Consider the following 56,917-nt stretch of genomic DNA (forward strand, 5'->3'; position numbering starts at 1 on the left):
ACCGGGGGCTCGGTCGTGACGGGCGGTTCTGTCGTGACCGGAGGCTCCGTCGTGACGGGAGGCTCCGTGGTGACGGGCGGCTCTGTCGTCACCGGGGGCTCGGTCGTCGCGGGCGGTTCTGTCGTGACCGGAGGCTCCGTCGTGACGGGAGGCTCCGTCGTGACGGGCGGCTCTGTCGTGACAGGCGGCTCGGTCGTCGCGGGCGGTTCTGTCGTGACCGGAGGCTCCGTCGTGACGGGAGGCTCCGTCGTGACGGGCGGCTCTGTCGTGACAGGCGGCTCGGTCGTCACGGGCGGTTCTGTCGTGACCGGAGGTTCCGTCGTGACCGGAGGCTCGGTCGTAACCGGAGGTTCCGTGGTGACCGGGGGCTCCGTCGTGACCGGGGGCTCCGTCGTGACCGGAGGCTCGGTCGTGACGGGAGGTTCCGTGGTGACCGGGGGCTCCGTCGTGACGGGAGGCTCCGTCGTCACGGGCGGTTCCGTCGTGACCGGAGGTTCCGTCGTGACAGGCGGCTCCGTGGTGACCGGAGGTTCCGTCGTGACCGGAGGCTCCGTCGTGACGGGCGGCTCCGTCGTGACGGGAGGCTCCGTCGTCACGGGCGGTTCCGTCGTGACGGGAGGCTCCGTCGTCACGGGCGGTTCCGTCGTGACCGGAGGCTCCGTCGTGACCGGAGGCTCGGTCGTGACGGGAGGCTCCGTTGTCACCGGAGGCTCCGTCGTGACGGGAGGTTCCGTCGTCACCGGGGGCTCCGTCGTGACAGGCGGCTCGGTCGTCACGGGCGGTTCTGTCGTGACCGGAGGCTCCGTCGTGACGGGAGGCTCCGTTATCACCGGAGGCTCCGTCGTGACGGGAGGTTCCGTCGTCACCGGGGGCTCCGTCGTGACAGGCGGCTCCGTCGTGACGGGAGGCTCCGTCGTGACAGGCGGCTCGGTCGTCACGGGCGGTTCTGTCGTGACCGGAGGCTCCGTCGTGACCGGGGGCTCGGTCGTCGCGGGCGGTTCCGTCGTGACAGGCGGCTCGGTCGTCACGGGCGGTTCTGTCGTGACCGGAGGCTCCGTCGTGACGGGAGGCTCGGTCGTGACGGGAGGTTCCGTGGTGACCGGGGGCTCCGTCGTGACCGGAGGCTCGGTCGTGACGGGAGGCTCCGTGGTGACCGGGGGCTCCGTCGTGACCGGAGGCTCGGTCGTGACGGGAGGTTCGGTCGTCACGGGCGGTTCTGTCGTGACCGGCGGCTCGGTCGTCACGGGCGGTTCCGTCGTGACCGGAGGCTCCGTCGTGACGGGAGGTTCCGTTGTCACCGGAGGCTCCGTCGTGACGGGCGGCTCCGTCGTGACGGGAGGCTCCGTCGTCACGGGCGGTTCCGTCGTGACCGGAGGTTCCGTCGTGACAGGCGGCTCCGTGGTGACCGGAGGTTCCGTCGTGACCGGAGGCTCCGTGGTGACCGGAGGCTCCGTCGTCACCGGGGGCTCGGTCGTCGCGGGCGGTTCTGTCGTGACCGGAGGCTCCGTGGTGACCGGAGGTTCCGTCGTGACCGGAGGCTCTGTCGTGACGGGAGGTTCCGTCGTGACCGGGGGCTCGGTCGTGACGGGAGGCTCTGTCGTGACGGGAGGTTCCGTGGTGACGGGCGGCTCTGTCGTGACCGGGGGCTCGGTCGTCGCGGGCGGTTCTGTCGTGACCGGAGGCTCCGTCGTGACGGGAGGCTCCGTGGTGACCGGCGGCTCCGTCGTGACCGGAGGCTCGGTCGTGACGGGAGGTTCCGTGGTGACCGGGGGCTCCGTCGTGACCGGAGGCTCGGTCGTGACGGGAGGTTCCGTTGTCACCGGAGGCTCTGTCGTGACGGGAGGTTCCGTTGTCACCGGAGGCTCTGTCGTGACGGGCGGCTCCGTCGTGACCGGGGGCTCGGTCGTGACGGGAGGTTCCGTCGTGACAGGCGGTTCCGTCGTGACGGGAGGCTCCGTTGTGACCGGAGGCTCGGTCGTGACGGGAGGTTCCGTCGTGACCGGGGGCTCGGTCGTGACGGGAGGTTCCGTCGTGACCGGGGGCTCGGTCGTGACGGGAGGCTCTGTCGTGACAGGCGGCTCCGTGGTGACGGGCGGTTCTGTCGTGACCGGGGGCTCGGTCGTGACGGGCGGTTCTGTCGTGACCGGAGGCTCCGTCGTGACGGGAGGCTCCGTGGTGACGGGCGGCTCTGTCGTGACAGGCGGCTCGGTCGTCACGGGCGGTTCCGTCGTGACCGGCGGTTCCGTCGTGACCGGCGGTTCCGTCGTGACGGGAGGTTCCGTCGTGACAGGCGGCTCGGTCGTGACGGGAGGTTCCGTCGTGACAGGCGGTTCCGTCGTGACGGGAGGTTCCGTCGTGACCGGCGGCTCCGTCGTGACCGGAGGCTCGGTCGTGACGGGAGGTTCCGTGGTGACCGGGGGCTCCGTCGTGACCGGAGGCTCTGTCGTGACAGGCGGCTCCGTCGTGACCGGGGGCTCGGTCGTGACGGGAGGCTCCGTGGTGACCGGGGGCTCGGTCGTGACGGGAGGCTCCGTGGTGACGGGCGGCTCTGTCGTCACCGGAGGCTCCGTCGTGACGGGAGGCTCCGTGGTGACGGGCGGCTCTGTCGTGACAGGCGGCTCGGTCGTCACGGGCGGTTCCGTCGTGACCGGAGGCTCCGTCGTGACGGGAGGCTCCGTTGTCACCGGAGGCTCCGTCGTGACCGGGGGCTCGGTCGTCGCGGGCGGTTCTGTCGTGACCGGAGGCTCCGTCGTGACGGGAGGGTCCGTGGTGACCGGCGGCTCCGTCGTGACCGGAGGCTCGGTCGTGACGGGAGGTTCCGTGGTGACCGGCGGTTCCGTCGTGACCGGCGGCTCCAGCGCGGCCGAGGATGGGGAGGCGTCGGCCGCCGCCGCGGCGGACGGGTTGGTTTGGGTGTCCTCTTCGCCGGGGTTGCCGGTGCCGCCTCCGCCCAGGCTCGCGGGCTGCACGGGCGCGGGGGGCATGCTGGTCTGGTCCGCCGTTTCCGCGGTGGGTGGAATGTCGAGCTGTGCGTTGGCAAGGTCCGCCCGGAATCCGGCCGGGGGGATGTCGGTCGGCGGAACCGGATCCTGCCGTTCGCTGGTCAGGCCGTCGATGGTGCCGGGTTGGCGCGTGGCACTGAACGTGTCCGGCTCGACATCGAGCTGCGAGCCGCTGATGCCTTCCTCGCTCAGCGGCCGGAGGAGGTTGATGCTTCTGGTGCCTGTGTGAACGTTGACCAGATCGGACGAATCCGGCGAGGAGGACCGCTGGTCGGAATGTTCCAGCGGCAGCTCCTGCCGTTCGCCACGGGTCCGGCGGAGCGCGGTCAGGTCGTCGAAGATTTCGGCGTCGTTGGTGAAGGAGGGATCGTCCCCGCCCCCGGTCTGGTCCGTGGCCATCGCGACAACTGCTCCGCTTATACCCCTTTGGCACTAACCCTTTCTAACGGAGCGGCAAGACAAAGCCAAACGGGCCAAGAGTTACAAAAAGTGGCACGGGCGCAACGCACCCACTCCCGACCGGCGAATCAGCGTTCATGGAAGGAAGAGGACAGCGACACGGCGACGGGCTTCAGCAAATATTCGAGCAGCGACTTGTTGCCGGTCAGAATGTCCGCCTGCACGATCATGCCCGGCAGGATCGGGCGCTGGCCGGGGGCCGGCCCCAGATAGGGCTGCGACAGGGCGACGGCACCCTTGTAATAGGGCACACCGGCCGGATCGACGAAGGTCGTCGCCGAAACGCGCTGCAGAACGCCCGGCAGCGCGCCGTAACGCACGTAATCGTAGCTCGATATCTTCAGCTTGACCGGCTGGCCGACGCGGGTGTGGCCGACGTCGGAGGAGGAGATGCGCACCTCCGCGATCAGCTTTTCGTCCACCGGCACCACGCGCATGAGCAGGCCGCCCGGCTGCACGATCTCGCCCGGCGCGCGCACCTTCAGGTCCTGCACCAGGCCGGCGACCGGCGCGCGCACGTCCAGCCTGCGGACACGGTCCTCCAACCGGCTCAGCGCGTTGCGGACCTGCGCGATCTCCTGCGACACCGTGCCCATTTCCGCCAGCACGTCCTGGCGCTGCGACAGGCCCAGGTTGGCGCGGCGCCGCTCGACCTCGGCCAGCGCGTCCGACGAGCGGCGGATCTCCTCGCGCAGCCGTTCCACCTCGCCCTCGGCCGTCACCTTGGCGCGCTGGGTCTCGTAGAACACCTGCCGGCTCACCACGCCCATCGCGACGCCCTTCTCGCGCATGGCCAGTTCGGCCTTCGTGATGGTCAGATGCTGGAGCGCGATGTCGAGTTGGCCCTGAAGCTGCGTCCGTTCCCGGCGGCGCTGCTCGATCTGGCTTTCCACGATCTCGAGCGCGGTGCGCTGGGTCGCGACCTGGTTGGTCCAGATTTGCGTCTGGTCCAGGGACAGTTCCCGGTAGCCGCCGTCGACCTTCCCGAAATCCGGGCTGCGCCCCTCGGCCAGGGCCTTGAGCCGTTCCTCGCGCACCATCAGGCCGGCGAGACGCGCCTCCATCTGCGCCAGCTCGGACCGCGCCTGCATCGGGTCCATGCGCACCAGGACCTGGCCGGCAGCGACCAGCTCGCCCTCCTGCACCAGCACCTCGGACAGGACGCCGCCTTCCAGATGCTCGATCGGCTTCACGGCGCCGGCCGGCGCCACCTCGCCGGGGGCGAGGGCGACCTCGTCGATGCGCGTGAAATACGCCCACAGGATCGACAGCCCGACCAGTGCCACGGCCACGGCGATGGCCGCCCGGACGAAGCGGGGCATCGCCTCCTCCTCGAAGGCGATGGGCTCCATCAGGTGGCGCCGGCGCCGCACGCTGGTGGTGATCCGGGGGGACGGGCTGGAGGGCTCGAGGCTGGTCACGACACGGCACCCATGATCTTCGCTTCCATGTCCTTGAAGGGACCGATCTGGCGGACGTAGCCGCCTTCCATGAGGACCACCATGTCGGCCAGCCGCAGATGGCTCGGCCGATGGGTGACGAGCAGGATCGTCGACTGCCCGCGCAGGCGGCGGATGGCGTGCTGGAAGGCCAGGTCGGCGCGGGCGTCCAGGCCGTTGCCCGGTTCGTCCAGGATCAGCACGGGGGCGGGGCGGAGATAGGCGCGCGCCAGCACCAGCCTCTGCCGGAAGCCGAGCGGAAGCTGGTTCGCCTGGCCGTCGGTGATGCGCGTCGCCAGCCCGTTCGGCAGCGCCTCGATGTCGTCCAGCACGGCCGCCATGCGGCAGGCCCAGTGCAGCTCCTCGTCGCTCGCCAGCGGATGGGCCAGCCTGAGGTTCTGCGCGATGGTGCCGTAGAACAGGTCGCATTGCTGCGGCGCGTAGCTGATGGCGGAGCGGAGGTCGCTCGGGTCGATCTGCCGGATGTCGACGTTGTCGATGCGCACGCTGCCGGCCTGCGGCGTGTAGACGCCGGTCACGAGCTTGACCAGCGTGGACTTCCCGGCGCCGTTCGGGCCGGTGAAGGCGACGACGGAGCCCGCGGGGATGTTCAGGTTGACGCCGAGCAGCGCCGGATCGGCCTCGTTCGAATAGCGGAAGGACACGCGGGCGAAGGAGACGGCGCCCTTCAACTTGGCTTTCGGCCGGTTGCTGCCGGTGGTGTCGCGGTCGCCACGCAGCCGCATCAGGTTGTCGATCTGCCGGACGCTGCTGCGCACCCGCACCAGCGTGGAGAGCGACATGAAGGCGCTCTGCACCGGGGCGATCAGCCGCCAGACGACCAGCATGGTCGCGACCACGAGGCCCATGTTGGCGGAGCCCTGGAACACATGCAGCACGGACAGGGCGATGGCGCCCACGCCGGTCACGGCGCCGACCACCTGGGACAGGAGTGCGACGCGGCTGGAATATTGCTGGGAGAGCAGCTCCGCCTGCGCCGCCTTGCCGGAGAGCTGGCGGAAGCGCGCGAGCCAGTCCTCCTCGGCGCCGCTCGCCTTGATCGCGATCATTTTCGCCAGCGTGTCGGCCAGGAATTCCTGCTTCATCGTGTTGGCCCGCGCCGCCGCCGACACGCGGGTTCTCAGGCCCGGCTGGCTCAGCAGGGCGAGCAGCCCGTAGGCGACCACCATGAAGAGGACGACCAGGAGGAGCGAGGGGTTCAGGTAGGCCGCCATGGCGACATACACCAGCACCGCCGGAACCTCGTAGAGCAGCAGCGCCACGGGGCCGATGAACATCTCGCGCAAGGACTCGAAATCCTTGATGCGCGCCACCTGGGAGCCGACCGGCACCCGCTCGGTCGACCAGGCGGGCAGGGCGAGGATACGGCCGAAGATGGCGCTGCCGATGGCGAAGTCGCACCGCGCCCCGATGTAGGCGAGCAGCCGCGCGCGCAGCCAGCGGAACACGAACTCCACTCCCAGCGCCATGACCACGCCGGCCGCGAGCGCGGGGATCGCGCCGAAGTCGCCGGTCGGCAGGACCCGGTCGTACATCACCAGGACGAAGCCCGCGGAGGCGAGCGTCAGGACATTGACCGCCAGGGTGAGCAGCATGATGAGCCAGGCCAGCGGCTGGAAGCGCAGCAGGACCCTCCCGACCCAGCTCCTCTGGTCGGCGGCGTTCGCCGCCGACTCGGCCGGCTCCTTGCGGGTGAAGATGTGCGCCTCGCCGTGAAGCGACTCCTTGGGCAGCGGCCCGGTGGAGAGGGTCAGCGGATCGAAGGCGAGAAGCGCGCCCTGGTCCCGGCGCAGCAGCACGAAGGCCCGGCCGTCGCGGGCCAGGAAAAGGCAGGGCAGCTCGTGATCGGCGATCGACCGCGCCGAGGTCCGTCGGGTGCGGCTGGCGTGGTTCAGGTTCGCCATGACCTGCCGGAAATCCGTCAGGTCGAAATCGTTGGAGAAATGCGGAAGCGCCTCGGCCAGATGCCTGGGGTCGCCGCTCCATCCGGACGCGGTCAGCAGCGCCACCAGCGCCACCGACAGGTCGCTCGGCGTGGGGAAGCGGTTGAGCAGGCAACTCGTGAGTTCGGTGTCCTCCGGGGGGCGTTCGCCCGGCACCGGCAGGGTCATGATCTCGGCCGTGGGGGCGCCGCGCCCCAGCTGGCCGGCCTCGGACTCCGCCAGGGTTCCGTCCCTGATGATGAAGACGCGGTCGGCCAGGCGCAGCAGGCTCGGCCGGTGCGAGACGAGGACGAGGGTGAGGCTCCCCTTCAGGCCGGTCAGGAACTTGCGGAGCTGATCGTCTCCGGCCGAATCGATGGAGAGGTTCGCCTCGTCGAACAGGACGATGCGGGGGTCGTGGATTAGGGCGCGGACGATGGCGATGCGCTGCTTGATGCCGGCCGGCAGGGACTCCGACGCGCCGCTGCCGACGACCGTGTCGTAGCCGTCGCGCATCGTCGAGACCAGGGAGTCGAGCCCGACGGCGATGGAGATCTCCCGCGCCTTGGTCTCCAGATCCTGGTCGAACATCGTGATGTTGTCGAGAATGGTGCCGTCGAACAGCGTCGCCTGCTGCGGGATGTAGGCGATCTGCCGGCGAAGGCTCGGTCCGTGATGCTTCGCCAGGTCGTGGCCGTCGACATGCACCGTGCCCGCCGTCGGCAGGATCAGACCGCCGACCAGGGAGAGCAGGGAGGTCTTGCCGCAACCGCTCTCTCCGGTGATGGCGATGCATTCGCCGGGCTCCACGCGCAGGGCGATGCCCGACAGCAGGGGCTGCGCCGAACCGGGATGGTGCAGGGCCACACCCTCCAGCACGATCCCGCCGGTGACCGGCGGCAGAGGCGGAGCGTCGACGCGCGGGTCCGGCGGCGTTTCGAACAGCCGGCCGAGCTGTTCGCGGGCCACCGAGAAGGATTGGAAGCGGACCCAGGTGGACAGCGCGCCCTGGACCGGCTGAAGGCAGCGGCCGGCGAAGGACACGCAGGCGGCGAGCCCGCCCGGCGTCATGTCGCCGGTGATCACGGCGTAGCCGCCGCCCGCCACGACCAGCACGGTGGTGAGCTGCGAGAAGAGCGAGCCGAGATTCAGCGCGAAGATGGAATGCTGCATCTCCCGGAAGGCCGACTGCACGTTCGACTGCTGCAGCAGCTCGTAACGCCGCAGCATCATGCCTTCCAGCGCCATCGTCTTGATCGAATGGATGCCTTCCAGCGCGTCGGTGATGAAGCTGAAGCGGCGCTCGTCGTGGCGGCTGTGCGCGTTGATGCTCTCGCGCAGGAACCGGCCGTTCAGAAGGGCGACCAGGACGAACAGGACGAGAAGCACGACCGGAACCAGGACCAGCCAGCCGCCGACCGCCCAGATCAGCAGCAGGTAGACGGCGACGAAGGGCAGGTCGAACAGGCCCAGGATCGCCTGCCCGGAATAGAAGTCCCGCACCTGGCCGGTGCCGCGCAGCCGTTCCAGGTGGACCGACGCCCCGGCGCGGCTGAAATCCATGGTGCTGGCGTTCAGCAGCCGGCGCAGCGCCTCGCAGGACAGCAGATGCTCGAACCGGGCGCCGAGCCAGCCGGTGACGTAGGAGCGCAGCATCTTGACGGCCGTGTCGAGCGCGATGGACGCGAACAGGCCGAGGATCAGCAGCACCAGCGTCGAGGAGGAATGGTTCGGGATGATGCGGTCATAGATCTGCAGCAGCACCAGAGGCAGCGACAGGGACAGGATGTTGATCACCAGCGAGGCCGCTATCAGGTCGGGCAGCGCCTGGCGGAGCGAGGTGAAACGCCCGAACACCGCCGAGAAGTTCTTGCCGCGGCTATCCATGCCCTTATCCTTCCTGGCCGTCTTGGCCGGCCGGCGGCTGGGCAACGGCATCCGCCGGCCGGCCGGCGGCATCCGGAACCGTCCGGGGCGGGCGCAGCACGGTGCATTTGCGGTTGTCGGCGTGGAGGGTTTCGCAGAAGCGGACCGCCTCCGCCCGGTCGGGCAGGGCGACCCGGAGGTGGGTCAGCGTCCGCCCGTCACCCGGCTGCACCCGCGCCACGAAGAGCGGTTCGCGTCCGGCGAGCAGGGGGGGATAGCTTTCCTGAAGCCGGCTCCACAGCTCGCGGGCGCGTTCCTCGCTGCCGAAGGCGTCGATTTCCACGCGCACCCCGCCCGTTTCAGCGGAGGGGGCTGGCTGGCGCGAGGCGGAGGCGATCTCGGGCACCGCGGGGGGAGGCGGCGCGGAAGGGATGGCGGCGGTTTCGGCCTGAGTCTGTGTCTGTGTCTGGAGCTGGGTCTCGGTGTTGGCGGCGCGCTCCTGCGGCGGGGCGGCGCTCTCCGCCGTCTCCATGCCGCCGCCCAGGGCACGGGCCAGCGACACATAGGCTTCGAGCTGGCCGTAGCGGGCGATGACGGCGTCGTCCTCGCTTGCGTTCAGCGTGCGCTCGACCTCCAGCACCTGGAGGGCGTTCACCGTGCCCAGCTGCAAGGCCATCGTCATCAGCGAGAAGGCCTCCCGCGCGTGCGTCACGGCACGGCGCTGGGCCTCCAGCCGCTCGCGCGAGCGCCGGACGGCGACCAGCGCGTCCTCCACGTCGCGCAAGGCGGTCAGCACCGTCTCGCCGTAGGTTTCGGCAAGCTCCTGGAAGCGCGCCTCGCTGAAGGCGACCTCGCCCGCCGCGCGGCCGTTGTCGAACAGCTGGGCGCCGATGTTGGCGGCGATCAGGGCGAAAAGGCCGCCCGAGGACAGGGAGAGCAGCCCGATCTCGGCGCTGCTGACGCCCAGTTCGCCGGTCAGCGTGAAGCTCGGCAGCAGTCTCCCGCGCGCGGCGCCGATGCCGGCGTTGGCGCCGATCAGCGTGGCCTCGGCCCTGCGGATGTCGGGCCGGCGCAGGAGAAGGTCCGAGGGGAGGCCGGGCGACAGGGACGGAGCCCGCAGCCCTTCCAGCGTGGACCCCGTGACCGTGAGCCGCCCCGGCGCGCGCCCGACGAGCGTGGCCAGGAGATTGACCGCCTGGTCGCGTTCCTGGGCGAGAACCGGGATCGTCGCTTCGAGCTGGTGCAGCGAGGCGCGCTGCTGTGCCACGTCAAGCTTCGTCCCCTCACCGACCTCGTCGCGCTTCAGGACCGTGTCGAGGACCTGCCGCATGTTGGCGAGGTTCCCCTCGGCCACGCGCACCCGGTCGGCGGAGCGGAGGACCTGGAGATAGGCGCGCGTCACCTCGAAGGTCAGCGTCAGCGCGAGCGCCTCGCGGTCGTACAGGCTGGCCTGCAGGTTGGCCAGCGCCGCATCGGCCAGGGCGCGGTTCTTTCCCCAGAGGTCGAACTCATAGCTGGCGACCAAGCCCGCCTCGGCGTTCCGGTAGCTGCTTCGGTTGTTCGAGGAGGAGCGGCTGCCGGACTCCTCGCGTGCCTCCTGGGCGGTCACGCCGCCGGACAGGTCGAGCCGGGGGCCCTGCGCCGCGCCCTCGACCGCGGCCATGGCGCGGGATTGCGCGACGCGGTGGAGGGCCGCCCGCAGATCGCGGTTGTTCGTCAGGGCCTCCTCGACCAGCGCGTCGAGTTCCGGCGACCCGAGGCCGGTCCACCATTTGGAAGGGGGGGCGGGCAAGGTCGCCGCGGCTGGAACGTCCGCAGGCCGAGCGCCCTCGGCCGGGGTGCCCTCGGCCGGGGCATCCGCGTTCGCGTAGCGGAGGGGCATGTCCTGGACCGGGCGGACATAGTCGGGCGTCTGCGAACAGGCGCCGAGGCCGGCGGCCAGCGCCAGGGCCACCAACCGGTGCATGGGCGCCGTTCCTGCGATTCGTGCCTTCATGCTGCCTTCCCGCCGCTCCCGGGGCTCATCCGGGGAAGCGTGGCTTCCGGCGAAAAGGACCAGCCGGGCATCAGCACCTGCCGCAGCACGGTGCCGATCATGGGGTGGCTGAACGTCACCCGGCCTTCATCGGCGGACAAGGCGAGAACGCCGAGCCGCACCGCGCGCCGGATCTGGACCTGCAAGTCGTCCGGGGTGCCCGGCCACTGACCCGCCAGTTCGGCCAGGATCGCCTCTCCCTTCTGCGCGACCAGCCGCAGCATGGCCCGGTCGACACGCGTGCGGTCGACACGCGCCAGCACCAGGGCGGCGCAGCTCAACGGCAACTCGGCGGCCTCGGCGCCGGCGCGCCCGGCATGGCGCGCCAGCTCCAGGGCGAAGAGCGGCACGCCAGTGGCGAGTTCGACGATGGTCTGGACCCGTTCGGACGGCTGCGTCCGTCCAAGTTCCGTCAGCACCAGCTTGGCGATGGCGTCCGGCGTCAGGCGGCCGAGCTGGACCGCCGTGCTCGCGCAACCCTCCGTCAGAGGGGCCAGGCGGGACGGGCGGCCGCTCACCGCGAGCAGCAGCGGCATGCGGGGCGCGGCGGCCATCAGGCGGCGCAGCAGCGCGGCATCCCCTTCGCCGGCCTGGTCGGCGTCGTCGACGATGAGGCAAAGCGGCTGCCGCCGTGCCGCGACCGTGAGGGAGGCGGACAGATCCCCTTCGGTCCGGCGCCGGCGCATGCTGGCGTTCACCGTGTCGGCCAACGACCATGCCGCGTCGTCGCAGCGGTGATGAATGCAGCGGATGGCGCGCTCATCGCACAAGGCCTCCAGGTTCAGGCAAAGATTGGTCTTGCCCATCCCCACCTCGCCCCGGATGGCGAGGACGCCGCCGGATCCGGCGGCAAGGCCGATCAGGCCGGCGTCGAGACCTGCCAGGGCGTCCTGGCGCCCGATCAGCCGCGGAGGCTTTCCAGGCCGGCGCCTGCGGTCGCGCGGCCTGCCGTTCAGGTCGAACTCGGACCCGCGGCCGCCCAGCAACGGCGCATCGTGATCGCGCTCCGCGCATTCGATGAGCCAGCGCGCCCGTTCGCCGACGGACACCCGGTCCAGCGCCGCCCCCCGGCGCAGGCCGCGTGCCTCGCCGATGACCCGTCCGGCGACGCTTTCGCCCGTCCAGCCGCCATGGCGATGCATGCTGCCGATGACGAACCCGGCCGAGAGACCCGCCCGCAGCCGCAGGCCGTCCTTGGCGACCGCGCGCGCGACGGCAACCGCCTTGAGCACGTCATCCTCGCCGACGCAGTGCAGCCCGAAGATGACGTCCAGGCCTCCATCCGGCGGCACCACCAGAACGGCGTCGAGGCCGGCCACCGCCGCGCTCACCGCGCCTTGCAGGGCATGGTCCGGCAGCCCGGCCGAGCCGGGGGAGTCCGTCTCAAGGCTGAGGACCACCACGGGCCGCAGTTCGATGGACACGTCGAGCGGTGCCGAAAGGGCGTCCCCGCTCAGGGCTCCGCCATCCGTGGCCAGGCCGAAGCCGCGCGACACGGCCATGGCCCGGTTCGTGACGTTCAGCTTTTTGAAAAGGGCGACGACGTGCTGCTTGACCGTCCCGATCCCGATGCCGAGCTGGTACGCGATCTCCTTGTTCGCCTTGCCGGCCTTCAACAGGGCGAGAATTTCCAGCTGCCGGCGCGTAAACCGCGCCGAACCGGCGTCACAGCCATTCTCGTCCGACGCATGGGCGGATCGCACCGATTCTCCGCTCCGCTCCCTGATCATTGCAGCTGCTGCGTCTCGTCGACCATGACGGTGCGGATCTTATCCATCGCGCTTTGCAGCGGGCGGGACAAATTCTGGTGTTCGGCAGTCATCGCGGCCGAAGCGCCAGTATTGCCGTTCCCCGGCACGCGGGGCAAGACGCCGGCCGTCCGGCGTGGCAGAAGCATCTTGAGGAATGTGTCCAGTGCAGTCATGGCAGCGTTTCTTTCTGGCGTCGGCGTCATCGAAGCCCGGTTGGCGGGCCAACTCACCGCTTCCACCCGTTCCCTCGGCTATTGGTCCCGCCGGGTTTCGAGACCCGCGTCCTCGGCGGCTTTCAGCAGGTTCAACGCTTCGGGCGAGACCCACCACTTGTTGCGCCGCCGCTCCCTGCTCATGGTTTCGATGACCTTGTCGATCAGATGCGCCTCCGCGGCCTCGAACGCGCCTTGCCGGCGCAACGCCCCTTCCACCACGCTGACGAGCGCGACATCCAGGGCCGTGATCTCGACCGGCAAGCCCAGCAGTTCGGAGAGTTCGAGGAGGCGGCTCAACAAGGGCAGGCTCTCCGCCGAACCGGTCACCGCCGCCTGCCGGAACAGAGCGGCGACATGCCGGCCTTCTTCGGCGCGCCAGGGCGGGCCCGAGGACACGAGGCCCCGCTGTCCCAGCTGGTGCCTGAAGTCGTTGACGAACTGCACGCGCTCGATCAGCGGTTCCAGCGTGCTGTAGGTCGTCAGCGTCAGCAGCCGGCGCGACAGCACCGCCAGGCAATCCTCGTGCAGCGTGTTGATCAGCCGGCGCAGGGCATGATGGACCAAGCCATGCTCACGGTCGGTGGCGGCCAGTTCCAACCCGTGAATGAGGTCGTACCAGGCGAGGAACTCCTGGAAACGCGCCGCCGGGTGATCGCCTGCCTCCCTGGAGAGCGCGAGCGTGGCGGACGGGCCATCGAGAAAGGCTTTGTTCAGGGCGTCGTCCAGAGCGTCCGCGGCGAACAGCAGCCGTTCGAAGATGGCTTCCTTCACCTGCGGCAGAGGGAAGGCACGGTAAAGCCGCCGCGCCGATGCGGGGTCGTTCCGGCGGTGCAGCCCCGCCATCGCGAAATACGCCGCTCCCACGGTTCCACAATCGCCACGCTGCACCATGTCGCGCGCCGGACGCACGGGGTCGCCGTGGTGAATGGCCTGCACGGGACAGTCCTGCCAGGCCGGGGCCGCTTCCAGGAGGATCTGGAACATCTCCAGGTCGGAGCGCGACATGCCCGAGCGCTGCCGGATGCCGTGCTGCTTGAGAAGCTGCGCGCGGGCGTTGGTCGCCTCCGACAGGGCTTGAGCCGCTTCGGCCTGGTTCGCGCGCAGCCTGGCGAGAACGGCGAGGCTGCGCACCCGCAGCTCTTCCGCCCAGATCCGGGCTTCGGCGGAAGCAAAAATCTCGTTGAGAGGATGGTTCCTGGCGAGTTCGGCGACTCTGTCCTGAACACGCCGGACCTCGGGCTCCATGCGGTTCGAAAGGGTAAGCCACCACGCGCCGGCATCGGCGAGATGCACGCAATGGGACCAGCGGACCCCGTTCTTGAAGACGCCGTCGTCACGAACGATCACGGCGTCGAACCAGCCGGTCCAGAGACGCCTTGCGTGCTCCGAGCGGCGGCCGTTGAGCATCTGAACGAGCAGTTGCGCGACAGGCTCGCTCATCTCCTCAAGGGAGCCGTCGCGAATCATCCTGTAGAGGCTGAACTTCTGGCCGTGATCCAGCGGAGCCAGAAGATCCGAAACACGCCTCAGGCTTCCATCGGTAATACTTGGCGCGCTGGATGATTTGGCTGCCGGGTCCGCGAGGGAAATGTTGCGGCTCTGAGTGTCTTTACGCGTCGGGCTCTTCAACATGCTGGCTTCCCTCCGCGAATGATTTGCCCCTACAGCGATTTTGTCCAGGCTGCTCCTCGATCACATTAAGCCAGAAACGACCACCGGATAACACCTTCGATATACAACAAGTTGTGACAAATGCAACGTTTTGCGGCGTCACAGGTCGTTGCTTCCTAAGCCCGGTCCCTGGATCTGGGTACGCGAACGGGACTTGGGAGGGATGGGTGCTGTGTTCCCCGGGGTGGTGTCCGAGAACGGGGGACGCCGGAGCCCTGCGCACAGTGGTTTGGTGCTCTTTTGCTGGAGCAGAATGGCGGGTGGGAACTGTCCAGGCGTTATATGACCATAGAAAGGCTGGCAGAGCCGCGCCAACCTCAAGATGTTGATCCGTTGTACATCGCCGCGGAACAGCCGGCCACGTGAACACGCCGGAGCACAAGAACCCTTTCAGACGCCGCCTCCCGGGACACGATCGTCATAACGCGTGCGGCCAAGACCGGATCCGGCATCCTTGGCCGGATCCCCTTCCAGGAAAGCAACGGGCATGCCTGTCTCCCCCCGCTACACCCCCGATCCGCGCCATCCGGAGCTTGGGGACGGCTTCTTCGATCCGGTCCGCCCGGCGGACTTCCCGGCCCACATCCTGCGCCTCCGCAACCGGCGCTGGGCGGAACGGCTGGGGCTCGACACACTGACGGCGGAGGAATGGATCGCCCATTTCGCCCGGTTCGAGCCCTTGCCCGGCAACCTGCCGCAGCCGCTGGCCCTGCGCTATCATGGCCACCAGTTCATGCAGTACAACCCCGACCTCGGCGACGGGCGGGGATTCCTCTTTGCCCAGCTCCGCGACCCGGAGGACGGGCGGCTGCTGGATTTCGGCACCAAGGGCAGCGGACGGACGCCCTGGTCGCGCGGCGGCGACGGGCGGCTGACCCTGAAGGGCGGGGTGCGCGAGGTGCTGGCGACCTCGATGCTGGAGGCGCTGGGCGTCTACACCTCCAAGAGCTTCAGCCTGGTCGAGACGGGGGAGGCGCTGCACCGCGGCGACGAACCCTCGCCGACCCGGTCGTCGGTGCTGGTGCGGCTCAGCCATTCGCACATCCGCATCGGCTCCTTCCAGCGACACGCCTTCAACGAGGACGCGGAGCGGCTCCAGCGCCTGACCGACTACACGATCCTCACCTACATGCCCCAGGCCTGGAACGACGATCCGGCCGCCCGCGCCGCGGCGCTGCTGCGTGAGGCCTGCGTCAACGTCGCCCGCATGGGGGCGAGCTGGTACGCGGCGGGCTTCGTCCATGGGGTGCTCAACACCGACAACATCACAGTGACGGGGGAGAGCTTCGACTACGGCCCCTACCGCTTCCTGCCGGTGTTCGACCCGCGTTTCACCGCCGCCTATTTCGACCGCAACGGGCTCTACGCCTTCGGCCGTCAGCCGACGGTGCTGCACTGGAACCTGGAACGGCTGGCCGAATGCCTGAGCTTCCTGTGCGAGGAGGCGCCGCTGGTCGCGGCGATGGACGCCTTCGCCCCGGCCTTCGAGACGGCCATGCGGTCGGAGGTCCTGCGGCGGCTGGGCCTGGCCTCAAACGGGCACGAGGCGGACGGGGAGCTGATCCGGGAGGTCTACCGGTTCCTGGGCGCCAGCCGCGCCGGCTACGAGCGCTTCTTCTTCGACTGGCGCGGCGGCCTCGCCGGGGAATGGCGGGCGGAGTCGAGTCCGGAAGCGGCCAAATACGCCGGGCCGGATTTCGCGCCCCTGCGCGCGGTGCTGGAGGGCTACGCACCGTCCGAGGACGCCAACCTCGGCCATCCCTATTTCGCCGGGGAGCCCTGCACCCTGCTGATCGACGAGATCGAGCGCATCTGGGCGCCCATCGCGGAAAAGGACGACTGGTCCCTGTTCGAGGCCAAGCTCGACACCATCCGGGTGATGGGCGAGGCCTACGGGACCCTGCCGGCCACCTGAGCGTCCCTCCTGGCCAAGGGCATACACCCTTCGCGCCGGGGGCCGTGCCATGCCCGATCCCGCGCAACGCTGTTAGTCCTGGCGGCGAGGTTGCCGGGAACGAGAGCGGAACGGGGGCGGAAGACGATGCCGGTGCGATTGAACGAAGCGGTGGTGGTGATCACCGGGGCATCCAGCGGGATCGGGCGGGCGACGGCCCACGCCTTCGCGCGGCGGGGCGCGCGCGTCGTCGTGGCGGCCCGCCGGCCGGAGCTGCTGGACGAGGCCGTGCGGGAGTGCGAGGGCCTCGACGCGGAGGCGCTGGCCGTGCCCACCGACGTGACCGATCCCTTCGCCGTTGAGCGGCTGGCCGATGCGGCGGAGGAGCGCTTCGGGCGCATCGACGTCTGGGTGAACAACGCCGGCGTCACCGCCATGGGCCGCTTCGAGGAGGTGCCGCCGGAGGTCTTCCGGCAGGTGATCGAAACCAACTTCTTCGGCTACGTGCATGGCGCCCGCACCGCGCTGCTCCGCTTCCGCGCGCGCAAGGCCGGCTTGCTCATCAACAACGCCTCCATGAACGCCTATGTCGCCGAACCCTTCGCCAGCGCCTATGTCGCCAGCAAGTTCGCGATCCGCGGCCTGTCCGACTCCTTGAGGGAGGAATGGATGGACGAGCCCGGCATCCGGATCTGCACCGTGCTGCCGGGCGTCATCGACACGCCGCTGTTCCAGCACGCTGCCAACTACGAGGGCCGGCCGGTCAAGGCGATGGCGCCCGTCTATCCGGCCGAGCGCGTCGCCGAGACCATCGTGCGGCTGGCCGAGCGGCCGCGGCGGGAGGCGTTCGTGGGCAACAGCGGGCGCATGCTGACCCTCCAGCGGCGCCTCGCCCCGGCCATGACGGAACGGATGATGGCGCGCATGGTGGACCGCCAGCATTTCCGGCAGAACGAGCGGGCGGTGGTGACACGCGGCAACCTGTTCGAACCCGTGGGCGCGGAGGATGGAGTGACGGGCGGCTGGCGGGCGCCCGCGCGTCAACGGCACCCGCTGGCCTGGGGCCTCGGTGCGCTGGCGCTCGGCCTCGGGGTGGCGGCGCTGGCCGCCCGGTCGGGGCGGGGACCGTTCGCAGGGTACGGAGAGGCGCCGCGTGACCGCTTCCCCGGCCGTTACATCCGCCCAGCCGATCCGGAAGCTCTGCGCGATTCAGTCCGGCGGCCTCGGGAAGAGGTGGACGAGCCGTTCGAAGGATCTTTCCCGGCGAGCGATCCGCCTGCCTACCAACCGAGCCGCGTTTGACGGGAATGGGGCCAGGGAGGAGCCGGCGATGAGAGAGAGACAAGAGCCCGTCGGCGCCGCCGCCCGGCAGGGGCGGCTGACCGCGAGCCCGTCACAGGATGCGGGCGCCAAGCCTGAGGCGCCGCCCAGCATCCGGAACCTGGATGTGAACGGCACGCGCGCCGCCCTCCTTTCCGTTCCGCCGGGCTACGCGCCGGACCGGCCGGCGCCGCTGCTCGTGCTGCTGCACGGGGCGGGCGGCGACGCGCAGCAGGCCATCGGCTGGCTCAATGAGTTGGCCGACGCGGCCGGGCTGATCCTGCTGGCGCCGCAATCGGACGGACCGACCTGGGACGTCATCATGGGCGGCTACGGCACCGACGTGCAGCGGATCGACACGGCGCTGGCGGAGACCTTCCGGGACTTCGCCATCGACCCCACGCGCGTCGCCATCGGCGGATTCTCCGACGGGGCCTCCTACGCCCTGTCGCTCGGCCTCATCAACGGCGCGCTGTTCCGGAGCGTCGTGGCCTTCTCGCCGGGGTTCGCGGTGCCGACCCGGACCGAGGACCACCCGCGCTTCTTCGTCTCGCACGGCGTTGCGGACAGGGTCCTGCCCATCGACCCGTGCAGCCGCACCCTCGTGCCGAAGCTCCAGTCCGCCGGCTTCGACGTGCTCTACCGGGAGTTCGAAGGCGGACACACCATCCCGGCCCCGATTGCGAGGGAAGCGATGGACTGGATGCTGCGCGGTAACGGCTGAACCATTCGCACCCCCGACAATCGGACGCCCTGAAAATCAGCAACCAAAAAGGGCGCAGCCATGCGTTTATGCTACGCTGCATTGTGGGTTTTGCGTTTCTGGTATCGCGTATACCAGATTATGTTCTCTCCAACGAACGACGGACACACGCTGGAGAGACATCATGGCCTATCTCACTTCTTCGCATCTCGACACGGACGGCACCTCCTCGGGCCTGCTGAAGACGATCAGCGACTTCGTGAGCGCCTGGATGGAAGCCTCGGCTGCCTACAGCGCCTACAGCGCGCTCTCCACCAAGAGCAACGCCCAGCTCGCCGCCCGCGGCCTGCGCCGCCAGGACATCGCCCGTTCCGCCATGGACCTGCCGGCTCTGATCCGCGAGTAAGCCAAACCGACTGCCACCCCGCTCCGGCGGGCTGAAAACGGGCCGCGACCAGTGCGCGGCCCGTTTCCGTTTGTCCGTTCTCCTTTGTCCGTTTTCGTTCATCCGCTCTGGGCAAAAGAAAAGGCGCTCCCAGGGGAGCGCCCGAAGTCTGACGGGAAAACTGAAAAGCCGGATCGGCAGCCCGGTGGTGCCGCCTGGATCAAGCGGCGATGGCGGCCGGTTCGGCCAGGGCCAGATAGCCGCCGCGCTGCTCGATCAGGTCGGCCAACATGTCCGACAGGCTGTCGCGGGCAAAGGGGTTCGCCGTTTCCGAGAGCTTGCGCTGCACGACCCCAATGAACTCATCCAGGACGCTCAGGTGAAGATTGGCGGAACGGGCGACTTCACCAGAGAAAGAGAGCACCTGCATGATGTTTTCACTCCGTGTTGGATCGTGTTCGGTGAGGCTATTAGGCGGCTTGGCCGGTTAACGAGGTGTTAAGCGCTCCTTTCGCGCCGTAAGAACTTGCTGATTACCTCTTTCATGGAGGGGGTGACCGAATTCGTCGGAAGGCTCGCCCGGTCAGGCCAACCCTCCTTGAGATCCTGGCGCTGCCGTCAGTGGGCTTCGCTGCCGATGCCCGCATCGGCGATCTGGGGAATCTCGAAAGCCGGGGAGGCCACGATCACTTCGCGGGTGGAAAAGCCGAGCTTGCCGCGGGCGTTGTTCAGATAATCCTGCGCCTGCACCGTCTTGCCCTGGCCCATCAGCGCGGCGGCAACGTTCAGCGACGGCGTGACCGCCTCACGGATCTCACGGCTGGCACCGGACAAGGCGCTCCTGGCCTCGGCCAGCCGAGCATCGAAGCCGGCATCCCCGAGGGACGGGGCAGCGACGACCGGCAAGGCGATCCTGGCCGAAGAGGTGGAGAGGCCCAGCACGTTGCGGGCGAAGGACAACTGGTCCTGTGCCTGATCCTGGTAGCCCCGGGCGTGGAGCGAGCGGGCGGCGTTCAGGGCCGGAATGGCGGCTTCGCGGAGGTCACGGCCGGCGACCTGACCGGCGGTCTGCGCTTCGGAGAGTTGCGAGGCGAAGTCGGCAGCGAAGCTGGTGCCCGACAACAAGGTGAAGGCGGACAGGGCGGCGGCGGCGATGGTGGTGCGGATGGTCATCAAGGGGCTCCAGAAGGATTGCGTCTCCCGTGGGACTCGGGTGGCGGCCGGCAGCGTGCCGGCGGAAAGGGAAAATGCTGTTGCTTGATCCAGGAAGAGGGCCGGGACCCGCCATGGAGGTGCAGGTCCCTCGCCTTCACGGTCGGGGCGATCAGTGCGCTTCGGCGCGCAGGCCGACGATGCCGTTGTCGCTCGCCTGGACCGCCGCGGCCTGCGGAGCGGCGACCACCGGAGTGGCGGCGATGGCCGAGCCGGAGAGGCCGAGCTTGGCACGGGCATAGGTCAGGTAATCCTGCGCCTGACCCTGGGCGCCCCAGGCGCTGAGGGACTGGGCGGCGTTTAGGGCCGGCGTCACCGCCTCGCGGGTTTCGCGGTCGACCTGCTGGCTGGCGACCTGCGCATCCTTCAGCTGAGCGCCGAAGTCGGCGGCGAAGCTGGTGCCCGACAGCAGGGCGACGGTGGACAGGGCAGCGGCGGCGATCGTGGTGCGGATGGTCATGGAAGGTCTCCTTGAAGGGTGCGCCCCCTTGGCGATACGGCGGGGGCTGAGGGGGTGGCCGGTGTCGTTCCGGCCGTGAGAGAAAGCTACGAGTTCCCCGGTGCGGGATAAACTCTCAATATTGAAGCAGACTGTTCAGGAATTCAGAACAGTTGAGCGGGAGCCTGCGAGGGAAGCGGCGGGCCCCCGCCGCTTGCGCGCCGGGCGGTCAGTGCGCTTCGGGGCGCAGGCCGGTGATGCCGTTGTCCTGCGTGGCCTGGGCTGCGGCGCCGGAGGCGACGACCGGCTGGGCGGCCTGGGCCTGGGTGACCGGCAGGCCCAGCTTGCCGCGGGCGAAGTTCAGGTACTGCTGCGCGCTCGCCTGATTGCCGGACCGGGCGTAGCCCGCAGCCGCGCTCAGGTGGATGGCGGCGACCTCGCGGGTCTCGCGGGCCGCATCGGCGGCCTCGGCCTTGGCCTCGTTCAGCTGCGCGCCGAAGTCGGCGGCGAAGCCGGTGCCCGACAGCAGGGCGACGGTGGACAGGGCGGCGGCGGCGATGGCGTTGCGGATGGTCATGGTAAATCTCCTGTTCGGCCTCTCGGGGCCTTGGGTTGTTTGCCGTCGCCCTCATGGCGCCGGCTGGTCCGTTCTGCTGTTCGGTGGCGACCGTCGATCGCCGTGAAGGAAACATATGCTGCGATTTCATCGCGTGCGATATGAAAGTGTGCGTCTCGCCCGACTGGCTGCCATGCAGATTTATCGGTGCCGATTTCATCGCAAGCGATGTATTTGGCCGGCTTTCTGACGGGGAGGCACATCCCGGCGCAGGCGCAGCACCAGGGCAACAGCCGCTCCGCCTGCCGCCTCTCTATTTCAGTCGGTTTGCTTCCGGTGGGATTAAGACCGATTGGAATGGATGAATTTCCAGCGCACTCCGTTCGTCCTGGCATAGGCGCTACAAGAGTGTGCGTAAGCCATGACGACGAAAATCGCGACTGTGTTCCTCATCGACGCAAACCGGCTCTTCCGGGAGGGTCTGCGTCGGCTTCTGAACGGCACCGCCTTCGAGGTCTCGGGCGAGAGCGGAAGCCTGCGGGAAGGGGCTGCAGCCCTCCGGCCCTCGGAGCTTCCCCCGGATCTCCTGCTGATCGACCTCACCGGGGCCGGTACGGACGAGTTCGTGGAACTGCGCGCCCTTCGCGCCCGCATCCCCGGCGCGCGCCTTGTGATCCTCGACGACCAGCTCTCCACCCAACGCTTGTCCGAGGCGCTGGGCGCCGGGGCGGACGGCTATCTGCTGAAGGATATCGCGCCCGAGGCCCTGGTCCAGTCCCTGCGGCTGGTGATGACGGGCGAGACGGTGTTCCCGACCCATCTGGCGGATCTGTTGGTCAAGGGCGGGATCGGCAGGTTGAGCATCGTCGAGCCGGCGAGCCGAGGCCATTTGTCCTGGCACGAGACGGACATCCTGCGCTGCCTCGCCAGCGGCTACTCAAACCGCATGATCGCCACCGACCTGAACATGGCCGAGGCCGAGGTGAAGGCGGCGCTGAGGTCCCTGCTGCGCAAGCTCAAAATCACCAACCGCACCCAGGCGGCGGTCTGGGCGATGAACAACGGCATCGGCGCCTGGCCGGCGGCCAAGCGGGCGGGTAGCCTCACGGCAGCATGACCGGGGGCAGCATGACCGGGCGATGCGACTGGACGGCCTAAGAGGCAGCGGGCCGGCTTTCGCGCGGGGCCTCCACCAAGGGCCGTTGATGGCCGTCGGGCTCGCCGGGCAGGCCGCCGGGCATACCCGCCGCCCAGGCATCCACATGGATGCGCAGGCGCCACAGCCCGTCCGATCCGCCCGCCGTCAGCAGCATCATGGGCGGCCGGCCCTGGAAGGACGATCCGAAATGCGGGGTCGCCAGCCAGTCCAGGATCTCCGCGTCCGACCCGAAAAGGGACGAGAGCGTGCGGTAGGCACCGATGAGCAGGCCAAGATTCTCGACCGTCGCCTTGGGCAGGCTCACCTGTCCGCCCGCGGCCTCGCGCTTCCACGCCTCCAGCGTTTCGGCGTCCGGTGCGCCGAGCAGCTCGGCCGTCTGCGCGCCTGTCAGGCCCCAGCTTTTCGTGATGGCCAGCGCGGTGCGCAGGGCGGTGGCCGACCAGGATTTCGAAGGCCTGCGGCCTTCCGGCTTTTCGTATGGCATGGTGCGTTTCCTCCGACTTAGGTATTAACGCCGCCACACCTTGCCTTGATCCCGGCTGGAGGAGCCGGCTGCGAGAAAAGTTCGACGGTCCGGCGGATGCCCGCCGCGAGCCTCAGATGGCGGTGGACGCGAATTCCGGCAGGGCCTCGGCGCGTTGCGAGAGGGCGCGGAGCGCCGGATGCGCCGCTTCCGGAACGGTGCCGGGAAGCGCGTTCCGGGTGAAGCGCCAGGCCACGGCCGCGGTGATGTCGGCCTGGAGCGGCCGCGGCCCGAACAGCCAGGCCTCGCCGGACCCGAGTTCAGCATCCAGGAGACGGCAGGCCTCCAGAAGCTGCCCCTGGACGCGGTCGATCCAGGGCTGGTGCTGCTTGTCCTCCGGGCGCAGATTGCGCTCGTAGACGATCTGCACCGTCTTCTCGCAGACCGCCAGGGCCAGCCCGATCACCCGTTGCGCGCGGGCGTGGTCGCCGATGTCCGGCGGGGTGAGCCGGCGGTTTTCCGGAACCAGCCGTTCGAGATGCTCAAGGATCAGGGTCGAGTCCATCAGGACGATGCCGCCCCCGGTCGTTTCATCCCCGATCACCAATGTCGGCGCCTTCACGACCGGATTGACGGCGGCGAACTGGTCGTATTGCCGGAAGACGGAGACCGGCTCATGGGAGAAGGGAAGCCCCATGACCTTGAGGGAAACCGCGACGCGCCGCACATAGGGCGAATCCAGCATGCCGATGAGGCGCATTCCATCTCCTTCTTGTCGGTCCGGCGGATCCGGCGCTGCGGATACTTCCGGTAATAAGGCTATTCTGCCGCGGCGTGGCGGGGAATGGCGCCCAGCGGGTCGGCGACCTCCTCGAGCGGCTTGCCTTCCGCCGGGATGCCGATGGCCAGTTCGACCAATGCCGCGCCGATCATCAGGCCGGCGGCGATGAGATAGCCGATCACCACCTGGCCCGGATCGCCGGTCTCGATCAGCCGGCCGAAGAACCACGGGGCGGCCACGCCGCCGAGCAGCGTGCCGAGCGCGTAGAAGATGGCGATGGCGGTCGCCCGCGTCTCCAGCGGGAAACTCTCGCTCACCGTCAGGTAGGCGGAGCTGGCCGCCGAGGAGGCGAAGAAGAAGATCACGCTCCAGGCCAGCGTCTGGGTCGTGGCGGTCAGCATCCCCTCCTGGAAGAGGAAGCCGGTGATCGCCAGGAGGATTCCGGACATGGCGTAGGTTCCAGCGATCATCGGTTTGCGGCCGACCGTGTCGAACAGCGGCCCCAGGATCAGTGGGCCCAGGAAATTGCCGACCGCGAAGGGCAGGATGTACCAGCCCACGTCGGTCGCGGGCACGCCGTAGAACTTCGTCAGGATCAGCGCGTAGGTGAAGAAGATGGCGTTGTAGAAGAAGGCCTGGGCGACCATCAGCGACAGCCCCAGGACGGAGCGGCTCCGGTACCGTACGAACAGCACGCGCAGGATCGCCGGCATGGAGGTGTCCTGGCCGGGGTTGAGGCGCAGGGGCCGCCCGGCCGGTGCCGGAAGCGGGCCGGTCCGGCCGGCCTGCACGCGCCGCTCGATGCCGGCGACGATGTCCTCGGCCTCGTCCATCCGCCCGCGGATCATCAGCCAGCGGGGGCTTTCCGGCAGGAAGCCGCGCAGGAAGATGATGATGATGGCGAGCGCCCCGCCGATGCCGAAGGCCAGCCGCCAGCCGAGATCGCCCGGCAGGAAGCCCGGCGCCAGCAGCACGATGGAGCCCAGCGCGCCGAGCGCGGCACCGACCCAGAAGCTGCCGTTGATGGCCAGGTCGGTGCGCCCCCGGTAGCGCGCCGGGATCAGTTCCTGGATGGCGGAGTTGATGGCGGCATACTCGCCCCCGATCCCCGCGCCGGTTAGGAAGCGGAACAGCGCGAAGCTCCAGAAATCCCAGGCGAAGGCGTTGCCGAAGGTCGCCAGCGAATAGACGGCCAGCGTGATGTAGAAAAGCTTCTTGCGGCCGAGTTTGTCGGTCAGGTAACCGAAGAACACCGCCCCCAGCACGGCGCCCAGAATATAGGCGGAGCCGAGGTCGCCGATTTCGCTGTCGGTGAAGCGCAGCGTCCCGCTCTCCTTCAGCACGCCGGCGATGGAGCCGGCGATGGTCACCTCCAGCCCGTCGAGAATCCAGGTGATCCCGAGCGCCAGCACCACGAGCCAATGAAAGCGGCTCCAGGGCAGCCGGTCGAGCCGTTGCGGCAGGTCCGTCACAACGGTTCCCCGGACCCTGCCCTGCGGGGTTCTGCCCTGGTTCTCTCGAAAGGCGGTCATGCGTTGCTCCGGCCGGGATGCCGCTCCGGGGCGGCACCGCTCCCAACAGGCGCGCTTGCGAACTGTTGCCCTACCATGCGGTTCCGGGCTCCAGGGCTCCGGGCGTTACCTGTTCCGTTTGCATATGACCAAAGCGCGGTTGATGGCGGGCGCAGGAGTCTGCGCTAATGATGACAAGATGTTTGGAAGTGCCTCAACATAAGGGGAGGTTATCCCATGTTGTCCGCCGACCACTACATTATAGAAGTTGGAAAGGTGCCTGCCGGTATTTTGGCCCGCGTGGAGAGCAGCTTCCAATTCTTTGCCTCCGCGACGGAGGCACTGCCCCTCAACCGGAAGACCTTCCCGACGGTCGCCGACGCGATCAGCGCCGTCGCCCACGCCATGGCGCGGAGGGACGCGTGAGGTTCGGCGGCGTCTGGCTCGGCGACAAGAGGAGCCTTCCCACGGGCCGCGCGGCCCTGCTCATCAGCCGGCTTCACGGCGGCCCCGCGATGCCGGTCAAGCCGCCCGTCGCCAGGACGGCGTCCGTGCCGGCGGAACGCGATGGCGGTCTCCTCCGGGGCCGGCCGCCGGCCCCGGACTCCTCCCTGTTCCAGCGGGTGGCCGGGGGCGACTGACGGGTTACGGCTCTCCGCGCGCGAGCCGTTCGAGCAACGCCCTCATCCTGCGGACATGGCTTCCCGGCCAGTAAAGCCGTCCGCAGGCCGGGCAGTGGTGGAATGGCCCGGAAAGGCCGCGCGCGGCATCGGGCATGGCAGCGATGTCGTCCATGCCGACTGGACGCACCGGCACGTTGTCCATCAGGCAGCGTGTGAAGGGCGCCAGCAGCCAATCCACTCCGAAGGCGGCGCGCAAGGCACGGGCCTGCTCTTCCACCGTCTCGCCCACGACGAAGAAGCCGTCCGCGCCCGCGATCCGGGAGAGTTCCCGGTCGCGCGTCAGCAGAACGCGTCCCTCGGCCCGCGCACGGGTCAGCAGGCCGCGGTCGGCCGTTCCGCCCCCGGCAAGCGCGGCATCATGGCCCGCCGCCCGCAACAGGCGGCAGAGCCGGCCCAGCATTTCATCGCACAACCAGCGCATGGCGTTTTAACACGCGACGCTGCCCTCCGGTGCCGGACCGGGGAATGGGCCGGTGTGTCATGGGCTGGTTTGGAACCGTCGTGCCATCCTAACCGTTGGTTCATCCCGTTCGACGTAGCGCGAGTCGTTCCCCGATGGAGAGAGGCACGGGCTTGGCCAGCAAAGAATCCGGCGTGACTCTCGTTTCAGGGCGAGGGCCGCTTCGCGCCGGGCGGGTGGCGGTGTGCCCTTGACCGTCCATCTCGGCACCGCAGGATGGGGCATTCCCAAGGCTTTCGCCGACAGCTTTCCCGGCACCGGCTCCCATCTGGAGCGCTACGCCCGTGTCCTGCCGGCGGCGGAGATCAACAGTTCCTTCTACCGGCCCCACAAGCCGGAGACCTACGCCCGCTGGGCGGCCTCGACGCCGGAAGGCTTCCGCTTCGCGGTGAAGGTGCCCAAGCTGGTCACCCACACGCAACGCCTGCGGGATCCGGCGGCGGCGCTCGACCGTTTCCTGGGCGAGGCCGGCGCGCTGGGCGACCGGCTCGGCCCGCTGCTGGTCCAGCTTCCGCCGGGCCTTGCCTTCGATCCGGCCGTCGCTCCGGCCTTCTTCGAGATCCTGCGCGCCCGCTTCCAGGGCGAGGTCGTGTGCGAGCCGCGCCACCGCTCCTGGTTCAGCGACGCCGCCGAACGGCTCCTCATCGAACACCGTGTCGCCCGCGTCGCCGCCGATCCCGCCCCGGTGCCCGCAGCGGCCGAGCCCGGCGGGTGGAACGGCCTGCTTTACCTGCGGCTTCACGGCTCGCCCCGCATATATTATTCCCCATACCCGCCGGACGTGCTGGAGCGCACCGCCGCCCGCCTCGCCGAGGAAGCCCCAAGGCGCCCGGTCTGGTGCATCTTCGACAACACGGCCGAGTTCCACGCCACCGGCGACGCCCTGACGACACTCGCCCGCCTTAGGGAATGAGGCCCGAGCGAGTGCGCGGGGCGGTGTGAGGCCGGCGGGGCAGATCCCGTGCGCGCCGGTCTGATTATACTGAATAGACCGTTAGCTTCCGATAGAGCGCGCCCTGGTGCCGACCCCGTCGTATCCTTCGTCACCCGGCCGTTACCGCCATGCCGGGCCACGTAGCCAGCAACCTCGCCGCCGCCCGTCGAGTGGCCGACATGGATGGCGTTCTTCAGGTCGAGATGCCTCACCAGGGCCGCCACGTCGGCGGCGTCGGTGTCTATCTCGTTGCCGGTGGCGGTCTGGGTCGAGCGGTCATGGCCGCGACGGTCATGCGCCACGACGCAGTAACCCTCTCTCAGGAAGAACATCATCTGGGCATCCCAGTCGTCCGAGGAGAGCGGCCATCCGTGGTGGAAGACGATCGGCTGCCCGTGCCCCGGTCCTTGTAGAAGATCCGGGTGCCGTCCTCTGTGGTGAATATGTCGCCGTTCATGACGTGCCATCTTTGTTTGCCTGGTTGGTGGAAGCGGCACCGGGCGCGAAGGGAACGCCAGGGCGGCGAGGCCGCCTTGCAGCAGCGTGCCGATATCGGGAGAGCGTCCTGTGTTGCCGGGGGATTGTGGAGGGGCGTCCGGGGAGCCGCCGTCAGACGCAAGGTGCGCGCGGCTGTATTCTCGGCGGGCCGAACCATACTTTGATATGGTGTGCGCATCTAAGTGCCCCGCCTCCGGCCATGATCCCGCCGTGATGTCGACACCATTCCGGGGTTTCCGGCGGTGTCGCATCGCAATAACGGACCTTGGACATGCGCAAAGCGGTTCTTCTCTCGGCCATCCTCGCCGTCGCGGGCGCGCTCGCGACGGGGGTTCAGGCCTCGCCGGCCTATGGCCCGAACCTTGAACAGTTCCCTTATCCCTTTCCGGTGGAGCGTTTCGAATTCGACTCCCAGGGCCAGCGGCTCTCCATGGCCTACATGGACGTGAAGCCCGAGCGGCCGAACGGGCGCACGGTGCTGCTGCTGCATGGAAAGAACTTCTGCGGCGCCACATGGGAGGGCACCATCCGTCCGCTGGCGGCGGCGGGCTACCGTGTCGTCGTGCCCGATCAGGTGGGCTTCTGCAAATCGACCAAGCCCGCCCACTACCAGTACAGCTTCCACCAGCTCGCGGCGAACACGCGGGCGCTGGCGGACCGGCTCGGCATCGGGCGGGTGACGGTGATGGGCCACTCCATGGGCGGCATGTTGGCGATGCGCTACGCGCTGGTCCATCCAGACGGGCTCGACGGGCTGGTGCTCGTCAACCCGATCGGGCTGGAGGACTGGAAGGCGGAGGGGGTGCCCTACCAGTCCGTGGACAGCTGGTATCAGAGCGAGCTGAAGACCAGCGCCGAGGGCATTAGGGCCTACCAGAAAGCCACCTATTACAGCGGCGAATGGCGGCCCGAATACGACCGCTGGGTGGAGATGCTGGCCGGCATGTACCGGGGCGAGGGGCGGGAGCTGGTCGCCTGGAACCAGGCGCTGACCTACGACATGGTCTACACCCAGCCGGTGGTGCATGAGTTGGAGAAGATCCGCGTGCCCACGCTCCTGCTGATCGGGGAGCGCGACAACACCGCGATCGGCAAGGCGCTGGCGCCGCCGGAGGTCCAGAAGCGTCTCGGCAATTACGCCGAACTCGGCCCGCGCACTGCAAGCCGCATCCCGAACGCCACGCTCGTGCGCTTTCCGGAGCTTGGACATTCCCCGCAGATCCAGCAGCCCGCGCGCTTCAACGCGGCGCTTCTGGAGGGGCTGGAACGTCTGGGGGCGCGTTGAGGATACCGCTGGTCCGTTTCGGGTAGCTCATCCACCGGAAGCGGCGCCCACCATCCCGAAAGAGTCATGATCTTGGGCGGCCAGCAGCTCGTACCGCCTCGCGACTGGAAAAAACAGTTCGACTGAAAAAGCAACGGAGATCCTGCGATGGCGTTCGTCGAAGCGAAGGACGGCACGAAAATCCATGTGAAGGACAGCGGGAAGGGGCGGCCGGTCGTCCTCATCCATGGCTGGCCGCTCACGGGCGACATGTTCGAGTACCAGACCCTCGCGCTGCTCGAGGCGGGGTACCGCGTCATCACCTATGACCGCCGCGGCTTCGGCCAGTCCGGCCATCCCGCCTCCGGCTACGATTACGACACCTTCGCCGACGATCTGGCGGCGGTGCTCGACACGCTCGGGGTGCAGGGCGCAACGCTCGTCGGCTTCTCCATGGGCGGCGGCGAGATCGCGCGCTACCTGACGCGGCATGGTGGCGCGCGCGTCGCCAAGGCCGCGCTCGTTGCCTCGGTCGTGCCCTATCTGCTGAAGGGGGACGACAATCCCGAGGGCGTGAAGGAGACGGTGTTCGAGGAGATGAGGGCGCAGATCCGCAAGGACCGCTTCGCCTTTCTGCAAAGCTTCGCGAAGCAGTTCTACGGAGTTGGCCTCGTGACCAGCCCCGTCAGCCACGCCCTTCTCGACTGGACCTTCATCCTTGCGGTCATGGCGAGCCCGAAGGCGACCATCGACTGCGTGGACGCCTTCGGCAGGACCGACTTCCGGCCTGACCTTGCCTCCTTCACGATGCCCACGCTCGTCATTCACGGCACAGCCGACGCGACCGTGCCGATCACGCCCTCGGGGCGCGCCGCCGCGCAAGGCATTCCCGGCGCCAAGCTCATCGAATATGAGGGGGAACCCCACGGGCTGTTCGCGACGGCGCCGGACCGCCTGAACGCCGACCTCATCCAGTTCATCGGCTGAGGACTCGTCGGAAGGCTGCAACGAGAGGGCGCGCGCCCGGCTCCTGGGCCGGACGCGTCGCCCCTCATGCGCAAAATGCATTGCGCGCAATCGAATCGCGCAAGGCTAAATGAATTGCGCGCAATTCAATCGTGCGGCATCGTCTCTTTATCGAACACAGCGGCCCCGGCCTGCCCCGGCGCCGCGAACGGAAAGGAGACCTGCCATGAACAGCATCAAATCCCTTGCGACCGCAGCCCTCATCGCCACCGCCGCCCAGCCGGCGCTCGCCGCCGGCGGGCCGACGGTCGAACCGGCCACGCAGCGCTTCCTCGAAGCTCTGGAAAGGGCTGGCGGCCCGCCGATCTACAAGCTGAGCCCGACGGAAGCCCGCAACCTGCTCTCGAGCGTCCAGGCCGGCAACGACGTGCCGAAGCCCGCGGTGGACATCGCCGACCGCACCATTCCCGGCGGCCCGACCGGTCAGGTGCGCATCCGCACCCTCCGGCCCCAGGGCGCCACCGGCCTCCTGCCGGTCATCGTCTACTTCCACGGCGCCGGCTGGGTGATGGGCGGCCCCGACACGCACGACCGGCTGATCCGCGAACTCGCGGTCGGGTCCAACGCCGCGGTGGTCTTCGTCGATTACGACCGCTCGCCGGAGGCCAAGTACCCGGTGCCGCTGGAGCAGGATTACGCGGCCCTGACCTGGGTGGCGGAGCACGGCGAGGAACTGGGCATCGACTCCCAGCGCATCGCCATCGCCGGCGACAGCGTCGGCGGCAACATGGTCGCGGTGGTCAGCCAGCTTGCCAAGCAGCGCGGCGGCCCGGAGATCCGCTACCAGGTGCTCTTCTACCCGGTCACCGACGCCCGCTTCGACACCGGCTCCTACAAGCAGTTCGGCGAGGGCGGCTATTTCCTGACCACGGCGGCCATGCAGTATTTCTGGGACGCCTACCTGCCGGACGCCGCCAAGCGTGCCGACCCCACCGCCTCGCCGCTGAACGCGTCGGTCGAGCAGCTCCAGGGGCTTCCGCCGGCGCTGGTCATCACGGCGGAGAACGACGTGCTGCGCGACGAGGGCGAGGCCTATGGCCGCAAGCTCGCCGCGGCCGGAGTGCCCGTGACACAGGTGCGCTTCAATGGCACCATGCATGACTTCGTGATGTTGAACCCGCTGGCCGCCACGCCGGCCGCCCGCGGTGCCATCGATCTCGCCAACGACAAGCTGCGCGCCGCCTTCGCGCGGTGACCGCGGCACCCGCTTCACCACTACCGTCACAACAAACCAGGAGTGCACATCATGAACGTTCTCTACTCGACCAAGGCCACGGCGACCGGCGGCCGCGACGGCAAGGCCTCCACCGAGGACGGCCTGCTGTCGGTGAACCTCGCCGCGCCCAAGGAGCTGGGCGGCAAGGGCGGAGCGACGAATCCGGAGCAGCTCTTCGCGGCGGGCTATTCGGCCTGCTTCGTCGGCGCCATGAAGTTCGTGGGCCAGCGCGACAAGATCGCCGTGCCGGCGGACGTCTCGGTCACCGCCCAGGTCGGCATCGGCCCGCGTGACGACGGCGAGGGCTTTGGCCTCGCCGTGGACCTGACCGTCAACCTGCCGGGCATGGACCGGGCCGCCGCCGAGGATCTGGTCGCCCGCGCCCACAAGGTCTGCCCCTACAGCCACGCCACCAAGGGCAACATCACCGTCGGCACCACCGTCGCCTGAGGACGCCGGGACCCGGGCGGCCGGGAGGCTTCCCCCGGCCGGCCGTTCGATCCGGCCCCCCTTGCGCGCGACCCCGGCGTGGCCCGTCGGGTCGCGCGCATTCCGCGTTGGCAACTCCCTGACGAAGCCCAGGCCATGACGCCGAAGCCATGAAGCCGGAACCATGAACAAAGACGAACCCCTGCTGCTGGCCAACCAGGTCTGCTTCGCCCTCTACTCCGCGACGCTGGCGATGACGCGGGTCTACCGCCCCCTGCTGGACGGCCTGGGTCTGACCTACCCGCAATATCTCGTCATGCTCCTGCTGTGGGAGGAGGACGGCCAGGCGATGAAGGGGCTGGGCGAGCGTCTGGGCCTCGACAGCGGCACGCTGACGCCGCTGCTGAAGCGGCTGGAGGGGCAGGGGCTGGTCACGCGGGCGCGCGACCCGGAGGACGAGCGGGTGGTGCGAGTCCGCCTGACGCCCGAGGGCGCCGCCCTGCGCGGGAAAGCCGAATGCCTGCCGGCCCGCATCACCGAGGCCGCCGGCTGCTCGACCGAGCAGCTTTCGGCGCTGCGGGAGACCCTGCTGCGCCTGCGCGACGACCTGAACGAGGCCGCCGACCGGGAATGACAAAGCCTTGGCGCGTGCTGCCTTGCTGTCAGCGCAATCACCGCGCGCAGGGCTTTCGCGGCATGCCGATATGAGAAGAAGTATCGCTTTCAACAATTAATGCATTTGACAGTTATGGCGAACAAACGGATCCTGTGCCGAGGAATCCGTTGCCGTGCCAACCGTGACCCCACCCGGAAGAGCCGTCCAGGGCGTTGGAACGCGAAGGCGAGGCCGGACAACACCAACGGCGCCCCGTTCCCCGAACAGAGGCGCCGGGACACTGGGGAGGCACCATGAAGTCCTTTGCATCGACACTCGCCGGGCTGGCCGTCGGCCTGTTCACCCTCGCGGCACCGCTCGTCTCGCCGGCCCTGGCGCAGGACAAGGGCCTCGTCGGCATCGCCATGCCGACCAAGTCCTCGGCCCGCTGGATCGACGACGGCAACAACATCGCCAAGTACTTCCAGGAAAAGGGCTACAAGACCGATCTGCAGTACGCCGAGGACGACATCCCCAACCAGCTCGCCCAGATCGAGAACATGATCACGAAGCGGGCGAAGGTCCTCGTGATCGCGTCGATCGACGGCACCACCCTGACCGACATCCTGCAGAAGGCGGCGGAGAGCGGCGTGAAGGTCGTCGCCTACGACCGGCTGATCCGCAATTCCGAGAATGTCGACTATTACGCCACCTTCGACAACTTCCAGGTCGGCGTCCTCCAGGGCAGCTACATCGAACAGGCGCTCGGGCTGAAGGAGGGCAAGGGTCCCTTCAACATCGAGCTGTTCGGCGGCTCGCCTGACGACAACAACGCATACTTCTTCTACGACGGCGCCATGTCGGTGCTGAAGCCCTACATCGACAGCGGAAAGCTGAAGGTGGCCAGCGGCCAGATGGGCATGGACAAGGTCTCGACCCTGCGCTGGGACGGCGCCGTCGCCCAGGCCCGCATGGACAACCTGCTGAGCGCCTATTACGGCAACAAGCGCGTGGACGCCGTCCTGTCGCCCTATGACGGGCTGAGCATCGGCATCATCTCCTCCCTGAAGGGCGTGGGCTACGGCACCCCGTCGCAGCCGATGCCGGTGGTGACCGGCCAGGACGCGGAGATCCCGTCCATGAAGTCGATCCTGGCGGGCGAGCAGCGCTCCACCGTCTTCAAGGACACGCGCGAGCTTGCCAAGGTCACGGTCTCCATGGTCGAGGCGCTGATGAGCGGCGGCACCCCGCCGGTCAACGACACCAAGACCTACAACAACGGCAAGAAGGTCGTTCCCTCCTATCTGTTGAAGCCGGTCAGCGTCGACGCTTCCAACTGGAAGCAGGTCCTGGTCGACAGTGGCTACTACAAGGAAAGCCAGATCCGCTGAGCGGACGGGCCTGAGAGGGCATCCGGGCCGCGCCCATGACGGCGCGGCCCCGGTTTCCCGCCTGTTTTTTTCCGGCCGCGGCAGCGGCCTTCTCCGCGGCGGCGGGCGCTCGGGCCATTTCCGGTCCCACCCGTCCGCGGAGTCCATCCGGCAGGGTCTTCGGCAAGGTCTTTGATGGACACGATTCTTGAAATGCGCGGCATCACGAAGACGTTTCCGGGGGTCAAGGCCCTGGACAACGTCAACCTGTCGGTCCGCGAGGGCGAGATCCATGCCCTGATCGGCGAGAACGGTGCCGGCAAGTCCACCCTGATGAAGGTGCTGAGCGGCGTCTACCCGCACGGCTCCTACAGCGGCGAGATCCGCTACCGTGGACAGGAGCAGGCGTTCCGCACCATCGCCGACAGCGAGCGGCTGGGCATCATCATCATCCACCAGGAACTGGCGCTGGTCCCGCTCCTGTCGATCACGGAAAACCTGTTTCTCGGCAATGAGCAAGGGCGCAAGGGCGTCATCGACTGGTCGGCCGCCACGGTCCGCGCGCGCGCGCTGCTGCGCACGGTCGGGCTGAACGAGTCGCCCGAGACGCTGATCACCGACATCGGCGTCGGCAAGCAGCAGCTCGTCGAGATCGCCAAGGCCCTGTCCAAGGAGGTGAAGCTCCTGATCCTGGACGAGCCGACCGCCAGCCTGAACGAGAGCGACAGCGACGCGTTGCTGAAGCTGCTTCTGGAGTTCAAGGCGCAGGGCATCTCCTCCATCCTCATCTCGCACAAGCTGAACGAGATCGCGAAGGTCGCCGACCGCGTCACCATCCTGCGCGACGGGACCACGGTGGAAACGCTGGACTGCCACGACGCGCCGATCAGCCAGGACCGCATCATCAAGGGCATGGTCGGGCGCGAGCTGTCGGACCGCTATCCCAAGCGGACCACGGTACCGGGCGAGGTCCTGTTCGAGGTCCGCAACTGGAACGCCGACCATCCCCTCCATGCCGGGCGCCGCATGGTGAAGGACGTGAACCTCACCGTCCGCCGGGGCGAGGTGGTCGGCATCGCCGGCCTCATGGGCGCCGGGCGCACGGAATTCGCGATGAGCCTGTTCGGCCGCTCCTACGGCCAGAACGTCCGCGGCCAGGCCTTCCTGGAAGGGCGGGAGATCGACGTCTCCACCATCCGCCGCGCCATGGGCAACGGGCTGGCCTACGCCACCGAGGACCGCAAGCATTACGGGCTCGTGCTCGAGAACGACATCCGCCACAACGTGACGCTGGCGAACCTCTCCGGCGTGGCGAGCCGGGGCGTCATCGACCATGAGCGCGAGATCCAGGTGGCGGAGGATTTCCGCCGCCGGCTGCGCATCCGCTGCTCCGGCATCTTCCAGGAGACGGTCAACCTGTCGGGCGGGAACCAGCAGAAGGTCGTGCTCAGCAAGTGGCTGTTCTCCGACCCGAAGGTCCTCATCCTCGACGAGCCGACCCGCGGCATCGACGTGGGTGCCAAGTACGAGATCTACACCATCATCAACCAGCTGGTGGCCGAGGGGCGCGGCGTGATCCTCATCTCCTCGGAGATGCCCGAGCTGCTGGGCATCGCCGACCGCATCTACGTGATGAACGAGGGCGCGCTCGTGGCCGAGATGCCCGCCGCCGAGGCCAGCCAGGAAAAGATCATGCGGGCGATCATGACGTCCGGGGAGACGCTGCAATGAGTGCCGAAATCAACCTGCCCGCCCCCGCGCCGCAGGGGTCGGTCGGAAAGTTCCTGAAGAGCCACATGCGCGACTACGGCATGCTGCTCTCGCTGGTCGCCATCGTGCTGTTCTTCCAGTACATGACGGACGGCACGCTGCTGCAGCCGCTGAACCTGACCAACCTCGTGCTCCAGAACAGCTACATCATCATCATGGCGCTGGGCATGCTGCTGGTGATCGTGGCGGGGCACATCGACCTGTCGGTCGGGTCCGTCGTCGGCTTCATCGGCGCGCTCGCGGCCATCCTGATGGTGCAGTACCAGCTGCACTTCATCCCCACGGCCATCCTCTGCCTGCTGGCCGGCGGCGCCATCGGGGCCGCCCAGGGCTATTGGGTGGCCTATTTCCGCATCCCGTCCTTCATCGTGACGCTGGCCGGCATGCTGGTCTTCCGCGGGCTGAGCCTGACCCTGCTGGAAGGCCGCTCCGTCGGCCCTTTCCCGGTCGAGTTCCAGCGCCTCAGCTCCGGCTTCATCCCCGACCTCTTCGGCACGGCCGGCTTCCACCTGACCACCTTCCTGCTCTGCGCCGGCGTGGCGCTGCTGCTGGTGGGCATGAACACCGCCGCCCGCCTGCGCCGCAGCCGCTTCGCCATCGAGCAGGAGCCGCTGGCCCTGTTCGCGGTGAAGAACCTCGGCCTCGCCGCGGCCCTGACCTACCTCGGCTATCTCATGGCCTCCTACAAGGGGTTGCCGAACGTCCTCATCATCATGAGCCTGCTGATCGCGCTGTACGGCTTCGTCACCCGCGACACGGTGGTCGGCCGCCGCATCTACGCGCTGGGCGGCAACGAGAAGGCGGCCAAGCTGTCGGGCATCGACACCCAGCGGCTCACCTTCTACACCTTCGTCAACATGGGGGTGCTGGCGGCACTCGCCGGGCTGATCTTCGCCGCCCGCCTGAACACGGCGACGCCCAAGGCCGGCGTGTCCTTCGAGCTGGACGTGATCGCCGCCTGCTTCATCGGCGGCGCCTCGGCGTCGGGCGGCGTCGGCCGCGTCACGGGTGCGGTGATCGGCGCCTTCATCATGGGCGTCATGAACAACGGCATGTCGATCATCGGCATCGGCATCGACTGGCAGCAGGTCATCAAGGGGCTGGTGCTGCTCGCCGCCGTCTTCCTCGACGTCTACAACAAGAACAAGGGCTGACGCGCGGCTCCGCCCGCTGCCGGCGCCTCCTGATACCGGGTTTGGAAAATTCCGACCTCCGAACCCGGTATAGGGCCGCGACTGCGGCCCCGCGCCCCATGGCGCGGAAGTCCTGACCACAGGTCAGGACTTCATGAAAATCGTATGACACGGGACAGAGCATGAGCATTCCCACCCTGGGCCTCGTCGGCGTCGGCAAGATCGCCCGCGACCAGCACCTGCCCTCCATCGCCGAAACCGGCACCTTCCGGCTGGCCGCCCTGGTCAGCCCGGAAGGGGGGGCGCTGGACGGCGTTCCGACCTTCCGCAGCCAGGCGGAGATGCTGGCCGCCCTGCCGGACCTCGACGCGGTGTCGATCTGCACCCCGCCGGGTGTGCGCCACGAGCTGGCCGCGCAGGCCTTGCGCGCCGGCAAGCACGTGCTGATCGAGAAGCCGCCCGCCGCCACCGTGTCCGAGCTGCACGACCTCGTGGAGGAGGCGCGGGCCGCCGGGCGGACCCTCTTCACCGCCTGGCATTCCCAGTTCAACGGGGCCGTGGACGCAGCAAAGGAGCGGCTGGCCGGCGCCCGCGTCCGCCGCGTGACGGTGGACTGGAAGGAGGATGTCCGGCGCTGGCATCCGGGACAGGAATGGATCTGGCAGGCCGGCGGCTTCGGCGTGTTCGATCCGGGCATCAACGCCCTGTCCATCCTGACCCGCATCCTGCCGGGCAAGCTCTTCGTCCGGGAGGCGGAGCTGCTCTTCCCGGAGAACCGGGACACGCCCATCGCCGTGACCCTCGCCATGAGCGGCGCCGCGGGTTCGTCCGTCGGTCCGGTGGAGGCGGTCTTCGACTTCCGGCAGGAGGGCGAGCAGACCTGGACCATCGCCATCGAGACCGACGACGGCACGCGGATGGAACTGACTCACGGCGGAACGCGTCTGTTCATCGACGGCGCCGCGGTGCTGGCCGAACCCGACACGGAATACCGCCGCATCTACCGCCGCTTCGGGAGGCTGGTCGAGGAGGGCGCCATGGATGTGGACGCGGCCCCGCTGCATCTCGTCGCCGACGCCTATTCGGTCGGCCGCCGCCGCGCGACCGCCGCCTTCCACTGGTAAGGAAAGGGAGCCCACGATGACCCGGAGCATCGACGCCACCTGCCTCTGGCCCGCCCGCGCGCTTCTCGGCGAGGGGCCGGTCTGGTCGCCGGCGCAAGGTGCCGTCCTTGCGGTGGACATCCGCGGGTCGCGCATCCTGCGCCTGTCGCTCGCGGACGGCGCCCGCGCGGAATGGCCGATGGAGGACGCGGCCTGCTGGCTGGTCGAGCGCGCGGACGGGGACGGCTTCATCGCCGGGCTGCGCTCGCGCCGGGTGGTCCATCTGCGGCTGGGAGAGGGGGCCGCCGAGATCGTCTCCGACCTCCTCCGGCTGGAGGAGGACAAGCCGGGCAACCGGCTGAACGACGCCAAGGCGGACGGCGCCGGGCGGATCTGGGCCGGCACGATGGACGATGCGGAAAGCGACGCCACGGGCTCGCTCTACCGCATCGGCCCGGACGGCGGCGTCACCCGCGCCGATACGGGCTACACGGTCGCCAACGGTCCGGCCCTGTCGCCCGACGGGCAGACCCTCTACCACACCGACAGCGCCGCCCGGACCATCTACGCCTTCGACCTCGCCGTTGACGGCGCCCTGGCGAACCGCCGCGTCCACATCCGCTTCGGCGAGGGCGACGGCTATCCCGACGGCATGACCTGCGACGCCGAGGGCGGGCTGTGGGTCGCGCATTGGGACGGCGGCCGGGTCAGCCGTTTCCTGCCCGATGGGACCCTGGACCGCACGGTCCGGCTGCCCGTCTCGCGCGTGACCTCCTGCGCCTTCGCCGGCCCGGATCTCGACCGGCTGGTCATCACCACCGCCGCCTTCGAGCGGCCCGATGAACCGCTGGCCGGCGGCCTCTTCGAATGCGTGCCGGGCGTGACCGGCCTGCCGCCCGCGCGGTTCGGCCTGGCGAACCGCGCCTGACGAACTGGGCCTGGTGCTTGGGCGGTTCGCCCTGGCGGACCGCCGCTGACATCCAAGCGGCTTTAGCGGCTCCTGGCCTTGCGGGCCGCGTAGCGGGCGTCGCGGGCGGCCTTGGCCTCGGCCTCCTGGGCAAGTTGGCGCGCGGCCTGGTCGGCGGCTTCCTGGGCCTCCAGCGCCTCGCGGGTGGCCCGCTCGGCTTCCTGGGCGGCCTGTTCGGCTTGCAGGGCCTGCTGTTCGGCGGCCTTGCGGGCGTCGCGCTCCGCTTTGCGCTCGGCCTCGCGGGCCTCGCGGGCGAGGCGGACGGCCCGCCGGGCTTCTTCCCGTTCCGCGAAGGCCGGATCGTTCACGCCGGGCTGCGCCTTGAATTTCTCGAGCAGAGCTTTCTTCGCGCTGGCGGCCGTGCTCAGCCGGTCGTTGAAGCCCGCGTTCTTGAAACCGTTCATGTCTGTCCATTTCGTGGCTTTGGCCATGCCTCCAGGGCCGGCCATATGCAAATCGGGCACGGAGGCCCTGGGCGGCGCTGCGGCGCTCCCGGGGTCCGGCACAGGAAGTCCGGCACAACAAAAAAGGGCGGCCGGAGCCGCCCTTCTTTCACCGAACCGGCAGCGCTCAGAGCGCGCGCAGGTTCTCGGCGGCCACCTTGCCGCGGCGCGGGTCGCGAACCGCGTCGAAGGAGAGCTTCTGCCCTTCGCCGAGGTTGCTGATGCCGGCGCGCTCGACGGCGGAGATGTGGACGAAGACGTCAGCCGTGCCGTCTTCCGGCTGGATGAAGCCGAAGCCCTTGGTGGCGTTGAAAAACTTTACGGTACCGATAGCCATTGGGTCATTCCCTTCCTGGCGTTGCCCCGCGACAGAATGTGGCGGGGCATCAAATTCACTTCGGGAAGAGACCCAGATCTTTTTCAAGGACCGGAACAGCAAAGCCCAGAGCAACGTCGACGGACCCAAACTGGGGCATGGCTTCCCGGCTTACAAGGAAAAACTCAACCTTCCGCCGGAATGACCGGCCGCCGATTGCGGGGAGTTCAGGATTTTCAGCGGAATTGCCCCCGATTGCTCTCGTGTGAAGCGCCGGAAAGGGGCCTATATAGGCTCATCCGGACGGGAGGTTTCGTGCGGCCCCCGCGTCTTCCGCATTGCGTCCGATACCAAATCCCGCCAATCTGGCCGCTTTCCGGCCGAGTAACAGAGTGTCGATGGTGAGCGAAGAGCAGAAGAACGTCACGGCGACGGTGAAGTGGTACAAGGCGGACAAGGGCTTCGGCTTCGTCCGCTTCGCGGATGGCAGCGGGGAGGCGTTCCTGCATTCATCGGTCCTCGCCCCGCTGGGGGAGGCCGCGCCGACCGAGGGCACGGTCCTCGTCTGCGACATCGTCGAGAACGCGAAGGGCCGCCAGGTGTCGGCCATCCATTCGGTCACGCCCGGCGCGCCGCCGGAACCCAAGCCCCGGCGGGAGCCCAAGCCGCGCCGGGTGCGCGGGGCCGACGGTCTGGACGGAGCCGGCGTACCCGTCCCCATGGGGGGCGAGGAGCCGCGGCCTCAGCGTGCCCCGCGCCGCGAGCAGCCGGTGCAGACCACCGAGCTTCTGCATGGCACGGTGCGCTGGTACAACCTCGACAGCCAGTCGGGCCTGATCGACCCCTGGGGCGATGAGGGCGGCGTCGGCGTCTATTTCGACCGCTCCCTGCTGCGCCAGTGCGGCCTCGAGGTGCTGGCCGACGGCGAGGACGTCCGCTTCGTCGCGCAATATGGGGACAACGGTCCCTACGCCGTGCGGATCGAGCTGGCGTGAGGCTTCGGCTGACCTGAACGACTGACCGGCCGGGAGGGGCGTTCCTCCCGGCCAGTCTCATGTCACGTCGCGTTCAGCTGTCATGCGAGTTTCATGAAGTCCTGACCCGTGGCCAGGACTTCCGCGCCATGGGGCGCGGGGCCGCAGTGGCGGCCCTGGACCGGGTTCGGAGGTCGGAATTTTCCGAACCCGGTATCACTTCGCGTTCAGGAACTCCGGCACGCGCAGCAGGATGAACTCGTTGTGGTCCTGCTTGCCGATCTCGCGGCCGGTGGAGTAGGGCAGGTTGTTGTCGTTGGCGACGATGATGTGCTCGGCGTCGACCACCGCCACGTCCTCGATGGTGACGAAGGGGAAGGTGAAGACCCCCTTGTCGGCACCCATGCGGGCGAGGCCCTTGAAGTCGCGGATGTCCATCAGGTCGATATGGCCGACCTTCTTCACGAAGCCTTCGGCGTCGGCCTGGGACAGGTCGATCTTGTAGACGCGCTTGAACTTGGCCGGGGCATTGAAGCAGTCGGGCTTCGCCTCGCCCGCGCAGGCCTTGTCCGGCGCGCCCTCGCCGTTGTCGCGCTCGACGATCAGGCCGGTCGAGGCGTCGATCATGTTGAAGTCGCCGATGTTGTTGCCGTTGACCTCCAGCAGGTACTTCCAGCTGCGGCCGGTGTATTCCCCCTTGGCGGTATCGAACTCGGCGATGCGCAGATATTCGCGGCCGTCCTTGGTCTCCCAGCCGCCGGCCTCGGCGTTCCAGAGCGGACCCTCGAACAGCGGGTAGAGCGTCTTGCCGTCGGGCGAGGCCGCCATGCCCTCGAAGCCGCGCGAGCGCCGCACCTCGAAGCTCACCGCCGACGGGGTTGCCGGGGCCGACACGGCGTGGTGGTCGGGCGAGCGGACCGTCTTGCCGGCGAGCTTCGTCTCATGCACCGCCAGCACCTTGCCGCCGCGGTCGGTCACCAGGATGTAGGGGCCGAACTCGTCGCCGAAATAGAGCCGGTCGCCGACCGGCTGGACGCTTTCGATGTCGAAGTCGGCACCGGTCAGGTAGCGCTCCGGCGTGCCCTCCATCGTGATCGGGAAGGTGATCTTCCGGTCCGGATCACGCAGGAAGATCGTCTCGTTCAGCGCGACCTTGCCGGTCTTCCAGTCGGGCGTGACGCGGTGGGCCATCAGCATCGCGTCGGCCGAATTGCCTTTCGAGCCGAAGCCGTTGTCGGTGAGCACGAGATACTCCCCGTTGCCCAGCGGCTTGATGCCCGAGAAGCCCTGCACCGGCTGGCCCTGGAAGGGCAGCTTCACGCCGGTCGCGCGTGGCGCCTTGGGGTCCGACAGGAAGGAGGTGCCCTCGACCGATCCCAGCGTGTCGATGCGCCGGCGGTCGGCGGCGGTGAACTTGCCGGAGGTCTTCAGCACCTCCGGCGCGTCGGCCGGGGCCGGAACGAAGGTCAGCGCGTCGAGAAAGGCGTGGCCGGCCAGCTCCGCCGGGAACTTGGCGTCGGCGGCCAGGGCCGGTGCCGCGGCACCCAGCGCGACGGCGGCGAAACCGGCCAGGCAAAGGCTGCGGAAGGTCATCGGGGTCTCCCTGTCAGGATTGGTCCGGTCCTGCTTAGTGAGACTTCGTGACGCCCGCGTTGCGGCTTCGTGATCCTTTTTGCTCGGCGCGCTCCGTCACGCGAAGAAGCTGTCGCCGCGCAGGGACTTCTGGAAGCGGATCGCCTCGTTCCGGTCGGCGAAGGTGGCGAGGCAGCGGTGATAGTCGTCCATCGAGCCGTCGTGATTCTCGACGGACTCGACGGACTCCTCCTCGATCGCCCGGACGCTCCAGCCCTCGTCGCGCAGGGCCTCGGCGATGGCCTCCTCGGAGAGCGGCTTCTCGTTGCCTTCCAGCCGGCGGACGAAGACGAAATTCACTTTCAAGGCACGGTTTCCCTTCTCATCCGAAGTGGATCGCTACATCACCCGGTTCCGCGCGATGACCTCGCGGTAAAAGGCGGCGCTCAGCTTCGGGGTGCGTTTCTGGGTGGCGAAATCGACATGGTGCAGGCCGAAGCGGCTTTCATAGCCCTCGGCCCATTCGAAATTGTCCATCAGGCTCCACAGGAAATAGCCGCGCACCGGCACGCCCTCGGCGGTCGCGCGCTGCAGCTGCGTCAGGTAGCTGCGCAGGTACATGACGCGGTCGGTGTCGTAGACGGTGCCGTCGGGCGCCGGCTGGTCGGCGGCGGAGCAGCCGTTCTCGGTGACGTGGATCTCCTTTGCGCCCCAGATCCTGGACAGGTGGCGCGGTCCCCAATACATCGCCTCCGGCCCGACCCGCAGCCAGTCCAGCTCCATCTTCGGGTGCGTGCGGGAGAAGGGGACCTCGGCGAAGCCCGGCGGCCCGTCGATGGCGCGGACGTAGCGGGTGGGGACGTAGATGTTGACGCCCACGAAATCGACCGGGCTGGCGATGATGGCCAGCTCCTCGGCCGTGAATTTCGGGGCGTCGGCCCCGGCCGCGGCGAGGAAGCCGTTGGTGTAGAGCCCCTCCATCATCACGGTCATGTAGCCGGCGTTGGTCTCGCGCGTCGCCAGCTCCGCCGCGCGTATGTGCTCCGGCGTCTCGATGACGGGCACGCAGATCGAGATGTTCTCGGCCGGCCCGACCCGCGTGCCGGCCCGTGCCGCCGCCCGGATGGCCTGCACGCCGAGGCCATGCGCGAGCACCGCGTGGTGGCGGGCCTGGTTCACGCGGGCCGGCGGAAGCTTGAGGCCCGGCGCGTGGATGCCCAGCGCGTAGCCCAGCTCGATGAAGGCCGCCATTTCGTTGAGCGTGAAGAAGCGGCCCACCCGGTCGCTCAGCCGTGCCGCGGTGTAGCCCGCGTAATCGGCGAAGGCCCGGGGCGTGTCCGGCGATTCCCAGCCGCCACGGTCCTGGAGCGCCTGCGGCAGGTCCCAGTGGTAGAGGGTCGGAATGGGCTCGATGCCGTTGGCGAGCAGCTCGTCCACCAGACGGCTGTAGAAATCCAGCCCCTTCGGGTTCGGGGCGCCCGTGCCCTGCGGGAAGACGCGCGGCCAGGCGATGGAGAAGCGGTAGGCCCGCACCCCCAGCGCCTTCATCAGCTGCACGTCCTCCTTGAAGCGGTGGTAATGGTCGTTCGCGACATCGCCGGTGTGGTTGCTCCGGATCTTGCCGGGCGTGTGGGAGAAGCTGTCCCAGACGGACGGGCCGCGCCCGTCCTCGTTCACCGCCCCCTCGATCTGGTAGGAGGAGGTCGCCGTTCCCCAGAGGAATCCCTCCGGGAAGTCCCGCGCGGTCCGGTCGCGGGACGTGCTGTCCGGCTGGGCGCCCGCCGTGCCCGCCGCCGCGCCGAGGGCCGCCAGGCCGGCAACCGTTCCCAGGCTGCGTCGCGTGATCCGTGCGGCCATGGCCGGTCCTCCCTTCTGTTCGCCGTCCGGTCGGAGGGCATCGTCGCGGCCCGATCCTACCGTTCCGGGCGGCCGGCGCAAGCGGCGGGCTGCCCGGCTCCGGCCCTTACGCCGCCTCGCCCAGCAGATACTCGGCGAGCGTGCGCGCGCAGGCCTCGATTCCGTCCGGCAGCACCAGCTCGTAGCCGTGGGTGTTCTCGGTCGGGATGGCGATGCAGCCGGCCCGTGCCGATGACCCGGATCCCAGGACCGCGCTGGCGTCCGACACGAAGCCCGGCATCAGCGCCGGCTGCGGGGCGAGACCGCAGCGTTCCGCCGCGCGCAGCAGCCCGTCCGACACGGACTTGCTGTAATAGCCCTTTTCGTCCCCCATCAGGACGATGGGATCGGCGCTCAGCACCGTGTCGTATTCCGCGGCGATGGGGCCGACCTCCACGGCGATGCAGACCTCGCCCGGGAGCGTCCGCGCGGCGTACTGGGCGCCCGCGTTGGTTTCCTCCTCCTTCGTCGTGAAGACGAACAGCGCGTCGCGCGTCAGCTCCCCGCGCCGGGCCGCCACCAGCGCCGCCGCCTTCAGCGTCGCCAGGATGGGGGCGCGGTCGTCGAGGAAATGGGCGGCGATGCCGTCGCCCACGCGGAAGGGCCGCCGCCAGTGCCGGCTCAGCACCACCCGCGTGCCGGCCCGCACGCCGAGCGCAAGAAGCTCGTCCTTGGCGCGGCGGGTGATCACATGGACCTCGTGCCATTTCAGGTCGCCGCGCAGCAGGTCGGCGGATTGCGGCGTCTCCCCGGTGCCGTGCATCGTGCCGAAGGAGAGGACGCCCGGAAGGATCTCCCCGCCCATGATGTCCACCGGGCACATGCCGAAATTCACGGGAAAGGCGCCGCCCAGCGCGACGACACGGAGGCTGCCGTCCGGTTCGATCCGCTTGACCACCATCGCGATCTCGTCCTGGTGCGCCATGACGCGGACCGCTCGGCGCTCGGCCTCGGCCGGCGCCGCCGCCCCGGCGCGGACAAGCCCGACGACGTTGTCGGCCTCGTCGGTCCAGACCGTGTCGCAGCAGCGCTCCAGCTCCCGCCGGCAGATGGCGCGCACCTCCTCCTCCTGCCCGCCGGGGCCGCGGGCGAGCAGCAGTTCCTCCAGGAGCGCGAAATCCTCGGCTGACGTCATGGTGCCTTCATCCCTGTGCCTCGAACCATGGGGCCGGCCTGCGGCCGGAAGCAGCCAACTGGGGTGCCGGCGGCGATGGTCAAGCGCGGGTCCGCGGGCACGATATTCATGCGCTGGCAATTGGCGCGGAGCCAGGCATCGACAATGCGTCTGAAGGGCATTTTCCCGCCTCCCTGCCGCAGGAGACCTGCCGCGACCGGAACCAACCGAACTCCAACGTTGCGGTCACTACTAACGCAGGTATATATGCGGATATGTTCTACCAATTGGCGCGTCCCATCGTATGTCGAGCGACTCTCCCAATCCCGAACCCATCACTGCCACTGCCACCGACACGGCGGGCAACGACTACGACTCCATGCCTAAGGAGCTGCTCGTCCGGCTTCTGAGGCGCCGCGACTCCGATCCGGGCCGGCGCCTCGGTCTGGTGTGGGAGCGCAACGAGCTGGACCATGAAGACTCCCTGGTCGGCCTTCTTCCCACAATGACGGTCGATCCTTCGCTGTGCCTGGGTGCCGCTCCCTACGACGACCTCATCATCGAGGGAGACAATTTCGAAGCGTTGAAGCTTCTGGCGATGACCCATGCCGGACGGGTGCGCTGCATCTACATCGATCCGCCCTACAACACCGGGACCCGCGATTTCGTCTACAAGGACCGCTACATCGACCCGAACCACCGGTTCCGCCAGTCCACCTGGCTGGAGTTCCTGTACCGGCGGCTCCTGCTGGCGCGCCGGCTGCTATCGGACGACGGGGTGATCCTGGTGTCCATCAATGATGACAATCGAGCCCGCCTGGAATTGCTGATGGATCAGGTGTTCGACGGCATGCGCGTGGGCTCCCTGGTCTGGCGCAGCCGCATCGGCGGCAACGAAGGCGGGCGCGCCTTCCTGTCCGTGGATCACGAGCATGTGCTGGTCTATGCCGGGCCGAACTTCCGTTTCGGGGGACGCGAGAAGAGCTTCGCCATGTATTCGAACCCGGACGATGACGAGCGCGGTGACTGGCGGCGGGACAATCTCGTCACCAACGTCAAATACACCGACAAACGGGCTGGCAATGCCTTCTATCCGCTGCACGACCCGGTGACGGACACTTGGTATCCGTGCAACCCGAACGCAGTGTGGCGCTACGCCAGCCGCAGCCGTCTGCGCCCCGGACAGCGCCTGAAGACCAAGACGATGGAAGAGTTCGTCGCCGAAGGGAAGGTGCTGTTCCCGAAGGGGGAACGGGTGGCAGTTTGGGAGACCAGGGACGCCCTGCTGGCCGCCATCGATGCCGGCGACGTCCCGCACGCCGGCGGCATGCCGCTGCTGCGGCGCGACCTGCCGGACCTGGACTTCTGGATCGGTCGCAAGGTCGGCTGGGGAACCCCCGCCTTCAAACGGCACAAGCGTGACCTGCGGCACGCCACCCAGCCACTGTCGAGCTGGATCCGTGCGGCGGCCGAACGGTCCGCGGCGACCGACGCCGAGCGCACGGAATTGACCAGCGCCTTCACTGACGAAGGCGGAAAGACCCTGCAGCGCCTGTTCGGCGACAAGGTGTTCAACTACCCGAAGCCACCCTCCCTGCTCACCGAGTTGATCCGGCAATCGACGGAGCCCGGCGATCTCGTCGTGGATTTCTTCGCCGGAAGCGCCACCACGGCCCAGGCGGTCCTCTCCTGCAACCAGGAGGACGAGGGTGGCCGGCGCTTCATCATGGTCTCCCATCCGGAATTGGGCGTGCAGCCGTCGGAGCGGAACTTGTGCCGCGACGTGCTGCGCGAGCGCATCCGGCTTTCCGCGGAGGCCATGGGAGCCACGGTGAACTGCGCTTATGTGAGAACCGCGACGCTCGACAGCGACCGCATCCTGTTCCGGCTCGACGACACGGAGGCCCTGGCGGCGGCGCTTCTTTTCGAAAACATGCCGCTGGTCCATGCCGACCATCCGGAGCGCGGCGTCATCGTCTCGGCCGGCGGCCGGCATGTCGCCTACGAACGCCGGGCCGATGCGGCCTTCCGCGCGAGGCTGGCCTCGCTGCCGAAGAACGAGCCCCTGGTTCTCTACAGCTGGACGCCGGCGCGCTGGGAGGGCGCGCTCGACCGCGATGCCGGCGTGGTCAATCTTCCCGCCGTTCTGATCGACCGCCTGAGGGGACTGGAGCCATGACCGCCGTTCTGAAGACATTCCAGCGCAAGATCGTCGACGGCATGGCGGCGCTCATCGCCGACGCGGCGGAGCGGGCCGACGCCGCGCCCGGCCACCGCCGGCAGGTGGCCGCCGATCTCGGCCTGATCCTCCTGGCGGCCCCGACCGGGAGCGGCAAGACGCTGATGGTCGGATCGGTGCTCGACAAGGTCAGCGCCGCCAACCGCATCGTGTGGTTCTGGTTCGCGCCCTTCGCGCCGCTCATCGACCAGTCACGGCTCAGCATCCTGACGCATCATTCGGCCCTGAAGCCGCGCGCGCTCGCCACCGACCGCAATCTCGACAGCACGCGGGCGGGAGACGTCTTCCTCACCACCTGGGCGGCCGTCGCCGTCCGCGCCCGCGACGCACGCCAGGCGCGCAGCCGGACGGAAACCATGCCCGGTGCCGACGAGTTGATCGAGGCGCTGCGTCAGCGCGGGTTCAAGATCGGCTGCGTCGTGGACGAGGCGCACCACAGCTTCCACCTTCAGGCCGAGGCCGGGCGGTTCTTCCGCGAGGTGGTGCGGCCGGACATCACGATCCTGGCGACGGCCACGCCGGACGACACCAGCATCGCCTCGCTGGGCGCGGCGCTCGGCCACCGCAATCCTCCCCGTGTCTTCGCCGCGTCCCGCGAGGAGGCGGTGAGTGCCCGCCTCAACAAGGGAGCGTTGCGCGTGGTCACCTTCCTGGTCTCGCGCCCGGAAGAGCGGTTCGTCGATATTCGCGAGGCGGCACTGTATGCCGGCTGGCTGGAGCACCAGCGGGTCAAGGAGGATCTCGCGACCGTCGGCGCGGCGGTCACGCCGCTGCTCCTCGTCCAGGTGGATGGGGACGACGGGGTGGACATCGCCCGCGAAGCGTTGCGGCGGTTTGGCCTGCCCTCCAGGGCCATCGCCGTCCACACCGCGCGCGAACCCGACCCCGACGTCGTCGCCATGGCCGCCGACACGACCAAGGAGGCGCTCATCTTCAAGGTGGCGGTGGCTCTTGGCTTCGACGCGCCCCGTGCCTTCACCCTGGTGTCGTTGCGCAGCGCGCAGGACCCCGATTTCGGCACGCAGATCATCGGACGGCTGATGCGCGTCGCCCGCCCTCTGCAAGCCGTGCCTCTGGACGGCGAAGGAGCGCTGGGCGACGCCGCCCGCCGCCTGGACGAGGCGCATGTCTTCCTGGCCAACCCGGAGATGCAGGGCGGTCTGCTGGCCGCGGCCGACCGGCTGAAGGCATTGCGCAGCGAGATCTCGCCGCTCGCCGGCCGCCTGCGCATCGTGGCCGTGGGGGAGGGCGGCCGGGAGATGCGCACCCTCGCGCCCGATGGGCAGCTCAGCCTGCTGGAGCCGCCGCCGGACGACTCCCCGGCCGGACCAGAAGCGCCGGACGGACCGCGCGCGGAGGGGCAGTCACCGCAACCGGCTTACGGGCTTCCGCTTGCCGGTGGCAGCGGTGCCCGCCCGCTGGTCGTGGACCGGTATGTTCGTACCGCCATCGGCGCCCGCACCGTGCCGGCTGCTTTTGCTCTTCATCGTTACCCGCTGCGCGGACCGGAACCCTTCCCGCGCCGTTTCCGGCGTGAGGAGCTGCCCCAGGACATGGACGCGTTGGTGGCCGGCATAGCCGCCCGCGTGCGGTTCGACGGCGAGGCGCTCGCGGTTTTTCAGAAGCGGCAGGTGGCTGTCGGCATGCGCTCCCGGGAAGTGTTCGGCGACGAGATCATGCAGCAGATGCTGCAGGTTCCCATCACCCGCCGGAAGGTCGCTGCGCAGGCGCAGCAACTCCTGCTGTTCAACCGCTCCATCGATCCGGGGGAACTCGCGCGTGCGCTGCTGGGCGAACTGGAGCGTCAGCTTACAGCCCGGGGCATCCCGGTGAACGGGCCGGAAGAGCTGGAGATGGGTCTCAACCTGATCCTCACCCGCTTTCCGGATGCCCTGCGCACCGCGCAGCGGCAATGCCTTGCGGAGCAGGCAGCGGTGGTCCAGACGGCGGAATTGCCGGAGGAGATCATATCGCCGACACCCCTGGATCCAGCCATGCTGAACCTTTATCGGGTGTTTCCGGGCAGCATGAACGGCTGGGAACGGCGCTTCGCCGAACTGATCGACAATGACGTCACCGACACCGTACGCTGGTGGCATCGCAACCTGCCGCACCGTCCGGAATCGGTGTCCATCGTTATGGAATCGGGGGAATGCTACTTCCCGGATTTCATTGTCGGTGTGAACGGCCGTCCCACGCCCGACAACATCGGGCTTGCCGAGACGAAGCGGGATTTCCAGTCGGTCAACGCCCGGATGAAGAACCGCAGCCGGCATCGCGAGTACGGACAGGCGCTGATGCTGTTCCTCGACGACGGAACCGGGGAGTTCATGGTGGTCGAACAGGTGCTTCGCGCCATCAACCAGCCAAGCCGCGTGTTCGAGATGATCGATCTCGTCCGGGCATAAGCGCCGCCGGCGTGGCGTGCGGGGGACACGCCCGCACGCCACGCTTGCAGGGTTCGGAAGCCAAGCCTCAGGGCTGCATCAGCATGTTGGACACGGTGCGGCGCAGGAAGGGCAGGCGCGCGCCGGCGCGCAGCACCAGGTGGCGGGCGAGCCGGGCGGGCGGGCGTTCGTCGGTGTAGAGGCCGACGATCAGGTTGGTCGCCGCGTAGAGCGGCGCCGTCACCAGCCGGTGCGCCGTCTCGTAGCGGCGCAGCAGCCCGTGTGAGCCGATGTCGGCCCGGCGCCGCGCCGCCATGCCGACGAGCCCCGCCAGCTCCGCGGCGCCCTGAAGCCCGAGGTTGAAGCCGTGCGCGGTGACCGGGTGCATGCCGACCGCCGCGTCGCCGATCAGCGCCGCCCGCCCGGCCGCGAAATGGTGCGCGTAGGTGGTCGCCAGCGGATAGACGTGCGGCTTGCCGGCCACCGTCATGGCGCCGAGCCGCCCGTCGTAGCGCCGGGTCAGTTCCGCGCCCAGTGCTTCCGGGGCGAGCGCCGCCAGCCGTTCGATGTCGGCTGCGGGCAGGGTCAGCACGGCCGAGGACAGGCGTCCGTTGAGCGGCAGCATCGCGATCGTCTGGTCATGGTCGAACCATTCGGTCGCGACCCCGCCATGGTCGCCTTCATGCGCGACGCGGCAGACCAGCATGGACCGGCCCAGCCGGTTCACCTGGGCACCGATGCCGAGCTGCTCGCGCACCCTGGAGAAGCGGGAATCCGCCGCGACCAGCAGGCGTGCTTCGATCTGCCGTCCGTCTTCGAGCCTCGCCGTCGCGCGCGTGCGGTCCGTCCGGACCTCGGCGATGCCGGTGCCCGCGATCAGGGTCAGCCCTTCCTGGCCGCTCACGGTCTCGAACAGCGCGCGCCGGATGCGGTTGTTCGGAACGAGATGGCCGAGCTGGTCGCCGGCCGCTTCGCTCGCGAAGGAGAGCGCGAAGCCGGAGCGGCCGTTGAGCACGCGCGCCTCGCGGAGCGGGGCGATGTCGTCCCTGCCGATCCGGTCCCAGGCGCCAAGCCCTTTCAGGATGCTCATCGACCGGTGGGTCAGCGCGATCTCGCGCCCGTCGGCTGGTGGCTGGGCCAGCACCTCCAGCGGCTGCCGTTCGACCAGCGCGATCCGCAGGCGGTGCTCCGCCAGCGCAGCCGCGAAGGCCAGTCCCGCCGGGCCGCCGCCCACGATCATGACATCGAACATGCAAACTCTTCCCATCGAACCCACCCCGGCCCCAGCGGCCGGCGGCACCCCTCGCGCAGAGGTGAATACTCCCCGCCCGTGCCGAAGGGAATTTGGTTCTCTCGGGTTCCGGCGCAATGCCGCGCAAGGGTGATATCCGCGCCTTCCGGGGAGAACGGAAGCGCCTAGCGACCAGGGCGACCGTCGCCTGCCAAATGCTCGAACAGGCTCCGCCCTTGGGGCGTCAATTCCTGTTCTCCACGGACGCAGACCGACAGCCGGCGTGTGGCCCATCCTTCGGAAAGCCGGATCACGGCAAGCCGGCACGACCGCTTCCAGCGACGCGCCGCCGTTTCCGGAACGATGCCGATGCCCACCCCTTCGCCCGCCATCCGGCAGACGCCGTCGAAGCCACGTACCTTCACACGGATCTTCAGCGTTCCCCCGATCCTCGCGGCCTGCATGTCCAGGTGATCCTGCAGGGCGCCGCCCGCGAGGCCGATGAAAGGCTGGCCCGTCACGTCGGAGAACCGGACCCGCGGCGTCGCGGCCAGGGGATGCTCGCGCGCCGTCACGACGACCAGCCGGTCGGTCGCGAAAGGGCGCAGGATCAGGCCCTCGGTTTCCGCCGCGTCCGACAGAATGCCGATGTCGGCGAAGCCGGCCAGGACGCTTCTGGCGATGTCGCTGCTCTGCCGCTCCTTCAGATCGAGGTCGACCTGCGGGTGCGACGCCATCCAGCCCGCCAGCCGCTCGGGCAGGAATTCGGTGATGGCGGCCGTGTTCGCGAGCAGGCGGATGGTGACGCGAAACCCCTTCGCATGTTCGCCCAGCTCCCCGCGCAGCCGCGCCATCTGGTGCAGGATGAGGCGCGCGTGGTGGGCGAGCGCCTCGCCGGCGGCGGTCGGCCTGACTCCGCGCCGGCCACGCTCCAGCAGCGTGATCCCGCCGGCCGCCTCCATGTCCTGCAGCCTCTCGCTGGCGGCGGACAGCGAAAGGCCGGCGTCCGCCGCGCCATGGGTGATGCTGCCGGCATCCACCACGGCCAGGAACAGGCGGAGATCCGTGAGATCGAAGCGCATGCCGCGACGATAGCGGACAAGGAGCCTTCGGGCCAGCCGAAGGCACGCTGCGGCACATCCGCATTGCGCCCGCCGCCCCATCGCTTATCCAGGAGCCATGATCGAACTCTCGATACCCCTTGTCGCCGCGACGGCCGCGACCTTCTTCGCCGCCGGAATCGTCAAGGGCGTCACCGGCATGGGACTGCCGACGGTGGCTATGGGCGTGCTCGGGGCGCTCATCTCGCCGCTCGCCGCCGCGAGCCTGCTGATCGTTCCGTCCTTCGTGACCAACCTCTGGCAGCTTCTGGCAGGCCCAGGCTTCGGCTGCCTCCTTCGCAGGCTCTGGCCGATGATGCTCGCCATTGCCGTGGGAACGGCGCTCGGCTCCTCCTGGCTCGCCGGCGGCGACACGCGCTCGGCCACCCTCGCGCTGGGCGCCGCGCTGCTCGTCTATTCGGGCTACGCGCTCCTTGCGCGTCCGCTCAGCGTGCCGCAGCGGCTGGAGCCATGGCTGTCGCCGGTCATCGGCCTGACGACGGGCATGGTCACCGGCGGCACCGGCGTGTTCGTCATTCCCGCCGTGCCCTACCTGCAGGCGCTTGGGCTCGGCAAGGACGAGCTGGTGCAGGCGCTGGGCCTGTCCTTCACGGTATCGACCGTGGCACTGGCGGCCGGGCTCGGCGCACGGGGCATGTTCCAGCCCGACACTCTCGCGCTGTCCGCCCTTGCCGTCCTTCCGGCACTTGCCGGGATGTGGGCGGGCCGGGCGATCCGCGACAGGATCAGCCCTCCGCTGTTCCGCCGCGGGCTGCTCATCTGTCTGTTGCTGCTGGGGGCGGAGATGATTCTCCGGTCACTTCCTTGAGAGTGATGAGCAGGTCCGGAACACCGGCCCAGCGCCGGCGGACCGGCGGCGTCCCGCTCCGGGACGGCCGTCCTCGTCCAATCGGGCCAACTGGCTGCCCCGCTCCGCCGCCTGGAGCGAGTGACAAAGCTGCGGGATGGAGGCGGAACCGGGGGCTCCGCGAGTGATTGGGCCGTAAGAGCGGTTCTTTTCTTACTTGCGGGTGCTGTCATGCCGTATCCCCTGAAACTCTTCCTCCTGACCGTCGGCAGTGTCGTTGGGGTGTTTGGCGGGCTTGCTCTCCTTCTTGCGCTGATCGCAGCCACCAACAGCCGTGTCTCGGCCTATGTGGTTGAAAAGGCCGCCACCTTCGCGTTCGGACGCGACATCGCCGTCGAAGAGGTGCTCGTGCTCGAATGGGGCAACCCAATGACCATCGAGGTGACGGGATTGGCCGTCGGCAATGCTGACTGGGCGGAGGAGCCTGCGATCCTTACGGCTGAGCGCCTTGAGCTCGCCGTGGCCGCCAGCGGTGCATTCCCGCCTTCCTTCGAACTCCCGCGTCTGACGGTGGAGGGTCCGGCGGTCTTTCTGGCGGTGAACCAGCAGGGGCAGGCGAACTGGAAAGGATCGGCGGCGGATTCCGCGGGGCGATCGGACGGGCGGGCGCATCTGCTCGGGCTCGAGGAGTTCCATCTCCTGAACGGAAGGCTGGTTTACCGGGATGCGAACTCCGGCCTCATGCCGATGGTGCGTTTGAACGCGCTGACCGCGAAGGCTTCAGGCGCGGATCAGCCCATCATTTTCGAAGGCGATGGTCAGCTTCTCACGGATGGAGCGCGTTCTAAGGCCGCGGATATCCGTTTCAACGGGGAGGCCGGATCCCTGCAGCAGCTGCGCTCGGGCATGATGCCTCTCCGCCTGGACGCCTCCGTCGGGAGTGCGCACGCCGACGTCAGGGGCCGGATCACGGACCTGTTCGGCGAGGCGTCGGTGGACTTCCGGGTAAACGCCGAGGGGAAGAACCTGCAACCGCTGCTCGCTCTCGCCGGCGTGTCGGTCGGCTCCACGCCCCCCTTCCGCACCGAAGCGCATCTCGCCTACGAGAGGGCACGGTGGATGCTGGGTGATGTGAGGGCGCGGCTCGGAGACACCGAACTGAATGGAACCCTCACGCTGGACACCGTCGGGCCAAAGCCGAAGATCGCCGGCGACCTGGTTGCCAAGCTTCTGGCCTCGGGCCAGCTGCGCAACATAGGCCAAGGTGCTGAACAGGGTGGTGCTGAACAGAAGGCTGATGGGCAGGCGCGGGCTGGTGACGCCAAGGGCTTGCCATTCGAACTGCTCGAGGCGGCGAATGCCGAACTCACGCTCCACGCCGAACAGATCCAGGATCCGGCTCTACCGCTCCGGAGCGCCAGTGCGTCGGTGACACTCCAGGATGGAGCCTTGCGGATCGACCCGGTGAAGGTGGAGATGGCCGGTGGCGACGCAACGGGCAGTCTGCGGGTCGATGCGACGGCGGTGCCCCCGGTGCTGACCCTGAAAGCGGAGGGGAAGGGGCTTCCGGTGGACCTGCTGCCGGCCATTGCCGGCTCCGTCGACGGTGATGTGAAGGGAACGGTCGATCTTCGCAGTGAGGGCGAGACGGTCTCGGCTCTTTTTTCCAATCTGACGGGAAACCTGCGGGCGCAGGTCGATGGCCATGTCCAGGAGCAACCGCTGCATCTCGAACTGAGCGCGGAGAGCGCCGGGAGCGCCGCTCCCGTACCGGTGAGGCTGACCGGGACGATCGGAAGCGCGTCTCTTCAGGCAACCGGCGATGCACAGCTCCGCGGACCGGGCGCGCGCCTCGTGCTGGACATGAGCAGCAGCGGGCCGGAGGTGGGGGCTTTGCTGGCCGTCGCCGGCATCGATCATCCGCCGGAAACGCCGTCCTACATGATCGAGGGGGGCATCAGATACGCGGACAAGAATCTACGGCTTTCCGACCTCCGGGCACGCCTCGGCGACGTCCGTCTCAACGGAACGGCATCGGCGGATCTGTCCGGCACCATCCCGATGGTCCGGGCCGACCTGTCCATTCCCAAGCTTTCCTGGCAGGGCATCGAGCGGAGCGTGGCAGAGTCATCGAGTGCCGCGTCATCGGCAAGCGGCGGCCCATCCCGGGAGCAGGCCATTCCACCGTCCAGCCTTCCCTTCCATCTCCTGAGATCAGCGGACGCCGAGGTGACCATCGACATCGCGGAAACGGTCGGCGTGGCTTTCCCGGTGGGCGCCGTGCGGCTGGACGCGCATCTCCGGGATGGAAAACTGCGCCTGGAGCCGTTGCGCGTCGACATGGCGGGGGGGAGCATCGGCGGGACGGTGACAGCCGACGGGAAGGCCTCCCCGCCGACGGTCGGCGCCAGCCTCGACCTTGACGCCATCAGCATGGATGCGGTGATGGCCGCCATGGAGGTGTCCAAGCGCGTGAAGGGCCGGGTCAACGGCACCGTCGCCCTGCAATCGGCTGGAACGACCTTGCAGGCCCATTCGGAAACCCTCGATGGCCGCGTGCGGGTTTACGTGACGGACGGACAGTTCAGCACAAGGCTCATAGACGCCATGGCCGCGAACATCGGTGAGGCCTTCAGCTTTCTGTTCACCGAGGGAGAGGTCAGGCCAGTGGATTGCATCGTCGGCCGTTTCGACGTCGAGAACGGGACTGTCGATCCGGAAACGATGGTGTTCGTCACGGAGGACATGGTTCTGCGCGGAAGTGGCCGTGTCGACCTCGCGGAGGAGCGGATCGATCTGACCCTGACCCCCCGTCCCAAGGAACGTCATCTGCTGGACATAACCGTGCCTGTCAAAGCCACCGGCTCCCTGGCCGACCCGAAATTCGATATAGGCGTGACTCTCTGGTCCAAACTCGCCAAGGAACGGGTCTGCGAGCGGACCCTTTCCGGCCAGGATGAAAGCCAGGCGCAGCGGTAGAGGTGGTGGGGCATGAGGCCGATGGCGGCCAGGGTGACCATGGTTTCGGACAGCTCTCGGCCAAACCAGCCGAGCCTCCTTCCGACCGCCCATCGCCGTGGCAAGACGATGAAGCCGCTCCGGCAATCCGGCGCACGATGAAAAGTGACTGGTCGAGCAGAGGGCAGAACCGAAAGCTGATCGTAGATGCGACCGGCGACGACGCAACGGTCGGCCGCTGTAGGGAGTTGAAGCAGCGTGCGGGGGGCCGGTCCACGGAAGAGCCCGCCAGCGTCGATGCAACGACCATGACCGGGTGGCGGATCCTTGATGAATCTCGTGCGGCACTACTGGAGATCCGTCCGCGCAAGCCTGTGGTTCGTGCCGGTTCTGATGGGGGCCGCGGCGGTCCTGTTCGCCATCGCCATGCTGAGGTGGGGCCTCGGGCTTCCGGACGATGAAACGACCTTCTGGCTGCTCTACGCCGGAGACACCGACAACGCGCGTGAACTCCTGTCGACCCTGCTGTCCGGCATGGTCACGATGTTCTCCCTGGTCGTCTCCATCACCATGGTAGTGCTCACGCTCGCGGCGGGGCAGATCGGGCCCAGGCTGATCCACACCTTCATCCAGGACCGGCAGACCCAGTTCGTCCTCGGGCTGTTCCTGGCCGACATCATGTATCTGCTGGTGGTCTTCCGGACCATCGACGGCGAGCGGGTCGACAGCGTCCCGCATCTGGCCGTGACCGGCGGGACGGTGTTGACGGCGCTCTGCCTGTTCGTCCTGCTGTTCTACATCCACAAGCTCGCGCGTTCGATCATCTATGAGTCGGTCATCCGCGACGTCGCGGCCGGCCTGCGGCGGAGAAGCCGGCACCTGCTCCCGGAAGGCAAGGAAAGTCCGCCTCCTCCCGCGCTCGGGGACGATTGCGCCTGGATCGCGCTGGGGACCGACGGTTATGTCCAGGACATCAACTTCGCCACGCTCGTCTCCTGCGCGCGGAGGGCCGGGGCCGTGATCCGGGTCGAGGTGCGGCCAGGGCACTATCTCCTGCGGCGCGGCGAGCATGTCGCCGTGCATCCGGCCCGGGCCTGCAACGATGAACTCGCCGACGGGATACGCGGGGCGTTCCTGCTGGGGTCCGAACGCACGCCGACCCAGGATCTCGAATTCGGCATCCGCCAGATGGTCGAGATGGCGACGCGGGCTCTCTCGCCGGGCATCAACGACGTCTTCACCGCGGTCGCCGTCATCGACAGCCTTTCATCCTCGCTCGGCTTCATCTTCGAGCGGGGGCTGGAACCGTCCGCCCTGTGCGACGAGGAGGGCGAGGTGCGCGTCGTCCGGGCCGTTTCCGACCATGAGGGCATCGTCGGCGTGGCCTTCGACCAGATACGGCATGCGGGACGCGGCAATCCGGCGATCCTCATCCGCCTGACCGACGCCATCGCGCGGCTTGCCCCCTACGCCACCAGCGACGCCCTGCGCGCGCCGCTGGTCGAACAGCTCGACATGGTCATGGCCGATGGCGAAAAGACCCTGGCGACACCGCGCGAGCGGACGATCCTGAGGGAACGCCACGCGGACGCGCGCCGGCGGCTTTCCGGGTAGCGGTCAATCCTCG

Annotated in this window: 48 protein-coding genes and 1 pseudogene (1 of these 49 cut by a window edge); 25 read left to right on the top strand and 24 right to left on the bottom strand. The window is 68.6% G+C overall.

What is annotated here, in order from left to right; translation table 11 throughout:
* Nucleotides 1-3,231 (top strand): hypothetical protein (locus JUB11_RS17940; RefSeq protein ID WP_207459951.1); only part of this gene is annotated, 3,231 nt, incomplete at its 5' end.
* Between the two features lie 298 nt (nt 3,232-3,529).
* Here JUB11_RS17940 and JUB11_RS17945 read toward each other — a convergent pair.
* The 6 genes from JUB11_RS17945 to JUB11_RS17970 form a co-directional block, all read right to left on the bottom strand.
* A complete protein-coding gene (locus tag JUB11_RS17945) occupies nt 3,530-4,882 on the bottom strand; it encodes an HlyD family type I secretion periplasmic adaptor subunit (protein WP_207459952.1) in 1,353 nt (450 codons plus the stop codon).
* Nucleotides 4,879-8,730 carry an ATP-binding cassette domain-containing protein gene (locus tag JUB11_RS17950; protein ID WP_207459953.1) on the bottom strand — a complete coding sequence of 1,284 codons (3,852 nt, stop codon included), beginning with the start codon at nt 8,728-8,730 and terminating at the stop codon, nt 4,879-4,881. The genes JUB11_RS17945 and JUB11_RS17950 overlap by 4 nt, the downstream gene beginning before the upstream one ends.
* Nucleotides 8,731-8,734: 4 nt before the next feature.
* On the bottom strand, nt 8,735-10,675 hold the full coding sequence (locus tag JUB11_RS17955; RefSeq protein ID WP_207459954.1) for an efflux transporter outer membrane subunit: 1,941 nt from the start codon (nt 10,673-10,675) through the stop codon (nt 8,735-8,737).
* A gap of 26 nt (nt 10,676-10,701) precedes the next feature.
* On the bottom strand, nt 10,702-12,447 hold the full coding sequence (locus JUB11_RS32825) for a LuxR C-terminal-related transcriptional regulator (RefSeq protein ID WP_348771460.1): 1,746 nt from the start codon (nt 12,445-12,447) through the stop codon (nt 10,702-10,704).
* A 23-nt stretch (nt 12,448-12,470) separates the two neighbouring features.
* Complete coding sequence (locus tag JUB11_RS17965; protein ID WP_207459955.1) at nt 12,471-12,668, bottom strand: hypothetical protein; 198 nt, start codon at nt 12,666-12,668, stop codon at nt 12,471-12,473.
* 78 nt (nt 12,669-12,746) lie between these two features.
* Entirely contained in the window at nt 12,747-14,342 is a 1,596-nt protein-coding gene (locus JUB11_RS17970; RefSeq protein WP_207459956.1) for a hypothetical protein, read from the bottom strand.
* Between the two features lie 526 nt (nt 14,343-14,868).
* On the opposite strand from JUB11_RS17970, the gene JUB11_RS17975 reads away from it, so the two are divergent.
* The 4 genes from JUB11_RS17975 (at nt 14,869) to JUB11_RS17990 (ending at nt 18,704) form a co-directional block, all read left to right on the top strand.
* Nucleotides 14,869-16,296 carry a protein adenylyltransferase SelO gene (locus JUB11_RS17975; RefSeq protein WP_207459957.1) on the top strand — a complete coding sequence of 476 codons (1,428 nt, stop codon included), beginning with the start codon at nt 14,869-14,871 and terminating at the stop codon, nt 16,294-16,296.
* 132 nt (nt 16,297-16,428) lie between these two features.
* A complete protein-coding gene (locus JUB11_RS17980; protein WP_207459958.1) occupies nt 16,429-17,577 on the top strand; it encodes an SDR family oxidoreductase in 1,149 nt (382 codons plus the stop codon).
* A 28-nt stretch (nt 17,578-17,605) separates the two neighbouring features.
* Nucleotides 17,606-18,319 (top strand): hypothetical protein, encoded by a 714-nt coding sequence (locus JUB11_RS17985; RefSeq protein WP_207459959.1) that lies wholly within the window; start codon nt 17,606-17,608, stop codon nt 18,317-18,319.
* 163 nt (nt 18,320-18,482) lie between these two features.
* Complete coding sequence (locus JUB11_RS17990; RefSeq protein WP_207459960.1) at nt 18,483-18,704, top strand: hypothetical protein; 222 nt, start codon at nt 18,483-18,485, stop codon at nt 18,702-18,704.
* Between the two features lie 199 nt (nt 18,705-18,903).
* Here the strand turns inward: JUB11_RS17990 and JUB11_RS17995 are convergent, their stop codons facing one another.
* From JUB11_RS17995 to JUB11_RS18010, 4 genes are all read right to left on the bottom strand, one after another.
* Nucleotides 18,904-19,113: a hypothetical protein gene (locus JUB11_RS17995; RefSeq protein WP_207459961.1), complete on the bottom strand. Its 210-nt coding sequence runs from the start codon at nt 19,111-19,113 to the stop codon at nt 18,904-18,906.
* Nucleotides 19,114-19,301: 188 nt separating this feature from the next.
* The gene (locus JUB11_RS18000; RefSeq protein ID WP_207459962.1) at nt 19,302-19,856 is read right to left on the bottom strand and encodes a hypothetical protein; all 555 of its coding nucleotides are present in this window, start codon (nt 19,854-19,856) and stop codon (nt 19,302-19,304) included.
* A 151-nt stretch (nt 19,857-20,007) separates the two neighbouring features.
* On the bottom strand, nt 20,008-20,355 hold the full coding sequence (locus tag JUB11_RS18005; protein ID WP_207459963.1) for a hypothetical protein: 348 nt from the start codon (nt 20,353-20,355) through the stop codon (nt 20,008-20,010).
* Nucleotides 20,356-20,563: 208 nt separating this feature from the next.
* Nucleotides 20,564-20,911 carry a hypothetical protein gene (locus tag JUB11_RS18010; protein ID WP_207459964.1) on the bottom strand — a complete coding sequence of 116 codons (348 nt, stop codon included), beginning with the start codon at nt 20,909-20,911 and terminating at the stop codon, nt 20,564-20,566.
* A 400-nt stretch (nt 20,912-21,311) separates the two neighbouring features.
* Between JUB11_RS18010 and JUB11_RS18015 the strand changes: the two genes are divergently transcribed.
* A complete protein-coding gene (locus JUB11_RS18015; protein WP_207459965.1) occupies nt 21,312-22,007 on the top strand; it encodes a response regulator transcription factor in 696 nt (231 codons plus the stop codon).
* Nucleotides 22,008-22,044: 37 nt separating this feature from the next.
* Here the strand turns inward: JUB11_RS18015 and JUB11_RS18020 are convergent, their stop codons facing one another.
* The 3 genes from JUB11_RS18020 to JUB11_RS18030 form a co-directional block, all read right to left on the bottom strand.
* Entirely contained in the window at nt 22,045-22,533 is a 489-nt protein-coding gene (locus JUB11_RS18020) for an antitoxin Xre/MbcA/ParS toxin-binding domain-containing protein (RefSeq protein ID WP_207459966.1), read from the bottom strand.
* 112 nt (nt 22,534-22,645) lie between these two features.
* Nucleotides 22,646-23,272, bottom strand: a complete 627-nt coding sequence (locus JUB11_RS18025) for a glutathione S-transferase (RefSeq protein ID WP_207459967.1) — start codon at nt 23,270-23,272, stop codon at nt 22,646-22,648.
* Nucleotides 23,273-23,331: 59 nt separating this feature from the next.
* Complete coding sequence (locus JUB11_RS18030) at nt 23,332-24,825, bottom strand: MFS transporter (protein WP_207459968.1); 1,494 nt, start codon at nt 24,823-24,825, stop codon at nt 23,332-23,334.
* A 216-nt stretch (nt 24,826-25,041) separates the two neighbouring features.
* On the opposite strand from JUB11_RS18030, the gene JUB11_RS18035 reads away from it, so the two are divergent.
* Together JUB11_RS18035 and JUB11_RS18040 are read left to right on the top strand one after the other, a co-directional pair.
* Nucleotides 25,042-25,230: a hypothetical protein gene (locus JUB11_RS18035; RefSeq protein WP_207459969.1), complete on the top strand. Its 189-nt coding sequence runs from the start codon at nt 25,042-25,044 to the stop codon at nt 25,228-25,230.
* Nucleotides 25,227-25,445, top strand: coding sequence for a hypothetical protein (locus JUB11_RS18040; RefSeq protein ID WP_207459970.1), 219 nt, complete (start codon nt 25,227-25,229; stop codon nt 25,443-25,445). The genes JUB11_RS18035 and JUB11_RS18040 overlap by 4 nt, the downstream gene beginning before the upstream one ends.
* Nucleotides 25,446-25,449: 4 nt before the next feature.
* Here the strand turns inward: JUB11_RS18040 and JUB11_RS18045 are convergent, their stop codons facing one another.
* On the bottom strand, nt 25,450-25,908 hold the full coding sequence (locus tag JUB11_RS18045; protein ID WP_282189093.1) for a DUF5615 family PIN-like protein: 459 nt from the start codon (nt 25,906-25,908) through the stop codon (nt 25,450-25,452).
* Nucleotides 25,909-26,131: 223 nt separating this feature from the next.
* On the opposite strand from JUB11_RS18045, the gene JUB11_RS18050 reads away from it, so the two are divergent.
* Entirely contained in the window at nt 26,132-26,860 is a 729-nt protein-coding gene (locus JUB11_RS18050; protein WP_207459972.1) for a DUF72 domain-containing protein, read from the top strand.
* Between the two features lie 125 nt (nt 26,861-26,985).
* Here the strand turns inward: JUB11_RS18050 and JUB11_RS18055 are convergent.
* Nucleotides 26,986-27,338, bottom strand: a pseudogene (locus JUB11_RS18055) (alpha/beta hydrolase); the annotation flags it as partial.
* 312 nt (nt 27,339-27,650) lie between these two features.
* On the opposite strand from JUB11_RS18055, the gene JUB11_RS18060 reads away from it, so the two are divergent.
* The 10 genes from JUB11_RS18060 (at nt 27,651) to JUB11_RS18105 (ending at nt 38,213) form a co-directional block, all read left to right on the top strand.
* On the top strand, nt 27,651-28,664 hold the full coding sequence (locus JUB11_RS18060; protein WP_207459973.1) for an alpha/beta hydrolase: 1,014 nt from the start codon (nt 27,651-27,653) through the stop codon (nt 28,662-28,664).
* 147 nt (nt 28,665-28,811) lie between these two features.
* Nucleotides 28,812-29,630 carry an alpha/beta hydrolase gene (locus JUB11_RS18065; protein ID WP_207459974.1) on the top strand — a complete coding sequence of 273 codons (819 nt, stop codon included), beginning with the start codon at nt 28,812-28,814 and terminating at the stop codon, nt 29,628-29,630.
* A 205-nt stretch (nt 29,631-29,835) separates the two neighbouring features.
* On the top strand, nt 29,836-30,864 hold the full coding sequence (locus tag JUB11_RS18070; RefSeq protein ID WP_207459975.1) for an alpha/beta hydrolase: 1,029 nt from the start codon (nt 29,836-29,838) through the stop codon (nt 30,862-30,864).
* A gap of 51 nt (nt 30,865-30,915) precedes the next feature.
* On the top strand, nt 30,916-31,335 hold the full coding sequence (locus JUB11_RS18075; RefSeq protein WP_207459976.1) for an organic hydroperoxide resistance protein: 420 nt from the start codon (nt 30,916-30,918) through the stop codon (nt 31,333-31,335).
* Between the two features lie 163 nt (nt 31,336-31,498).
* The gene (locus tag JUB11_RS18080; protein WP_207459977.1) at nt 31,499-31,948 is read left to right on the top strand and encodes a MarR family transcriptional regulator; all 450 of its coding nucleotides are present in this window, start codon (nt 31,499-31,501) and stop codon (nt 31,946-31,948) included.
* Nucleotides 31,949-32,223: 275 nt separating this feature from the next.
* On the top strand, nt 32,224-33,300 hold the full coding sequence (chvE, locus tag JUB11_RS18085) for a multiple monosaccharide ABC transporter substrate-binding protein (protein ID WP_207459978.1): 1,077 nt from the start codon (nt 32,224-32,226) through the stop codon (nt 33,298-33,300).
* Nucleotides 33,301-33,474: 174 nt separating this feature from the next.
* Nucleotides 33,475-35,010 (top strand): multiple monosaccharide ABC transporter ATP-binding protein, encoded by a 1,536-nt coding sequence (gene mmsA / locus JUB11_RS18090; protein WP_282189094.1) that lies wholly within the window; start codon nt 33,475-33,477, stop codon nt 35,008-35,010.
* The gene (gene mmsB, locus JUB11_RS18095; RefSeq protein ID WP_207459980.1) at nt 35,007-36,203 is read left to right on the top strand and encodes a multiple monosaccharide ABC transporter permease; all 1,197 of its coding nucleotides are present in this window, start codon (nt 35,007-35,009) and stop codon (nt 36,201-36,203) included. The genes mmsA and mmsB overlap by 4 nt, the downstream gene beginning before the upstream one ends.
* Before the next feature lie 161 nt (nt 36,204-36,364).
* A complete protein-coding gene (locus tag JUB11_RS18100; RefSeq protein WP_207459981.1) occupies nt 36,365-37,306 on the top strand; it encodes a Gfo/Idh/MocA family oxidoreductase in 942 nt (313 codons plus the stop codon).
* A gap of 16 nt (nt 37,307-37,322) precedes the next feature.
* A complete protein-coding gene (locus JUB11_RS18105; RefSeq protein ID WP_207459982.1) occupies nt 37,323-38,213 on the top strand; it encodes an SMP-30/gluconolactonase/LRE family protein in 891 nt (296 codons plus the stop codon).
* A gap of 62 nt (nt 38,214-38,275) precedes the next feature.
* Here JUB11_RS18105 and JUB11_RS18110 read toward each other — a convergent pair whose 3' ends face one another.
* Together JUB11_RS18110 and JUB11_RS18115 are read right to left on the bottom strand one after the other, a co-directional pair.
* Nucleotides 38,276-38,656, bottom strand: coding sequence for a DUF6481 family protein (locus tag JUB11_RS18110; protein ID WP_207459983.1), 381 nt, complete (start codon nt 38,654-38,656; stop codon nt 38,276-38,278).
* Between the two features lie 166 nt (nt 38,657-38,822).
* Nucleotides 38,823-39,032 carry a cold-shock protein gene (locus tag JUB11_RS18115; RefSeq protein WP_109106773.1) on the bottom strand — a complete coding sequence of 70 codons (210 nt, stop codon included), beginning with the start codon at nt 39,030-39,032 and terminating at the stop codon, nt 38,823-38,825.
* 377 nt (nt 39,033-39,409) lie between these two features.
* Between JUB11_RS18115 and JUB11_RS18120 the strand changes: the two genes are divergently transcribed.
* On the top strand, nt 39,410-40,006 hold the full coding sequence (locus JUB11_RS18120) for a cold shock domain-containing protein (RefSeq protein WP_211112563.1): 597 nt from the start codon (nt 39,410-39,412) through the stop codon (nt 40,004-40,006).
* A gap of 195 nt (nt 40,007-40,201) precedes the next feature.
* On the opposite strand, the gene JUB11_RS18125 is transcribed toward JUB11_RS18120, so the two are convergent.
* The 4 genes from JUB11_RS18125 to JUB11_RS18140 form a co-directional block, all read right to left on the bottom strand.
* On the bottom strand, nt 40,202-41,578 hold the full coding sequence (locus JUB11_RS18125) for an esterase-like activity of phytase family protein (protein WP_207459984.1): 1,377 nt from the start codon (nt 41,576-41,578) through the stop codon (nt 40,202-40,204).
* 96 nt (nt 41,579-41,674) lie between these two features.
* A complete protein-coding gene (locus tag JUB11_RS18130) occupies nt 41,675-41,923 on the bottom strand; it encodes a hypothetical protein (protein WP_207459985.1) in 249 nt (82 codons plus the stop codon).
* Between the two features lie 33 nt (nt 41,924-41,956).
* Nucleotides 41,957-43,414 (bottom strand): GH1 family beta-glucosidase, encoded by a 1,458-nt coding sequence (locus tag JUB11_RS18135; RefSeq protein WP_207459986.1) that lies wholly within the window; start codon nt 43,412-43,414, stop codon nt 41,957-41,959.
* A gap of 106 nt (nt 43,415-43,520) precedes the next feature.
* The gene (locus JUB11_RS18140) at nt 43,521-44,588 is read right to left on the bottom strand and encodes a hypothetical protein (RefSeq protein WP_207459987.1); all 1,068 of its coding nucleotides are present in this window, start codon (nt 44,586-44,588) and stop codon (nt 43,521-43,523) included.
* A gap of 283 nt (nt 44,589-44,871) precedes the next feature.
* Here JUB11_RS18140 and JUB11_RS18145 point away from each other — a divergent pair, with 283 nt between their 5' ends.
* Nucleotides 44,872-46,746 carry a site-specific DNA-methyltransferase gene (locus JUB11_RS18145; protein ID WP_207459988.1) on the top strand — a complete coding sequence of 625 codons (1,875 nt, stop codon included), beginning with the start codon at nt 44,872-44,874 and terminating at the stop codon, nt 46,744-46,746.
* The gene (locus tag JUB11_RS18150; RefSeq protein ID WP_207459989.1) at nt 46,743-49,214 is read left to right on the top strand and encodes a DEAD/DEAH box helicase family protein; all 2,472 of its coding nucleotides are present in this window, start codon (nt 46,743-46,745) and stop codon (nt 49,212-49,214) included. The genes JUB11_RS18145 and JUB11_RS18150 overlap by 4 nt, the downstream gene beginning before the upstream one ends.
* 67 nt (nt 49,215-49,281) lie before the next feature.
* Here the strand turns inward: JUB11_RS18150 and ubiM are convergent, their stop codons facing one another.
* Nucleotides 49,282-50,445: a 5-demethoxyubiquinol-8 5-hydroxylase UbiM gene (ubiM, locus tag JUB11_RS18155; protein ID WP_247887148.1), complete on the bottom strand. Its 1,164-nt coding sequence runs from the start codon at nt 50,443-50,445 to the stop codon at nt 49,282-49,284.
* A 164-nt stretch (nt 50,446-50,609) separates the two neighbouring features.
* Nucleotides 50,610-51,506 carry a LysR family transcriptional regulator gene (locus JUB11_RS18160; RefSeq protein WP_207459991.1) on the bottom strand — a complete coding sequence of 299 codons (897 nt, stop codon included), beginning with the start codon at nt 51,504-51,506 and terminating at the stop codon, nt 50,610-50,612.
* Between the two features lie 97 nt (nt 51,507-51,603).
* Between JUB11_RS18160 and JUB11_RS18165 the strand changes: the two genes are divergently transcribed.
* The 3 genes from JUB11_RS18165 to JUB11_RS18175 all read left to right on the top strand — a co-directional run bounded on the left by JUB11_RS18165 (nt 51,604) and on the right by JUB11_RS18175 (nt 56,904).
* Nucleotides 51,604-52,353, top strand: coding sequence for a sulfite exporter TauE/SafE family protein (locus tag JUB11_RS18165; protein ID WP_207459992.1), 750 nt, complete (start codon nt 51,604-51,606; stop codon nt 52,351-52,353).
* Between the two features lie 210 nt (nt 52,354-52,563).
* Complete coding sequence (locus JUB11_RS18170; RefSeq protein ID WP_207459993.1) at nt 52,564-55,311, top strand: AsmA family protein; 2,748 nt, start codon at nt 52,564-52,566, stop codon at nt 55,309-55,311.
* Nucleotides 55,312-55,620: 309 nt separating this feature from the next.
* Nucleotides 55,621-56,904, top strand: a complete 1,284-nt coding sequence (locus JUB11_RS18175; RefSeq protein WP_207459994.1) for a DUF2254 domain-containing protein — start codon at nt 55,621-55,623, stop codon at nt 56,902-56,904.
* A gap of 3 nt (nt 56,905-56,907) precedes the next feature.
* Here the strand turns inward: JUB11_RS18175 and JUB11_RS18180 are convergent, their stop codons facing one another.
* Nucleotides 56,908-56,917, bottom strand: the 3' end of a protein-coding gene (locus tag JUB11_RS18180) for a hypothetical protein (protein ID WP_207459995.1). It continues 488 nt past the right edge of the window; only the last 10 of its 498 coding nucleotides appear in the window; the start codon falls outside the window, past its right edge; the stop codon is at nt 56,908-56,910.

The sequence above is a fragment of the Azospirillum sp. SYSU D00513 genome (genome assembly GCF_017356015.1).
Classification (GTDB): Bacteria; Pseudomonadota; Alphaproteobacteria; order Azospirillales; family Azospirillaceae; genus Azospirillum.

Excerpts from the sequence above, each read along its gene's own strand:
- JUB11_RS17950 (WP_207459953.1), bottom strand. The coding sequence starts at position 8,730 with ATGGATAGCCGCGGCAAGAACTTCTCGGCGGTGTTCGGGCGTTTCACC.
- JUB11_RS17955 (WP_207459954.1), bottom strand. The coding sequence starts at position 10,675 with ATGCACCGGTTGGTGGCCCTGGCGCTGGCCGCCGGCCTCGGCGCCTGT.
- JUB11_RS17965 (WP_207459955.1), bottom strand. The coding sequence starts at position 12,668 with ATGACTGCACTGGACACATTCCTCAAGATGCTTCTGCCACGCCGGACG.
- JUB11_RS17970 (WP_207459956.1), bottom strand. The coding sequence starts at position 14,342 with ATGTTGAAGAGCCCGACGCGTAAAGACACTCAGAGCCGCAACATTTCC.
- JUB11_RS17975 (WP_207459957.1), top strand. The coding sequence starts at position 14,869 with ATGCCTGTCTCCCCCCGCTACACCCCCGATCCGCGCCATCCGGAGCTT.
- JUB11_RS17985 (WP_207459959.1), top strand. The coding sequence starts at position 17,606 with ATGAGAGAGAGACAAGAGCCCGTCGGCGCCGCCGCCCGGCAGGGGCGG.
- JUB11_RS17990 (WP_207459960.1), top strand. The coding sequence starts at position 18,483 with ATGGCCTATCTCACTTCTTCGCATCTCGACACGGACGGCACCTCCTCG.
- JUB11_RS17995 (WP_207459961.1), bottom strand. The coding sequence starts at position 19,113 with ATGCAGGTGCTCTCTTTCTCTGGTGAAGTCGCCCGTTCCGCCAATCTT.
- JUB11_RS18000 (WP_207459962.1), bottom strand. The coding sequence starts at position 19,856 with ATGACCATCCGCACCACCATCGCCGCCGCCGCCCTGTCCGCCTTCACC.
- JUB11_RS18005 (WP_207459963.1), bottom strand. The coding sequence starts at position 20,355 with ATGACCATCCGCACCACGATCGCCGCCGCTGCCCTGTCCACCGTCGCC.
- JUB11_RS18010 (WP_207459964.1), bottom strand. The coding sequence starts at position 20,911 with ATGACCATCCGCAACGCCATCGCCGCCGCCGCCCTGTCCACCGTCGCC.
- JUB11_RS18015 (WP_207459965.1), top strand. The coding sequence starts at position 21,312 with ATGACGACGAAAATCGCGACTGTGTTCCTCATCGACGCAAACCGGCTC.
- JUB11_RS18020 (WP_207459966.1), bottom strand. The coding sequence starts at position 22,533 with ATGCCATACGAAAAGCCGGAAGGCCGCAGGCCTTCGAAATCCTGGTCG.
- JUB11_RS18025 (WP_207459967.1), bottom strand. The coding sequence starts at position 23,272 with ATGCGCCTCATCGGCATGCTGGATTCGCCCTATGTGCGGCGCGTCGCG.
- JUB11_RS18030 (WP_207459968.1), bottom strand. The coding sequence starts at position 24,825 with ATGACCGCCTTTCGAGAGAACCAGGGCAGAACCCCGCAGGGCAGGGTC.
- JUB11_RS18035 (WP_207459969.1), top strand. The coding sequence starts at position 25,042 with ATGTTGTCCGCCGACCACTACATTATAGAAGTTGGAAAGGTGCCTGCC.
- JUB11_RS18045 (WP_282189093.1), bottom strand. The coding sequence starts at position 25,908 with ATGCGCTGGTTGTGCGATGAAATGCTGGGCCGGCTCTGCCGCCTGTTG.
- JUB11_RS18060 (WP_207459973.1), top strand. The coding sequence starts at position 27,651 with ATGCGCAAAGCGGTTCTTCTCTCGGCCATCCTCGCCGTCGCGGGCGCG.
- JUB11_RS18065 (WP_207459974.1), top strand. The coding sequence starts at position 28,812 with ATGGCGTTCGTCGAAGCGAAGGACGGCACGAAAATCCATGTGAAGGAC.
- JUB11_RS18070 (WP_207459975.1), top strand. The coding sequence starts at position 29,836 with ATGAACAGCATCAAATCCCTTGCGACCGCAGCCCTCATCGCCACCGCC.
- JUB11_RS18075 (WP_207459976.1), top strand. The coding sequence starts at position 30,916 with ATGAACGTTCTCTACTCGACCAAGGCCACGGCGACCGGCGGCCGCGAC.
- JUB11_RS18080 (WP_207459977.1), top strand. The coding sequence starts at position 31,499 with ATGAACAAAGACGAACCCCTGCTGCTGGCCAACCAGGTCTGCTTCGCC.
- chvE (WP_207459978.1), top strand. The coding sequence starts at position 32,224 with ATGAAGTCCTTTGCATCGACACTCGCCGGGCTGGCCGTCGGCCTGTTC.
- mmsA (WP_282189094.1), top strand. The coding sequence starts at position 33,475 with ATGGACACGATTCTTGAAATGCGCGGCATCACGAAGACGTTTCCGGGG.
- mmsB (WP_207459980.1), top strand. The coding sequence starts at position 35,007 with ATGAGTGCCGAAATCAACCTGCCCGCCCCCGCGCCGCAGGGGTCGGTC.
- JUB11_RS18100 (WP_207459981.1), top strand. The coding sequence starts at position 36,365 with ATGAGCATTCCCACCCTGGGCCTCGTCGGCGTCGGCAAGATCGCCCGC.
- JUB11_RS18105 (WP_207459982.1), top strand. The coding sequence starts at position 37,323 with ATGACCCGGAGCATCGACGCCACCTGCCTCTGGCCCGCCCGCGCGCTT.
- JUB11_RS18110 (WP_207459983.1), bottom strand. The coding sequence starts at position 38,656 with ATGAACGGTTTCAAGAACGCGGGCTTCAACGACCGGCTGAGCACGGCC.
- JUB11_RS18115 (WP_109106773.1), bottom strand. The coding sequence starts at position 39,032 with ATGGCTATCGGTACCGTAAAGTTTTTCAACGCCACCAAGGGCTTCGGC.
- JUB11_RS18120 (WP_211112563.1), top strand. The coding sequence starts at position 39,410 with ATGGTGAGCGAAGAGCAGAAGAACGTCACGGCGACGGTGAAGTGGTAC.
- JUB11_RS18125 (WP_207459984.1), bottom strand. The coding sequence starts at position 41,578 with ATGACCTTCCGCAGCCTTTGCCTGGCCGGTTTCGCCGCCGTCGCGCTG.
- JUB11_RS18135 (WP_207459986.1), bottom strand. The coding sequence starts at position 43,414 with ATGGCCGCACGGATCACGCGACGCAGCCTGGGAACGGTTGCCGGCCTG.
- JUB11_RS18140 (WP_207459987.1), bottom strand. The coding sequence starts at position 44,588 with ATGACGTCAGCCGAGGATTTCGCGCTCCTGGAGGAACTGCTGCTCGCC.
- JUB11_RS18145 (WP_207459988.1), top strand. The coding sequence starts at position 44,872 with ATGTCGAGCGACTCTCCCAATCCCGAACCCATCACTGCCACTGCCACC.
- JUB11_RS18150 (WP_207459989.1), top strand. The coding sequence starts at position 46,743 with ATGACCGCCGTTCTGAAGACATTCCAGCGCAAGATCGTCGACGGCATG.
- ubiM (WP_247887148.1), bottom strand. The coding sequence starts at position 50,445 with ATGTTCGATGTCATGATCGTGGGCGGCGGCCCGGCGGGACTGGCCTTC.
- JUB11_RS18160 (WP_207459991.1), bottom strand. The coding sequence starts at position 51,506 with ATGCGCTTCGATCTCACGGATCTCCGCCTGTTCCTGGCCGTGGTGGAT.
- JUB11_RS18165 (WP_207459992.1), top strand. The coding sequence starts at position 51,604 with ATGATCGAACTCTCGATACCCCTTGTCGCCGCGACGGCCGCGACCTTC.
- JUB11_RS18170 (WP_207459993.1), top strand. The coding sequence starts at position 52,564 with ATGCCGTATCCCCTGAAACTCTTCCTCCTGACCGTCGGCAGTGTCGTT.
- JUB11_RS18175 (WP_207459994.1), top strand. The coding sequence starts at position 55,621 with ATGAATCTCGTGCGGCACTACTGGAGATCCGTCCGCGCAAGCCTGTGG.